General features: G+C 66.4%; 53 protein-coding genes (1 of these 53 only partly in view). 37 read left to right on the forward strand and 16 right to left on the reverse strand.

The window, feature by feature from the left end; all coding sequences use genetic code 11:
• Positions 1–12: 12 nt before the first annotated feature.
• Together ACZK2R_RS08145 and ACZK2R_RS08150 are read left to right on the forward strand one after the other, a co-directional pair.
• Complete coding sequence (locus ACZK2R_RS08145; protein ID WP_049400943.1) at positions 13–219, forward strand: DUF6229 family protein; 207 nt, start codon at positions 13–15, stop codon at positions 217–219.
• 80 nt (positions 220–299) lie between these two features.
• On the forward strand, positions 300–3,197 hold the full coding sequence (locus ACZK2R_RS08150) for a type 2 lanthipeptide synthetase LanM family protein (RefSeq protein WP_180838576.1): 2,898 nt from the start codon (positions 300–302) through the stop codon (positions 3,195–3,197).
• Positions 3,198–3,215: 18 nt separating this feature from the next.
• On the opposite strand, the gene ACZK2R_RS08155 is transcribed toward ACZK2R_RS08150, so the two are convergent.
• Positions 3,216–3,785 carry a response regulator transcription factor gene (locus ACZK2R_RS08155; protein ID WP_012510702.1) on the reverse strand — a complete coding sequence of 190 codons (570 nt, stop codon included), beginning with the start codon at positions 3,783–3,785 and terminating at the stop codon, positions 3,216–3,218.
• The gene (locus ACZK2R_RS08160; RefSeq protein WP_180838577.1) at positions 3,782–5,008 is read right to left on the reverse strand and encodes an ATP-binding protein; all 1,227 of its coding nucleotides are present in this window, start codon (positions 5,006–5,008) and stop codon (positions 3,782–3,784) included. The genes ACZK2R_RS08155 and ACZK2R_RS08160 overlap by 4 nt, the downstream gene beginning before the upstream one ends.
• A gap of 114 nt (positions 5,009–5,122) precedes the next feature.
• Here ACZK2R_RS08160 and ispG point away from each other — a divergent pair, with 114 nt between their 5' ends.
• From ispG to ACZK2R_RS08175, 3 genes are all read left to right on the forward strand, one after another.
• The gene (gene ispG, locus ACZK2R_RS08165; RefSeq protein WP_180838578.1) at positions 5,123–6,388 is read left to right on the forward strand and encodes a flavodoxin-dependent (E)-4-hydroxy-3-methylbut-2-enyl-diphosphate synthase; all 1,266 of its coding nucleotides are present in this window, start codon (positions 5,123–5,125) and stop codon (positions 6,386–6,388) included.
• On the forward strand, positions 6,369–7,118 hold the full coding sequence (locus tag ACZK2R_RS08170; protein WP_032128858.1) for a phosphatase PAP2 family protein: 750 nt from the start codon (positions 6,369–6,371) through the stop codon (positions 7,116–7,118). Before ispG ends, ACZK2R_RS08170 begins: the two co-directional genes overlap by 20 nt.
• A 201-nt stretch (positions 7,119–7,319) precedes the next feature.
• Entirely contained in the window at positions 7,320–7,967 is a 648-nt protein-coding gene (locus ACZK2R_RS08175; RefSeq protein WP_478487939.1) for a response regulator, read from the forward strand.
• Between the two features lie 330 nt (positions 7,968–8,297).
• Here ACZK2R_RS08175 and eda read toward each other — a convergent pair whose 3' ends face one another.
• From eda to zwf, 5 genes are all read right to left on the reverse strand, one after another.
• Entirely contained in the window at positions 8,298–8,957 is a 660-nt protein-coding gene (gene eda, locus ACZK2R_RS08180) for a bifunctional 4-hydroxy-2-oxoglutarate aldolase/2-dehydro-3-deoxy-phosphogluconate aldolase (RefSeq protein ID WP_032128859.1), read from the reverse strand.
• 205 nt (positions 8,958–9,162) lie between these two features.
• The gene (edd, locus tag ACZK2R_RS08185; protein ID WP_180838580.1) at positions 9,163–11,079 is read right to left on the reverse strand and encodes a phosphogluconate dehydratase; all 1,917 of its coding nucleotides are present in this window, start codon (positions 11,077–11,079) and stop codon (positions 9,163–9,165) included.
• Positions 11,080–11,137: 58 nt separating this feature from the next.
• Positions 11,138–11,860: a 6-phosphogluconolactonase gene (pgl, locus tag ACZK2R_RS08190; protein WP_180838581.1), complete on the reverse strand. Its 723-nt coding sequence runs from the start codon at positions 11,858–11,860 to the stop codon at positions 11,138–11,140.
• A complete protein-coding gene (gene glk / locus ACZK2R_RS08195; protein WP_005412971.1) occupies positions 11,857–12,864 on the reverse strand; it encodes a glucokinase in 1,008 nt (335 codons plus the stop codon). The genes pgl and glk overlap by 4 nt, the downstream gene beginning before the upstream one ends.
• Positions 12,861–14,297, reverse strand: a complete 1,437-nt coding sequence (zwf, locus tag ACZK2R_RS08200; protein WP_180838582.1) for a glucose-6-phosphate dehydrogenase — start codon at positions 14,295–14,297, stop codon at positions 12,861–12,863. The genes glk and zwf overlap by 4 nt, the downstream gene beginning before the upstream one ends.
• Before the next feature lie 352 nt (positions 14,298–14,649).
• On the opposite strand from zwf, the gene ACZK2R_RS08205 reads away from it, so the two are divergent.
• Complete coding sequence (locus tag ACZK2R_RS08205; protein ID WP_125895703.1) at positions 14,650–15,732, forward strand: ABC transporter ATP-binding protein; 1,083 nt, start codon at positions 14,650–14,652, stop codon at positions 15,730–15,732.
• A gap of 88 nt (positions 15,733–15,820) precedes the next feature.
• Here ACZK2R_RS08205 and ygfZ read toward each other — a convergent pair whose 3' ends face one another.
• On the reverse strand, positions 15,821–16,696 hold the full coding sequence (gene ygfZ, locus ACZK2R_RS08210; RefSeq protein WP_180836683.1) for a CAF17-like 4Fe-4S cluster assembly/insertion protein YgfZ: 876 nt from the start codon (positions 16,694–16,696) through the stop codon (positions 15,821–15,823).
• A 39-nt stretch (positions 16,697–16,735) separates the two neighbouring features.
• On the opposite strand from ygfZ, the gene ACZK2R_RS08215 reads away from it, so the two are divergent.
• The 10 genes from ACZK2R_RS08215 to ACZK2R_RS08260 all read left to right on the forward strand — a co-directional run bounded on the left by ACZK2R_RS08215 (position 16,736) and on the right by ACZK2R_RS08260 (position 23,768).
• On the forward strand, positions 16,736–16,906 hold the full coding sequence (locus tag ACZK2R_RS08215) for a DUF1674 domain-containing protein (protein WP_005409075.1): 171 nt from the start codon (positions 16,736–16,738) through the stop codon (positions 16,904–16,906).
• Positions 16,907–16,962: 56 nt separating this feature from the next.
• Entirely contained in the window at positions 16,963–17,355 is a 393-nt protein-coding gene (sdhC, locus tag ACZK2R_RS08220) for a succinate dehydrogenase, cytochrome b556 subunit (RefSeq protein WP_024958620.1), read from the forward strand.
• Entirely contained in the window at positions 17,352–17,738 is a 387-nt protein-coding gene (sdhD, locus tag ACZK2R_RS08225) for a succinate dehydrogenase, hydrophobic membrane anchor protein (RefSeq protein ID WP_032128865.1), read from the forward strand. The genes sdhC and sdhD overlap by 4 nt, the downstream gene beginning before the upstream one ends.
• 31 nt (positions 17,739–17,769) lie before the next feature.
• Entirely contained in the window at positions 17,770–19,560 is a 1,791-nt protein-coding gene (gene sdhA, locus ACZK2R_RS08230; RefSeq protein WP_049445482.1) for a succinate dehydrogenase flavoprotein subunit, read from the forward strand.
• A gap of 66 nt (positions 19,561–19,626) precedes the next feature.
• Positions 19,627–20,412 carry a succinate dehydrogenase iron-sulfur subunit gene (locus ACZK2R_RS08235; protein ID WP_005409079.1) on the forward strand — a complete coding sequence of 262 codons (786 nt, stop codon included), beginning with the start codon at positions 19,627–19,629 and terminating at the stop codon, positions 20,410–20,412.
• Between the two features lie 98 nt (positions 20,413–20,510).
• Positions 20,511–20,759, forward strand: coding sequence for an FAD assembly factor SdhE (locus ACZK2R_RS08240; protein WP_005409080.1), 249 nt, complete (start codon positions 20,511–20,513; stop codon positions 20,757–20,759).
• Positions 20,710–21,159, forward strand: a complete 450-nt coding sequence (locus ACZK2R_RS08245) for a hypothetical protein (protein WP_071229280.1) — start codon at positions 20,710–20,712, stop codon at positions 21,157–21,159. The genes ACZK2R_RS08240 and ACZK2R_RS08245 overlap by 50 nt, the downstream gene beginning before the upstream one ends.
• A gap of 23 nt (positions 21,160–21,182) precedes the next feature.
• Positions 21,183–22,424, forward strand: a complete 1,242-nt coding sequence (locus ACZK2R_RS08250) for a lipoprotein-releasing ABC transporter permease subunit (protein ID WP_180836684.1) — start codon at positions 21,183–21,185, stop codon at positions 22,422–22,424.
• Positions 22,417–23,130 carry a lipoprotein-releasing ABC transporter ATP-binding protein LolD gene (gene lolD / locus ACZK2R_RS08255; protein WP_005409083.1) on the forward strand — a complete coding sequence of 238 codons (714 nt, stop codon included), beginning with the start codon at positions 22,417–22,419 and terminating at the stop codon, positions 23,128–23,130. The genes ACZK2R_RS08250 and lolD overlap by 8 nt, the downstream gene beginning before the upstream one ends.
• A 188-nt stretch (positions 23,131–23,318) precedes the next feature.
• Positions 23,319–23,768 carry a DUF6491 family protein gene (locus ACZK2R_RS08260; protein WP_032128869.1) on the forward strand — a complete coding sequence of 150 codons (450 nt, stop codon included), beginning with the start codon at positions 23,319–23,321 and terminating at the stop codon, positions 23,766–23,768.
• A 74-nt stretch (positions 23,769–23,842) separates the two neighbouring features.
• On the opposite strand, the gene ACZK2R_RS08265 is transcribed toward ACZK2R_RS08260, so the two are convergent.
• The 3 genes from ACZK2R_RS08265 to ftsY form a co-directional block, all read right to left on the reverse strand.
• On the reverse strand, positions 23,843–24,112 hold the full coding sequence (locus tag ACZK2R_RS08265; RefSeq protein WP_125895118.1) for an oxidative damage protection protein: 270 nt from the start codon (positions 24,110–24,112) through the stop codon (positions 23,843–23,845).
• Positions 24,113–24,117: 5 nt separating this feature from the next.
• Positions 24,118–25,242, reverse strand: coding sequence for an A/G-specific adenine glycosylase (gene mutY / locus ACZK2R_RS08270; protein WP_125895120.1), 1,125 nt, complete (start codon positions 25,240–25,242; stop codon positions 24,118–24,120).
• Between the two features lie 82 nt (positions 25,243–25,324).
• A complete protein-coding gene (ftsY, locus tag ACZK2R_RS08275; RefSeq protein ID WP_125895122.1) occupies positions 25,325–26,653 on the reverse strand; it encodes a signal recognition particle-docking protein FtsY in 1,329 nt (442 codons plus the stop codon).
• A 129-nt stretch (positions 26,654–26,782) separates the two neighbouring features.
• Here ftsY and ACZK2R_RS08280 point away from each other — a divergent pair, with 129 nt between their 5' ends.
• Complete coding sequence (locus ACZK2R_RS08280) at positions 26,783–27,082, forward strand: hypothetical protein (protein ID WP_032128872.1); 300 nt, start codon at positions 26,783–26,785, stop codon at positions 27,080–27,082.
• Positions 27,083–27,362: 280 nt separating this feature from the next.
• On the opposite strand, the gene htpG is transcribed toward ACZK2R_RS08280, so the two are convergent.
• Entirely contained in the window at positions 27,363–29,255 is a 1,893-nt protein-coding gene (gene htpG / locus ACZK2R_RS08285) for a molecular chaperone HtpG (protein ID WP_180836685.1), read from the reverse strand.
• A gap of 328 nt (positions 29,256–29,583) precedes the next feature.
• Between htpG and ACZK2R_RS08290 the strand changes: the two genes are divergently transcribed.
• From ACZK2R_RS08290 to ACZK2R_RS08325, 8 genes are all read left to right on the forward strand, one after another.
• Positions 29,584–30,138, forward strand: coding sequence for a hypothetical protein (locus tag ACZK2R_RS08290; RefSeq protein WP_180836686.1), 555 nt, complete (start codon positions 29,584–29,586; stop codon positions 30,136–30,138).
• Positions 30,116–30,661: a hypothetical protein gene (locus ACZK2R_RS08295; protein ID WP_125895128.1), complete on the forward strand. Its 546-nt coding sequence runs from the start codon at positions 30,116–30,118 to the stop codon at positions 30,659–30,661. The genes ACZK2R_RS08290 and ACZK2R_RS08295 overlap by 23 nt, the downstream gene beginning before the upstream one ends.
• A 133-nt stretch (positions 30,662–30,794) precedes the next feature.
• Complete coding sequence (gene rsmD, locus ACZK2R_RS08300; protein ID WP_180836687.1) at positions 30,795–31,373, forward strand: 16S rRNA (guanine(966)-N(2))-methyltransferase RsmD; 579 nt, start codon at positions 30,795–30,797, stop codon at positions 31,371–31,373.
• Positions 31,374–31,399: 26 nt separating this feature from the next.
• Positions 31,400–31,909: a pantetheine-phosphate adenylyltransferase gene (coaD, locus tag ACZK2R_RS08305; RefSeq protein WP_032130277.1), complete on the forward strand. Its 510-nt coding sequence runs from the start codon at positions 31,400–31,402 to the stop codon at positions 31,907–31,909.
• Between the two features lie 60 nt (positions 31,910–31,969).
• On the forward strand, positions 31,970–32,461 hold the full coding sequence (locus ACZK2R_RS08310) for a hypothetical protein (RefSeq protein ID WP_478487942.1): 492 nt from the start codon (positions 31,970–31,972) through the stop codon (positions 32,459–32,461).
• 132 nt (positions 32,462–32,593) lie between these two features.
• On the forward strand, positions 32,594–32,875 hold the full coding sequence (locus ACZK2R_RS08315; protein WP_004153175.1) for a YfhL family 4Fe-4S dicluster ferredoxin: 282 nt from the start codon (positions 32,594–32,596) through the stop codon (positions 32,873–32,875).
• Complete coding sequence (gene ggt, locus ACZK2R_RS08320; protein WP_049400410.1) at positions 32,872–34,602, forward strand: gamma-glutamyltransferase; 1,731 nt, start codon at positions 32,872–32,874, stop codon at positions 34,600–34,602. The genes ACZK2R_RS08315 and ggt overlap by 4 nt, the downstream gene beginning before the upstream one ends.
• Before the next feature lie 120 nt (positions 34,603–34,722).
• Entirely contained in the window at positions 34,723–35,610 is an 888-nt protein-coding gene (locus tag ACZK2R_RS08325; RefSeq protein ID WP_180836688.1) for an MBL fold metallo-hydrolase, read from the forward strand.
• Between the two features lie 85 nt (positions 35,611–35,695).
• On the opposite strand, the gene ACZK2R_RS08330 is transcribed toward ACZK2R_RS08325, so the two are convergent.
• Together ACZK2R_RS08330 and upp are read right to left on the reverse strand one after the other, a co-directional pair.
• Positions 35,696–35,989, reverse strand: coding sequence for a PsiF family protein (locus ACZK2R_RS08330; RefSeq protein ID WP_032130275.1), 294 nt, complete (start codon positions 35,987–35,989; stop codon positions 35,696–35,698).
• Between the two features lie 146 nt (positions 35,990–36,135).
• Positions 36,136–36,768, reverse strand: coding sequence for a uracil phosphoribosyltransferase (gene upp, locus ACZK2R_RS08335; protein WP_005409099.1), 633 nt, complete (start codon positions 36,766–36,768; stop codon positions 36,136–36,138).
• Positions 36,769–36,984: 216 nt separating this feature from the next.
• Between upp and ACZK2R_RS08340 the strand changes: the two genes are divergently transcribed.
• Genes ACZK2R_RS08340 through ACZK2R_RS08355 form a run of 4 tightly spaced genes read left to right on the forward strand, consistent with a single transcriptional unit; the run spans position 36,985 to position 42,602 of the window.
• Entirely contained in the window at positions 36,985–39,498 is a 2,514-nt protein-coding gene (locus ACZK2R_RS08340; protein ID WP_219630790.1) for a TonB-dependent receptor, read from the forward strand.
• The gene (locus tag ACZK2R_RS08345; protein ID WP_180836690.1) at positions 39,498–40,613 is read left to right on the forward strand and encodes a phytase; all 1,116 of its coding nucleotides are present in this window, start codon (positions 39,498–39,500) and stop codon (positions 40,611–40,613) included. Before ACZK2R_RS08340 ends, ACZK2R_RS08345 begins: the two co-directional genes overlap by 1 nt.
• A complete protein-coding gene (locus ACZK2R_RS08350) occupies positions 40,610–41,977 on the forward strand; it encodes a purple acid phosphatase family protein (protein ID WP_180836691.1) in 1,368 nt (455 codons plus the stop codon). Before ACZK2R_RS08345 ends, ACZK2R_RS08350 begins: the two co-directional genes overlap by 4 nt.
• A gap of 10 nt (positions 41,978–41,987) precedes the next feature.
• On the forward strand, positions 41,988–42,602 hold the full coding sequence (locus tag ACZK2R_RS08355; protein ID WP_180836692.1) for an inorganic diphosphatase: 615 nt from the start codon (positions 41,988–41,990) through the stop codon (positions 42,600–42,602).
• A 19-nt stretch (positions 42,603–42,621) separates the two neighbouring features.
• Here the strand turns inward: ACZK2R_RS08355 and ACZK2R_RS08360 are convergent, their stop codons facing one another.
• The gene (locus tag ACZK2R_RS08360) at positions 42,622–43,206 is read right to left on the reverse strand and encodes an SMI1/KNR4 family protein (protein ID WP_180836693.1); all 585 of its coding nucleotides are present in this window, start codon (positions 43,204–43,206) and stop codon (positions 42,622–42,624) included.
• A gap of 108 nt (positions 43,207–43,314) precedes the next feature.
• Here ACZK2R_RS08360 and ACZK2R_RS08365 point away from each other — a divergent pair, with 108 nt between their 5' ends.
• Together ACZK2R_RS08365 and ACZK2R_RS08370 are read left to right on the forward strand one after the other, a co-directional pair.
• Positions 43,315–44,730 (forward strand): cryptochrome/photolyase family protein, encoded by a 1,416-nt coding sequence (locus tag ACZK2R_RS08365; protein WP_125895158.1) that lies wholly within the window; start codon positions 43,315–43,317, stop codon positions 44,728–44,730.
• A gap of 139 nt (positions 44,731–44,869) precedes the next feature.
• The gene (locus ACZK2R_RS08370) at positions 44,870–45,565 is read left to right on the forward strand and encodes a YiaD family glycine zipper/OmpA-like lipoprotein (RefSeq protein WP_010484399.1); all 696 of its coding nucleotides are present in this window, start codon (positions 44,870–44,872) and stop codon (positions 45,563–45,565) included.
• Positions 45,566–46,044: 479 nt separating this feature from the next.
• Here the strand turns inward: ACZK2R_RS08370 and ACZK2R_RS08375 are convergent, their stop codons facing one another.
• Positions 46,045–47,076 carry a LysR family transcriptional regulator gene (locus ACZK2R_RS08375; RefSeq protein ID WP_005409107.1) on the reverse strand — a complete coding sequence of 344 codons (1,032 nt, stop codon included), beginning with the start codon at positions 47,074–47,076 and terminating at the stop codon, positions 46,045–46,047.
• A 147-nt stretch (positions 47,077–47,223) separates the two neighbouring features.
• Here ACZK2R_RS08375 and ACZK2R_RS08380 point away from each other — a divergent pair, with 147 nt between their 5' ends.
• The 6 genes from ACZK2R_RS08380 to ACZK2R_RS08405 form a co-directional block, all read left to right on the forward strand.
• Positions 47,224–47,451, forward strand: a complete 228-nt coding sequence (locus ACZK2R_RS08380; RefSeq protein ID WP_032128321.1) for a hypothetical protein — start codon at positions 47,224–47,226, stop codon at positions 47,449–47,451.
• Positions 47,448–48,218 (forward strand): SDR family NAD(P)-dependent oxidoreductase, encoded by a 771-nt coding sequence (locus ACZK2R_RS08385; RefSeq protein WP_180836694.1) that lies wholly within the window; start codon positions 47,448–47,450, stop codon positions 48,216–48,218. The genes ACZK2R_RS08380 and ACZK2R_RS08385 overlap by 4 nt, the downstream gene beginning before the upstream one ends.
• A 91-nt stretch (positions 48,219–48,309) precedes the next feature.
• Positions 48,310–49,536 carry an efflux RND transporter periplasmic adaptor subunit gene (locus ACZK2R_RS08390; protein ID WP_032128263.1) on the forward strand — a complete coding sequence of 409 codons (1,227 nt, stop codon included), beginning with the start codon at positions 48,310–48,312 and terminating at the stop codon, positions 49,534–49,536.
• Between the two features lie 127 nt (positions 49,537–49,663).
• Positions 49,664–52,834 carry an efflux RND transporter permease subunit gene (locus ACZK2R_RS08395; protein WP_032128264.1) on the forward strand — a complete coding sequence of 1,057 codons (3,171 nt, stop codon included), beginning with the start codon at positions 49,664–49,666 and terminating at the stop codon, positions 52,832–52,834.
• 64 nt (positions 52,835–52,898) lie between these two features.
• Positions 52,899–53,636: an SDR family oxidoreductase gene (locus tag ACZK2R_RS08400; RefSeq protein WP_180836695.1), complete on the forward strand. Its 738-nt coding sequence runs from the start codon at positions 52,899–52,901 to the stop codon at positions 53,634–53,636.
• A protein-coding gene (locus ACZK2R_RS08405; protein WP_032128266.1) for an efflux transporter outer membrane subunit crosses the window boundary here: on the forward strand, positions 53,630–54,475 show its 5' portion. It continues 576 nt past the right edge of the window; the window shows 846 of its 1,422 coding nt (coding positions 1–846); its start codon is at positions 53,630–53,632; its stop codon lies beyond the right edge, outside the window. The genes ACZK2R_RS08400 and ACZK2R_RS08405 overlap by 7 nt, the downstream gene beginning before the upstream one ends.

Below are 54,475 nucleotides of genomic sequence, written 5' to 3' on the forward strand. Positions count from 1 at the left end.
AGGAGATTGCGAATGGATCTGAACGACGATGTTGTGTCCGGCTGGCTCAATGGCTCGGACGATGTGGATGGATGCGCCAACCCTGCGGGTTCGCTGTTCATCTATGGCGCTGGGGCCACCGAGTCCGCGCTCACGTCGGCCTCCGACACCCTGATCACCGGTGGCGGTACCGAGTGCACCACCACGATGTCGGTGGTCAATCACTGCCTGTGCTGTTGATGTAGCCCGAGCCGGCACGCAGCGGCTTGCGCTGCGTGCCGGCGACTGGAACAGACTCTGGACACTTTGCAGGGGGCGTAATGACCGCTTCTCCGGCTGCGGCCGCGTTTGCGCGCATCACCGAACATTTTCTTGTCGACGCGCGCACAGCGTTGGCGGCTGGCCTGCATGACCCCGCCATCGATCTGCGGCCAGACGAGCGCGCACTCCTGCATGAGCAGGGCGATGCGGCGCTTCGTGAACATGCCCAGCTCAAGCTCAACCGCGTACTGCTGCTGGAACTGCATGCGGCCGCGCGCGGTGGTGACATCGGCCCGCTTGAGGGCGCCGGTGCGCTGGACGAATTCGTAACCCTCGCCACCAGCGAGGGCTTCCATGAGCATCTGCAGCGACGCTACCCGGTGCTGCTGCCGCGGCTGTCGCGCATGCTCGAAGGACAATGTGCGGCTGTGGTGGAGCTGGCCGCGCGCATCGGCCGTGATCGTGCGCTGCTGACGGACCTGCTCGGCAGTCCGGCAGGATCGCTGCGTGCCGTGTCGCTGGGGCGCGGTGACCTGCACGGTGGCGGCCGGACCGTGGCGCGGTTGCAGTTCGACGGCGGTACGCTGATGTACAAGCCGCGCTCGCTGCGCATCGATGCCACGCTTGATGGCCTGCTTGAAGCCGTCTTCGGCGAGGGCCCTGGCCGGGTACGCGTGCCGCGCGTGGTGGATCGTGGCAGCCACGGCTGGGCTGCATTTGCTGAGCACCGTTATTGTTCCGGTGACGAAGAGCTGCGCGCCTACTACCGCGGTCTCGGTCACTGGCTGGCCATCCTGCGCCTGGTGGGCGGGACCGACATCCATCTGGAGAACCTGATCGCGGTCGGGCCGGTGCCGGTGGTGGTCGACGCCGAAAGCGTGTTCTCGCAGGTCATCGACGTCGAACCATCCGGTCTGGGCGATGCCTATGACACGGCAGTCAAGCTGATGCGCAATTCGGTGCTGCGCACCGGTATCGTGCCGTTCCGCACCACCGGCCTCGGCATGGAAGGCGTGGACCTGTCCGCCGCCGGCGCACTGCCGGGCGAGCAGCCGCGCGTGCAGGTGCCGGTGATCATCGAAGACGGGACGGCGCCGGCGCGGCTGGGCTTGGTCGAGGCAGAGGTCGCCATCGCACAGAACCATCCGAGCCCGCAGCCCGATGTGTCGTTGTACTGGGATCACATCAGCGAGGGTTTCGTCGATGCCAGCGGGCGCCTGCGTGCGCTGGATGCCAGGGGCGAACTGATGCCGTTGCTGGCCGGTTTCGAGGGCTGCCAGGTGCGCGATGTGCGGCGGCCGACCATGGCCTACGCCGAGCTCGGGCGGATGCTCTGGCATCCGGCATCGCTGCACAAGGAAGCCCAGGCGGTTGAACGCGCGATCGACCTGCTGGTGCGCAATGCGGCGGTGTCACCGGCCGCGCCATCGGACCTGGAGACCGTGCGCGGCGAAGTGGACGACCTGCGCCACGGTGACATTCCGATCTTCGCATCGCAGCTGGACGCGGCCCGCATCCGCTCCATCACCGACAACTGGCGTGCGATGCGCATCGACCTGGAAGACGTGACCATCCGCAGCACGCTGGTAGCCACCGACCTGAACCAGCATGCGCTGGCCCGCGCCGAGGCTAGATCCGGCCACAGCTATGCAGCACAGCATCCGCGTGCGGACGACCTGGATGCACGCCGTCGCACGCTGGCCGCGCGCGCGGTGGAGAGCCTGCTGCGGCTGGCGGTGCACGGCGAAGACGGTTCGATGACCTGGATCACACCCGAGGTGACCCGTACCGGGTGGACCGTCCAGCCGGTGCAGCCCGACCTGTATTTCGGGCTGGGAGGCATTGCGTTCGCGCTGGCGGCCTACCGCCGGGAAGTGGAGCAGGGACGTGCCGATCCGGTGGCTGGGTTGGATCCGGCCATCGAAGGCGCCATTGCGGTGTTCCAGACCATGTGCGAGCGCCATCCCGCCGGGATCGATGGTGGTTTCGTCGGCTCGGGCTCGCAGATCTGGACCCTGCTGGCATTGCATGATCTGCTGCAGCGCCCCGCACTGCTCGCGCTGGCCGAGCGCTGTGCGGAAGGAGTGGAACGTCGTGGTTTCCAGGGGCCGGTGAAATTCGAACTGATTGATGGCGTGTCCGGCATGATCCTGCCGTTGCTGGCGCTGGCCGAGGCCACCGGCAGATCGCGCTGGCTGGAGTTGGCGGCTGCAGCCGGGCGCCGCATGCAGGAAGCAGCGATCGTCGATGCCGACGGCGCACGCTGGCCGACGCCACAGTTCCGCGAGCCGATCGGTGGCTTTGGCCACGGCGCGATGGGCATGGGCTGGGCGCTGGCACGGCTGGCGCGTTCGGATGCCGGCAGCGTGCCTGAGCGGGCCGCCTGGCGGCAGCTGGCCGAAGGAGCCTTTGCGTTCCAGGCGGCGCTGTTCGAGCCGCATACCGGGCGCTGGCGCGATATCCACCTGGAGGACGGGCAGAAGAATTTCCCGACCTGGTGCCATGGCAGTGTTGGCATCGGTCTGGCGGCGGCGGATCTGTATGCCCGCACCGGCGATCCCGCGCAGTTGCGTGACATGCGGCGGGCTGTGGCCGACGCGCGCGGCAAATGGGGGTTCAGCCACACCCTGTGCCATGGCGATGTGTCCACCCGGGAGTTGCTGGTGCTGGCGGCTGCGTTGGATCCGGAGGGGTGTCCCTATCCGCAGGACGAGGCCGCCATCGAGATCGTTTCTTCGATCGAGGAGCACCAGGGCATGGTCGGCGGGCTGACCCGCGCGGCCTTTACTCCGGGCCTGATGATCGGTCTGGCAGGGACGATCTATGGCTTCCTGCGCATGCATCCGGCCTGCACGCTGCCGTCGCCGCTGCTGCAGGAGACGGTAGCGGCGCGGGTCGATGCGTCGGCGTCGCGCTCCAGCGCCGCGCAGGACCGAGCAGTGCTGGCCGAGGTCTGAGCCGGACGGGTCCGGTGATCAACGGCTGGGATCGCGTTCCGGGCTTGGCCGCTTGGCCAGCTTGCGCTGCAGCGAACGCCGGTGCATGCCGAGCAGGCGGGCGGCTGCGGACACGTTGCCGCCGGTCTCGTGCATCGCCTGCTGGATGTGTTCCCACTGCAGGCGGCTGATCGGCGTCATCGCGTCGGGCACTTCCATCTCGCCATCGTCGGCCGGACCATCGTCTTCCTCGCCGAGTGCGCGCAGGATCATGGGCACCGTGGCCGGCTTCGGCAGGTAGTCATCCGCGCCCAGCTTGATCGCCTCCACGGCGGTGGCAATGCTGGCGTAGCCGGTCACCAGCAGGATCCGCATGTCCGCGCGCAGGGCACGCAGCGGCTGGATCAGTGCCAGGCCGGAATCGCTGCCCAGCTTCAGGTCGATCAGCGCGAACGCCGGCGGGTGCTGGCGGGCCAGCGCCAGCGCACTGGCGGCATCCTGTGCGGTCTGCGTTTCAAGCCCCTTGCGGGCCAGGCTGCGCTGCAGGGTGCGCAGGTACAGCTCGTCGTCGTCGACCAGCAGGCCCAGGGTGGAGTGATGAAGGCTCATGGGGTGTCCTCACGTGGGGCCAGCGGCAGGCGGAAGCCGACGCGGCTGCCGGCCCCCTGGGCCGGGCGCATCCACATCTCGCCGTCGAGGCGTTCGATGGTGGCATGGGACAGGGCCAGGCCGACGCCCATGCCCTCGCTTTTGCTGCTGCCGAACAGCTTGCCCGGCAGCACCGCGGCACGGGCGTCGAAGCCGTGGCCGTAGTCGCGGACTTCGCCGATCAGGTCGTCGCCTTCGATGCGCAGGTCCAGGTCCACGCGCGGCCGGCCGGCCTGCTCGCCGGCATCGGCGGCATTGTTGAGCAGGACCATCAGCAGATGGCCCACGCCCGGGTCGAGTGGCAGCCGCAGCGGCGCATCGTCATTGCGATGCAGGTCGATGGTCGGCCGCACCAGGCGCCACTGTTCCAGTACCTGCTGGGCGCTGGAGTGACTGCGACCCGGTGCATCGGCCGAGGCCGGTGCGGCCAGCGCCAGCACGCGCTCGCGGCACTGCACCAGCAGCTCGCGCAGGGTTTCCATGTCTTCGCGTACTTCGGGCTCTTCGCTGCGCTCGGCGACGTCATCGGCGAGCAGGGTCATGGTCGCCAGCGGCGTGTTCAGCTCATGCGCCACCGAGGCGGCATGGGTGGCCAGGGCGACGATGCCCTCGTTGCGGGCGAAGCGTTCGCGCAGGGCCGACAGTTCCAGTTCGCGCTGGCGCAGCGCCAGTGCCAGGCGGGTGGAGAAGGTCAGCACGACCGCTGCGGAAATCAGGAAATTGGCGACCACGCCCCAGCGGTTGAGGTCCTGGGCGCGGAAATAGCCATCCGGCAGTGACTGGCCGAAGATGCCGCTGGCGGCGTAGCCGAGCAGGCAGGCCAGCGACACCGCCAGCGCCCAGCGCAGGGGCAGGGCGAACGCGGCGAGCGCGATCAGGATCAGGAACAGCGAACTGAACGGGTTGGCCATGCCGCCACTCCAGCCCACCATCCAGGTCAGGATGATCACGTCCACCAGAATGTGGCCGAACGCGGTCAGTGGCGCGGTGTCGGCCGCCTCCGGGCGCAGCTGGGTGTAGATGTTGAACAGGGTCAGCACGGCCACGCCCGCCCACAATGGCAGTTGCGGCAACGGCAGGCCCAGCACCCAGGTGGCAACCAGGATGGTGGCGGCCTGGCCACCTACGGCAAGCCAGCGCAGGCTGCACAGGGTTCGGAGAAACGGGGCGTCGGGACCGGTCATTCACGCTCATCGTATGCGTTCACGCGTGACCGTGCCTGCGACAATCGGCCGCAGCCGTGCCGCCGGCTGAATGCGAGTCACCCGGAATGCAGAGGCGGGCGGTAGAATGCGCCCATGCACGACGCCGTTACCCGCCCGACGCCCCCTTCCGATGCCACTGCCTGGCCCCGCCGCCAGACCCATGCCGTCCAGATCGGCGGGGTCACCGTAGGCGGAGGCAAGCCGGTCGTGGTGCAGTCGATGACCAACACCGATACCTCCGACGTGGCCTCCAGCGTGAAGCAGGTGGCCGAGTTGTGGCGTGCGGGTTCGGAAATGGTGCGGCTGACCGTCAATACCGTGGAAGCGGCTGCGGCGATCCCGCGCATTGTCGACAAGCTGGCGATGATGGGCATCGACGTGCCGCTGATCGGTGACTTCCATTACAACGGCCATCAGCTGCTGACCGCCGAACCGGCCTGTGCCGAAGCGCTGGCCAAGTACCGCATCAACCCGGGCAATGTCGGCTTCGGCAAGAAGAAGGACCTGCAGTTCGCCCAGCTGATCGAGTTCGCGATCCGCTACAACAAGCCGGTGCGCATCGGTGCCAACTGGGGCTCGCTGGACCAGGCCCTGGCGGCAAGGCTGATGGACGAGAACAACCTGCGTGAGCAGCCCTGGGACGCCGGCCGCGTGCTGCGCGAGGCGCTGATCCGCTCGGCGCTGGATTCGGCAGAGCAGGCGGTGGAGCTCGGCCTGCCGCGCGACCGCATCGTACTGTCGGCCAAGGTCAGTGGCGTGCAGGAGCTGATCGCGGTGTACCGCGACCTGGCCCAGCGCTCGGATTTCGCCCTGCACCTGGGCCTGACCGAGGCCGGAATTGGCAGCAAGGGCATCGTCGCCTCGTCCGCGGCGCTGAGCGTGCTGCTGCAGGAGGGCATCGGTGACACCATCCGCATCTCGCTGACCCCGGAACCGGGCCAGTCGCGTACGCAGGAAGTGATCGTCGCCCAGGAGCTGCTGCAGACCACCGGCCAGCGCGCCTTCACGCCGCTGGTCACGGCCTGCCCGGGCTGCGGCCGCACCACCTCCGAGTTCTTCCAGGAGCTGGCCAAGGTGGTACAGAACCACGTGCGCGAGAAGATGCCGCTGTGGAAGATCCACCACCCGGGTGCGGAGAACATGACCCTGGCGGTGATGGGCTGCATCGTCAACGGGCCGGGTGAGTCGCGCCATGCCAATATCGGCATCTCGCTGCCCGGCACGGGTGAAACGCCTGCAGCGCCGGTGTTCGTCGATGGCGAAAAGAAGGTGACCCTGCGTGGCGAGAACATCGCCCAGGAATTCGTCGCCCTGATCGACGATTACGTCGAACACAAGTATGTCCGAAGCGCCGGATAAGCCTGCGATCCTCGCTGCACCGGAGTCCGCCTCCGGCTTCCGCCACTGGATGGCGCGCAATGCCTGGCGCCTGGTCCTGCTGTTCGGTGGCGTGCTGCTGCCGCTGGCCGGCTTCGTCGCCCTGGCTGACGAGGTGCACGAGTTTGAATCGTTCCATTTCGATGCGCCGCTGCTGTGGCAGATGCATGGCCTGCATTCGCCGCTGCTGGACCGCTTCTTCGTGCTCATTTCCAGACTGGGCTACGAATGGTTCCTGATCCCGGCCGACGTGCTGATCATCGGCGTGCTGCTGGGCTACCGGCGTTGGCGCGAGGCGACCTTCGTGGCGGTCAGCTTCGTCGGCTCGGCGCTGCTGAACATGGGCAGCAAGCACTTCTTCCAGCGCCAGCGCCCCAGCCTGTGGGAATCGATCGCGCCGGAATCGACGTTCAGCTTCCCCAGCGGCCATGCGATGGGCTCGATGACCCTGGCAGTGACCCTGGTACTGCTGGCCTGGAACACCCGCTGGCGCTGGCCGGTGCTGCTGCTGGCACCGGCATTCAGCCTGCTGGTCAGCGTGTCCCGGGTCTACCTGGGGGTGCATTACCCCTCCGATATCCTGGCCGGATGGTGTGCCGCGCTGGTTTGGGTGGTAGGGTGCTATCTGGTCATGTTCAGTCGCCGGCACCCATGGCGACGTCACGGCTCGCCGCCAGCGAAGGCCAGCGAAGCATCATCACAGGGGGATTGACGTGGATGGCCCTTGAGGGACGTCTACGTGATAGATCAGTTGTTTCGTTGCAGCAGGTTCTGCAAGACAGGGGGCAAGCACAACGCGCGGTAGTGTGATGCGCAAGGCAGATTGCCGGGGTCGCATTCCGAACGCGCTTGCAGGGGTATCGGCACCCTGCCTAGCTTGACCTGCAATGGCCGCATTCGAAGAGGTACGTGAATGACGATTCGAGTCTACCTGGTGGATGACCACGCGCTGGTCCGCACCGGGATGAAGATGATTCTGTCGGGGGAAACCGACATCGAGGTGGTGGGCGAAGCCGAGACCGGCGAAGACGCGCTGCGTGAAGTCCGCCAGCTGCTGCCCGATGTGGTGCTGTGTGACCTGCACCTGCCGGGTGTGAGCGGCATGGAAGTGACCGAGCGCATCGTGCGCAGCCACCGCAATACCCGCGTGGTGATCGTGTCGGTGCTGGAAGATGGCCCGCTGCCGAAGCGGCTGCTCGAGGCTGGCGCCGCCGGTTACATCGGCAAGGGCTGCGATGCGCAGGAGCTGTTGCGCGCGGTGCGTGACGTGGCCGGTGGCCGCCGTTACCTGGGCACCAGCATCGCGCAGAATCTGGCGCTGTCGACGGTGGAAGGCAACGGTTCGCCGTTCGACAGCCTGTCCCCGCGCGAGCTGGAAGTGGCACTGCTGCTGACCCAGGGCCTGCGCCAGGAAGACATCGCGCGGCGGCTGAGCCTGAGTGCGAAGACGGTGAACACGCACAAGGCGCGGTTGTTCGAGAAGATGGGAATCCACGACAACATCGTGCTGGCGCGGATGGCCAGCCAGTATGGGCTGGTGGATCCGGCACGGCCGCTGTAAGGGTTTCGGCCAACGGCTGAGCCCCTCGCGGTGTGCGGCAGGATTCGTGGGGTTGGCCCTGCGGAGGGATTGCGCAGGGGACGCCGTGGATCCATCCCTGGAGGCTCGGGCGCGCCATCCATGGCGCTTACGCCCCTGCGCAATCCCTCCGCATGGCCACGGACAGGTTCCGTACGCGTCCACTGCGGAATGAAGAAGGAAGAGCAGGAGCGGGTCGCGCGCTGTGCGCGCTCGTCGCCTGGGGTCGGATCCCTTTCCCGGTGGGAAAGGGCTCTGACCCTTGATGATGCCGGAGCCGAGCGTGGGCGCGGCTCTACACCTTTGTCGGGCTCAGTGGCCGCGCACGCGCTTGATGATCTTTGCCGCGTCTGCGGCGCTGGCGCGCACCTTGTCCCATTCGCCGTCGGCGATCCAGTTGCCCGGCACCATCCACGAACCACCGATGCAGACCACGTTCTTCTGCTCGAGGTACTCGGCGGCGGTGTTTTCGGTGATGCCGCCGGTCGGGCACAGCTTGAGGTCGGCAACCGGGCCGGCCAGGCCCTTGATCATCGCCAGCCCGCCCACGGCCGTGGCCGGGAACAGCTTGCACACGCGGAAGCCGCGCGCATACAGCGACAGCAGCTCGGTCGGCGTTGCCGCACCCGGCACCACCGGCAGCGGCGCAGCGGCCAGCGCATCGGCCAGCGCCGGCGGCGTACCCGGGGTCACCAGGAAGTCCGCACCCGCATCGATCGACTGTTGCATCTGCTCCACGGTCAGCACCGTACCGGCACCCACCACCACATCCGGCAGCTCGCGCTTGAGCATCGCCAGCGCTTCCATCGCCACCGGCGTGCGCAGCGTCAGCTCGATCGCCGGCAAACCACCTTCCAGTAGCGCCGCACTGACCGCACGCGCCTGGTCCAGCGTATGAATCGTCACCACCGGCAGGATGCCCGCCGCACGCAACAGCTCCGCCGCCTTCACCTGATGTTGTTCGATACCCATGCTTTTGCCCTTGCCTTTGCTCTTCTTGATTCAGTGGCCGCAGCGCAAATGACGCGCCGGGAATTGTCCAAGGGCAGTAGAGCGCCCTGGCCGGGACCGTGAGCGGCATGGATGCCGCGATCGAGCCCCCATGGATGGGTTTACGGCGTGTCCCGGCCAGGGCGCTCTACTGCCCAAGCCGGGAAGCCTGCCGCGGCTTTTCGCTTCAGGCGTCTTTCGCCTCATGCGGCGCCGCCGCCGCCGCGGCATCGTGCCCCAGCTCGTACTCCGCGTCGTACTCCCACGGCCCACCATCAGCCGCCGCCGGCCCGCACGAAATCGAAATCGCACCCTGGTCGGCCGGACCCACCACACGACGGTTGATCGCGAACAGGTTGCGGCCCAGATCATGCGCGGCAGGCGCGGTGTTCGGCGCCAGCGGACGTGCAGCCCATTCGGCTGCGTCCACCAGCACTTCCAGCGTGCCGGCCTCGCCATCGAGGCGGATCATGTCGCCCTCGCGAACCTTGGCCAGCGGACCACCCCGCGCCGCTTCCGGCGTCACATGGATCGCCGCAGGGATCTTGCCCGAGGCGCCGGACAGGCGGCCGTCGGTGACCAGCGCCACGCGCCGGCCCTGGTTCTGCAGCAGGCCCAGCAGCGGCGCCAGCGAATGCAGTTCCGGCATGCCGTTCGCACGCGGGCCCTGGTAACGCACCACCGCCACGAAATGCTCGGGCAACAGGCCGCCGGCATGCAGCTTGTTCAACACCTGCGGCGCATCGACCACCACCGCCGGTGCTTCGATCGTGCGGTATTGCGGCTTCACCGCCGACAGCTTGATCAGCGACTTGCCGAGGTTGCCGCGCAGCAGGCGCAGGCCACCCTGGTGCTCGAACGGATTGTCGACGCCACGCACCACCTCTTCGTCGGCGCTGCGTTCCAGACCCGGCAGGTAGACCAGCTTGCCGTCGCGCAGCTGCGGTTCGCGCGCATAGTCGGCCATGCCGCCGCGCGCCACGCTGACCAGGTCGCCGTGCATCAGGCCGGCCTTGATCAGTTCGCCGAACACGAAGGCCGGGCCGCCTGCTGCGGCGAAGCGGTTTACATCGGCTTCGCCGTTCGGGTAGACGCGGGCCAGCAGCGGAATCAGCTGCGACAGCTCGTCGAAGTCGTCCCAGGTCAGCACGATGCCAGCCGCGCGTGCCACCGCGATCCAGTGGATGGTGTGGTTGGTCGAGCCGCCGGTCGCCATCAGCGCAATGACCGCATTGATGATCGCGCGCTCGTCGATGATCCGGCCGAGCGGACGGAAATCGTCGCCCAGTGCGGTGATGTCCAGCGCGCGTTCAGTGGCTTCGCGGGTCAGTGCGTCGCGCAGCGGCGTGTCCGGGTTGACGAACGAGGCGCCCGGCAGCTGCACGCCCATCGCTTCCAGCAGCACCTGGTTGGAGTTGGCGGTGCCGTAGAAGGTGCAGGTGCCCGCACCGTGGTAAGAGGCCGATTCCGCTTCCAGCAGTTCCTCGCGGGTGGCCTCGCCGGCGGCGTAGCGCTCGCGCACTTCGGCCTTCTGCTTGTTCGGGATGCCCGGGGTCATCGGGCCGGCCGGCACGAACACCGCCGGCAGATGGCCGAAGGCCAGCGCACCGATCAGCAGGCCCGGCACGATCTTGTCGCACACACCGAGGTAGACGGTGGTGTCGAACATATCGTGGCTGAGCCCGATCGCGGTGGCCTGCGCGATCACATCGCGCGAGAACAGTGACAGTTCCATGCCGCCGCGGCCCTGGGTGACGCCGTCGCACATCGCCGGCACGCCGCCGGCCACCTGTGCGGTGGCGCCCAGCTCGCGGGCGATCTCGCGGATCTGCTCGGGATAGGTCTCGAACGGCTGGTGCGCCGACAGCATGTCGTTGTAGGCGGTGATGATGCCGAGGTTCGGCGTCACGCCGCCGCGCAGGCGGCTCTTGTCGGTGCCGCCGCAGGCGGCGAACCCGTGGGCGAGGTTGCCGCAGCTCAGGCGGCTGCGGAACGGGCCTTCACGCAGGGAGGCGTCGATCGCGGCCAGGTAGGCGGCGCGTGAGGCGGCGCTGCGGCGGATGACACGCTCAGTGATGGCTTGCAGTTGCGGATGGAGGCTCATTGGCTACCGGCGTTCGTGGTGGCGAGAGGCAAGCGGCGGCACGGCGCCGCCGCCAACATCAATCAGCCCAGTGGACGCGCAGGCGCGCGCCTTCCAGGTTGATCGCATTGAGGATGGGGTAATGCTGGGCGTCATTGCTGTCCAGCGCCTGGCGCAGTACCTGCAGCTTCTGCTTGCCGCGCAGCAGCAGCAGGCGCTGGCGGCACTGGCGCAGGCCATGCGGGGTCAGCGTGATGCGCAGCGGCCACTGGTTCGCGCCCGGGCAGCCGGTGGCATCCAGCGCCGCGTAGGGCAGGGTGCTTTCCAGTGCGCGGGCCAGGTCCTTCGAGCCGGGGAACAGCGAGGCGGTGTGGCCGTCGTTGCCCATGCCCAGCGCCACCAGGCTCGGCGGTTGGCTGTGCTGCGCCTGCAGGTTGGCGGTGTACACGCATTCCGGAAGCGGCTTGCCGATGCGCACCAGCGGATCGAAATGCGCACCTTCGGCGCGCTTGAGCAGATTCTCGCGCACCAGCCAGGCATTGCTGTCGCGATCCTGCGGCGACAGCCAGCGCTCATCGGCCAGGCTCACTTCCACGCGGTCCCAGTGCACGTCCAGTTCGGCCAGCGCCTGGTACACCGGTGCCGGCGTGGTGCCGCCAGACAACAGGATGCGGGCGCGGCCCACTTCGTTGATGTCGTGGTTGAGGGTCTGCGCCATCTCAGCGGCCACCGCCTCGATCCAGCCATCGGCATCGCCGTGGTGGATGAACTCGACGCGGTCGTCGTGGAAGGTGGGGCTCATGCGGCAACTCCAGGTGCGTCACGTTCGGCATCGGCGGCATAGGCGGCGGCGCCCAGCAGTCCGGCATGGGGATGCATCACGGCCAGCGACGGCACCCGCGCCATGATCGAAGAGAACCGCCCCTTGTGTTCGAAGCGCTGGCGGAACCCGGAGTGCTGCAGCGAATCGAGCATCTTCGGGGTCAGTCCACCGGTGAGGAACACGCCGTCCCAGGCGCCCTGGGTCAGTACCAGGTCGCCGGCAATGGCGCCGAACACGGCGCAGAACACATCGACGGTGCGCATTGCCTGCGGATCGCCATGCAGGGCGCGGGCGGTCACGTCCACCGGCTGCAGCTGGCCCGGGTCGATACCGGCCATCTCGCACACCGCGCGATGGATGTTGACCAGGCCGGGGCCACAGATCAGGCGCTCATTGGAGACGCGGCCGAACTGCTCGGACAGGATCTCCAGGATGCGGATCTCCTCCGGCGTTCCCGGCGGGAAGCTGACATGGCCGCCTTCGGTTTCCAGCGGGTAGCAGCGGCCGTGGCGCAGGATCAGGCCCCCGACGCCGAGCCCGGTACCGGGCCCGATCACCGCATAGTTGCGTGGCTGGCCCGGCTTGCCCGGGACCCAGGCGGCGCCACCGACCTGGACCACGTCCTCGGGTTGCAGCAGCGAGATCGCCATTGCCTGTGCGGCGAAGTCGTTGATCAGGTGCAGCTCGTCGAAACCGAGCATCGCAGCGGTGCGGCTGCGCGAGATCACCCACGGATGATTGGTGATGCGTGCCTCGTCACCGTCTACGCGACCGGCCACCGCGAACACGCCGCGGCTGGCGGCAGCGCCGATCTGCTCAAGGTGATGGCGGGCGGCATCGCCAAGCGACGGGAACTCCGCCACTGCGTACTCGCGGATGCTCTCCTTCAGCAATGGCGCGTCCAGCGAGGTGTCGGCCAGGGCGAAGCGGGCGTTGGTGCCACCGATGTCGGCGACCAGCACCGGCTGCGAGTTGGCACTCATGCCGATGCCTCGCTGTCCGGTGCGTCCACGCCCTGCGGCAGGAACTCCGTTGCGTTGCTCGGGCCCCATTGGCCAGCGGGATAGGGTTCCAGCGGCAGCTTGGCCTCCTTCCAGGCGTCGGCCACGCTGTCGATCCACGCCCAGGCGGCGCGCACTTCGTCGTCACGCACGAACAAGGTGTGGTTGCCGTTGAACGCATCCAGGAACAGGCGTTCGTACGCGATGCGGCGATGCAGGCCGGTCGGCACCGACAGTTCCAGTTCCAGCGGATGCAGTTCCAGCGCGCCCCATTCCGGGCCGGCCAGGCTGCTCATCAGGCCCAGTTCGATGTTCTCCTGCGGCTGCAGCTGGAACACCAGGCGGTTCGGTGCGGCCTGGGCGCGCTGCGGGCGCTCGAACAGCCAGTGGGTGACCGGCTTCAGCGTGACCACCACGCGGGTGGTGCGTTCGGGCAGGCGCTTGCCGGTGACCAGGTGGAACGGCACGCCGCTCCAGCGCCAGTTGTCGATATGCGCGGTGACCCCGGCGAAGGTCTCCACGTCGCTGCCTTCCGGCGGCTGGTAGGCCTGGGCCGGCTGGCCGTTGATGGTACCGGCAGTGTAGCGGCCACGGATGCTGTCACGCGCGGCGTGCTTGGCATCGAGCGGGCGCAGGGCGCGCAGCACCTTGACCTTCTCGTCGCGGATGCGGTCGGCTTCCAGCGAGGCCGGCGGCTCCATCGCCACCATGCACAGCAGCTGCAGGATGTGGCTCTGCACCATGTCGCGCAGCGCGCCGGAGCGGGCGTAGTAGGCGTCGCGGCCATCCACGCCTTCGCTCTCGGCCACCAGGATGTGCACCGATTCGATGTAGTTGCGGTTCCACACCGCTTCCAGCAGCGTGTTGCCGAAGCGCAGCGCGATCAGGTTCTGCACTGCTGCCTTGCCCAGGTAGTGGTCGAGGCGGAACACGCGGTCCTCGTCGATCCACTGGCCGATGGTGCTGATGATTTCCTCGGCGCTCTCGCTGTCGCTGCCGATCGGCTTCTCCAGCATCAGGCGTGCCGGTGCGGCGAGGGCGCCACCCTTGGCCAGGCCTTCGCAGGTGGAGATGTACAGGCCCGGCGGAATGGCCAGGTAGCTGACGCACTTGCGGTGCACCAGGTCGGAGACTGCGGCGGCAACCGAGTCGACGTCGCGCAGGTCCACCGAACGATAGTCGATGCGGCGCAGCAGGGCGCTGATGTCGTCCTGCGTGGCCATCGGCATGGCCTGCTGCAGGCGCGGCCGCAGGATGTCATGGAAGGCTTCGGTGTCATGCCCGGACAGGGCCAGCGCACGGATGCGGAAGTCCTCCGGCAGCAGGCCGTCGCCAAGCAGGCGAAGCAGCGAAGGGAACAGGTAGCGCTGGGCCAGATCACCTGTGGCACCGAACAGGAAGAGGGTGTCGTGCATCGCTCGAGTTTCAGATCCGGGTGACATCGTTGTCAATCGCTTCATGGCTGGGTTCGGGGGACATCCGCGCAACTGCCTGTCCGAGGTTCGTCAGGTGCGATCTCCGGGGTAGCGGAAGACCGTTCCATTCGAAACCACTGCCTCGGCGGAACCTTCGTTCAACCGCCGACGCAGATCGGTGCGCACCGATCATCGGATAGTGCCACGTGAAAACGTTTACATGGCAGAATGGGCAACTGTATTCGATTGCAGTACTCGCCGTCATGCGGCAGGCGCGCAATCATCACTGCCATCGGGAGGGCCGAGGCAGTCCCAAAAGACAGCCCGGCTTCGGGCGGACCGGATAGGTGATATGGCAAAAGTGCAGTTGCAGGGTGTGCGCAAGGTCTATGACAACGGCCAGGTCGCGGTGAAGGACGCCAGCTTCGAGGTCGCCGATGGCGAGCTGATGGTGCTGGTCGGTCCGTCCGGCTGTGGCAAGTCGACCCTGCTGCGGATGGTGGCTGGCCTGGAGGAGATCAGCGGCGGCACGCTGACCATCGGTGATCGCGTGGTCAACGACGTGGCGCCGAAGGACCGCGACATCGCCATGGTGTTCCAGAGCTACGCGCTGTACCCGCACATGACCGTGGCCGAGAACCTGGCCTTCGGCCTGAAGCTGCGCGGGCATGACAAGGCGACCATCGACAAGCGCATCGCCGAAGCAGCGCAGACCCTGGGCCTGACCGAGATGATGGACAAGCTGCCCAAGGCGATGTCCGGTGGCCAGCGCCAGCGTGTTGCGCTGGGCCGTGCACTGGTGCGCGAGCCGGCGGTGTTCCTGCTGGACGAGCCGCTGTCCAACCTCGACGCCAAGCTGCGCCACAGCGTGCGTACCGAGATCGCGCAGCTGCATCGCAAGCTGGGCACCACCATGATCTACGTGACGCACGACCAGGTCGAAGCGATGACCCTGGGCCAGCGCATCGTGGTGCTGAAGGACGGCATCATCCAGCAGATCGATACGCCGATGGCGCTGTACGACCGCCCGGCCAATCTGTTCGTGGCCGGTTTCCTCGGCAGCCCGGCGATGAACGTGCTGCGTGGCACGCTGCAGGGCGATGCCGGCGGCGTGACCGTGGTCGACGGCGAATGGCGTGCACCGCTGGGCCAGGCCACGATCGATCCGGCGTGGCTGCAGAAGCCGATCGCGGTGGGCGTGCGCCCGGAACACCTGCAGCCGGCCCGTGCCGATGATGCGCATGCATTTGCCGCACGCATTGAAGGCATCGAACCGGTCGGTAACGAGATCTTCGTCAACCTGAGCAGTGGCCAGCATGCGCTGACCATGCGCGTAGCACCGCAGTCGCTGCCGGCGGTGGGCGAGCAGATCCGTGTGGCGATCCACCCGCAGGGCCTGCACTTCTTCAACCCGGAAACCGGCGAGCGCCTGTAACGGGTAGTGCCGGCCGCTGGCCGGCAACTTCAACCATGCGTGGTTGCCGGCCAGCGGCCGGCACTACCATTCCTTGCATCCACCGGATTCAGCGCGCCAGGCCATCCAGCAACGGCATGCGCTGCGCGATGGCATCACCCACCTGCAGATCAGCGTCGCTGGCCTCCAGCGGCAGCACCGCCAGTGCCAGGTCGCCGGCCACGCAGGCAATCGTGCCCAGCGCTGCGCCGTCCTGCTGCACGCCATCGCCTGCCTGCGCCGGTGCCGCGGTATGCAGCAGCTGCACCGCACGCTTGGCCTTGCCGAGGAAGTGGGTGCGGGCGACGATCTCCTGGCCCGGATAGCAGCCCTTCTTCACGCTGTAGCCGTTCAGGCGGTCCAACCCCAGCTGCTGCGGGGTCCACACTTCGCGCTGGCTTTCTTGCAGCCGGGGCAGGCCGTAGCGCAGGTCGGCCTGGCGCCAGGCCAGCGCGAAAGCGGTCTCATCGGCTTCACTGCTGGCTGCAAAGGCATCGGCGGCGCCAATGCGCAGGGTCCGCGGCAGGGCGTCGCTGCCCAGGTCCAGCTCCCAGCCGTCACCTGCGGTCTGCGCAATCGCGGCGCCGCTGGCGGCTTCGGGCGCAGTGAACGCGCCGGCCACGGCCAGATCGCTGCGCACCAGTACCTTCACCTTGCGGCGGAACACGAAGCGCTGCAGTTGCGACGCAATCGCATCGGCATCGCCGTCGGCCAGCACCAGCATCACGTGGTCGTCCGCTAGCCGAAGCAGCTGGAACACCGCCAGGGTGCGGCCCTTGGCGCTCAGCCAGGCGCTCCACTGCCAGTGCTGCAGGGGCAGGGCGGTGACATCGCTGCTGAACTGGGCGTGGGCAAAGACAGCTGCATCCGGGCCTTGCAGGCTCAGCAGCTGGTGGCCGGGCAGGCGCGGATATCCGACGAAAGCAGGGGGCAGGTTGTCAGGCACGTGAACGAGGTCTAAAATTTGTGCGTTGCGAGACCGAACATGATAGGCCAAACAACCCCCACTCCCGACGACGAATCTGAAGCCCCGCTGGTCCCCGCGGCACCCGTGCCCGTGGAACAGGAAAAAGCAGAGGAATTCGGCGGCCGCGGCGGACTTGATCCGGTGCGGTATGGCGATTGGGAGAAAAACGGACGCTGCATCGATTTCTGATCAGCATTGAGCCAACGCGGCCGTGTGCCGCCCAGCCGAGACAACGAGCCCAGCGAATGGCGACCAGACAACGCCCACTTTCCCCGCACCTTCAGGTGTATCGCTGGCAGATTCAGATGGCCACCTCGATCCTGCATCGAGCCACTGGCGTCTTTCTGTCTGTTGGTGCCCTCATCATCGCCGCCGGCCTGCTGGCCCTGATGATGGGGCCCGAGTCCTGGAACTGCTTCACCGGCCACGCCGGGGCCTGGTATGGCCGCGTGTTCCTGTTCGCGTGGACATGGTCGTTCGCCTATCACCTGTGCAATGGCATCCGCCATGTGGTGCAGGACTTCGCCATCGGCTTCAGCATCCCCGCCTTCATCCGCAGCAGCTGGCTGTCGGTCATCGGCAGCCTGGTGATCACCCTGCTGGTGTGGGCCTATGTGATGTTCGGAGGTGCCGCGTGAGCAAGTTCCGTACCCCGTTGAAGAGCGTGCGCGGCCTCGGTTCGGCCAAGACCGGCACCGAGCACTTCGTGCACCAGCGCCTGACCGCCGCCGCCCTGGTGGCCCTGGGCATCTGGTTCCTGGTCTTCGTGCTGGGCCTGTTGGGCTCGGACTACGCGACCGCCGCCGCCGCCGTGGCCAAGCCGTGGAACGCGGTGCCGCTGATCGGCCTGCTGATCGCCATGTTCTGGCACGCGCAGCTCGGCATGCAGGTCGTGCTGGAAGATTACATCCACGAATCGCTGCTGGCCCTGGTGCTGCAGACCGCGGTGAAGTTCGTCGCCGTGCTCGGCATGATCGTCAGTGTGTTTGCGGTGGGCCGCATCGCCCTCGGCGTTGCCTGAGCCCAGGCACCTACACAGGAATCCAGATTAGATGTCCGCTTACAAGATCACCGAACACAAGTACGACATGGTCGTGGTGGGCGCCGGCGGCGCCGGCCTGCGCGCCACGTTCGGCCTGGCCGCCAAGGGCCTGCAGACCGTGTGCCTGACCAAGGTCTTCCCGACCCGTTCGCACACCGTTGCCGCCCAGGGCGGTATCTCGGCCGCACTCGCCAACATGGGCGAGGACGACTGGCGCTACCACTTCTTCGACACCATCAAGGGTTCGGACTGGCTGGGCGACCAGGACGCCATCGAATACATGTGCCGTGAGGCCATCCCGGCCATCATCGAGCTCGAACACTACGGCGTGCCGTTCTCGCGCACCGCCGAAGGCAAGATCTACCAGCGTCCGTTCGGTGGCATGACCACCAAGTACGGCGAAGGCCCGGCGGCGCAGCGTACCTGCGCGGCGGCCGACCGTACCGGCCACGCGATGCTGCACACCCTGTACCAGCAGTCGCTGAAGCACGACGCGCGCTTCATGATCGAGTACTTCGCACTCGACCTGATCTTCGATGACGAAGGCGCCTGCCGCGGCGTGCTGGCTCTGGACATGTCCGACGGCACCCTGCACCTGTTCCGTGCCCAGGGCGTGGTGCTGGCCACCGGCGGTTACGGCCGTGCCTACTTCAGCGCCACCTCGGCGCACACCTGCACCGGCGACGGTGGCGGCCTGGCCATGCGTGCCGGCATCGCCATGCAGGACATGGAGTTCGTGCAGTTCCACCCGACCGGCATCTATGGCGCCGGCTGCCTGATCACCGAGGGTGTCCGCGGTGAAGGCGGCATCCTGCGCAACAGCAGCGGCGAGCGCTTCATGGAGCGCTATGCGCCGCACTACAAGGACCTGGCCTCGCGCGACGTGGTCAGCCGTTCGATGACCATCGAGATCCGCGAAGGCCGCGGCGTCGGCGAGCACAAGGACCACATCCTGCTCGACCTGACCCACCTCGGCCCGGGCGTGATCGACGAGAAGCTGCCGGGCATCGCAGAAAGCGCCCGCATCTTCGCCGGCGTCGACGTGCACAAGCAGCCGATCCCGGTGATCCCGACCGTGCACTACAACATGGGTGGCATCCCGACCAACTATCACGGCGAAGTCGTGCGCAAGGTCGGCGACAACCCGGATGCCGTGGTGCCGGGCCTGTACGCCATCGGTGAAGCCGCCTGCGTGTCCGTGCACGGCGCCAACCGACTGGGCTCGAACTCGCTGCTGGACCTGGTGGTGTTCGGTCGTGCGGTGGCCAACCGTTGCGCCGAGACCATCAAGCCGGGCGCGTCGCACAAGCCGCTGCCGGCCGATGCCTGCGACAAGGCGCTGGGCCTGCTGGACAAGCTGCGCCACGCCAACGGCGATACCCCGACCTCGGTCATCCGCGATCGCATGCAGCGCACCATGCAGGCCGACGCGGCGGTCTTCCGCACCAGCCAGACGCTGAAGGAAGGCTGCGAGAAGATGGACAAGATCTTCGACTCGTTCCAGGACGTGAAGGTCTCCGACCGTTCGCTGGTCTGGAACTCGGACCTGATCGAGACCTACGAGCTGAACAACCTGCTGCTCAACGCCGTGGCGACGATCAACTCGGCCGAACAGCGCAAGGAAAGCCGCGGCGCGCATGCGCACGAGGACTATCCGGACCGCGACGACGTCAACTGGCAGAAGCACACCCTGGTCAGCGTCGACGAGAAGGGCAAGTGCAGCTTCGACTACCGTCCGGTGCACATGTACACGTTGACCGACGACGTGTCCGTGGTGCCGCCGAAGCCGCGCGTGTACTGATCCGACCCCGCCTACCATGCAATCCGCGCCCACGGGCGCGGGCCGCCTGAGCCAACGAGAGCAGCCATGGCCGAGTTTTCACTCCCCAAGAATTCCAAGATCACGAAGGGCAAGCACTTCCCCGTCAAGAACGGCGGCAAGAACGTGCGCACCTTCAAGATCTACCGCTGGAGTCCGGACGACGACAGCAACCCGCGCACCGATACCTATGAAGTCGATCTGGACGCCTGTGGCCCGATGGTCCTGGACGCCCTGATCAAGATCAAGAACGAGATCGACCCGACCCTGACCTTCCGCCGCTCCTGCCGCGAAGGTATCTGTGGTTCGTGCGCGATGAACATCGACGGCACCAACACCCTGGCCTGCACCCGAGCCATCTCGGACTGCGGCAAGAAGGAAGTGCCGATCTACCCGCTGCCGCACATGAACGTGGTCAAGGATCTGGTTCCGGACCTGACCCACTTCTACGCGCAGTACGCCTCGATCAAGCCGTGGATCCGCACCCAGACTCCGGCACCGCCGGATCGTGAGCGCCTGCAGTCGCCGGAAGACCGCAAGAAGCTGGACGGCCTGTACGAGTGCATCCTGTGCGCCTGCTGCTCGACCAGCTGCCCGAGCTACTGGTGGAACGGCGAGCGTTACCTGGGCCCGGCGATCCTGCTGCAGGCCTACCGCTGGATCATCGACTCGCGCGATGAGGACACCGGTGCGCGCCTGGACGATCTGGAAGATCCGTTCAAGCTGTACCGCTGCCACACCATCATGAACTGCGCCCGGACCTGCCCGAAGGGCCTGAACCCGGCGCTGGCGATCGCCGAGATCAAGAAGCTGATGATGGAACGCCGCGCCTGATCAGGCCTGGCTGTACCCGGTAGAGCCACGCCACGCGTGGCTGTGCCACCCCAGTAGAGCCACGCCATGCGTGGCTTTGCTGTATCTGGAGAAACATGATGGAAGAAGACGTTCTGCTGAAGAAGCTGCGCTGGCGTTGCCGCCGCGGCATGCGTGAGCTGGACCAGCTGTTCGGTCGCTACCTGGACCACGAATGGAGCACTGCGCCGACCGAAGAGCGCGAGGTTTTCCTGTTCCTGCTCGACTGCGAGGACGATAAGTTGTGGCGCTGGTTCATGGGCTATGAGGCCTGTCCACATGCGCACGCGATCCCCCTCATGCAGAAGATCCTCGCCCTCAAGCCTTGAGTGGCGCCCCTCGCGGCTGCAGGCTGCCGCCCAGTTGGCGGTGCTGCTGGCTGCGCCCTGGCTGCTGCGCGCATCGGATCTGCCTTCACGGTTGCTGATGCCCGCGGTGGTGCTGGCCTGGGTCATCGGGTTGGCCGAACTGGCCTGGCGACAGCGCAGGCCGCGCGTGCAGGTGCTTCTGCCAGCACCGCCCGAGCCGCTGCAGGTGGCCGGGCAGGACGCCGATACACCCCAGCTGGTCGTGCGTGGTCCATGGCTGTTGTTGCTCTGGCGTGAGGATCGCCGCCGCCGGCGCCTGCTGTTCTGGCCGGATGTGCTCGATTCCGGGCAGCGACGTGAACTGCGACTGGCCGTGGCCGCACGTGGCGTTTCCCGTAGGCCCCGGTCGATGGCACCATAAGCTGAATTGACCGGCGTGCCTGCATGTTCAAACCCATTCCCGTGGCCATTGGCCTGCGCTACCTGCGCGCCAAGCGCCGCAACGGCTTTATCTCCTTCATCTCGATGGCATCGATCCTGGGCATCGCGCTCGGCGTCACGGTGCTGATCACCACCTTGGCGGTGATGAGCGGTTTCCAGAAGGAAATCCGCAGCCGCCTGCTGCAGATGACCGCGCACACCACCATCAGCCGCGACGGCGAGCCGATGCCGGACTGGATGCGCGTAGTCGACGTGGCCAGCAAGGACCCGCGCGTGGCCGGTGCTGCGCCGTACATCGAGATCCAGTCGATGATCAGCGGCCCGCGCGTGCAGGGCGCGATCATCCAGGGCATCGATCCGGCGCTGGAGCCGAAGGTATCGGTGATCGACAAGAAGGTCACCAAGGGCAGCTATGACAGCCTCACGCCGGGCAACTTCAACCTGCTGCTGGGCAAGGAGCTGGCGATCTGGCTGGGCGTGGACGTTGGCGATCAGGTGCTGGTGACGTTCGCCGAAGTGCAGGGCACGCCTGCCGGTGCGGTGCCACGGATGAAACGCTTTACCGTGAGCGGAATTTTCGAGGCCGGCTACAACGAGGTCGACCGCGGCGTCGGCTTCGCCAACATGAAGGACCTGGAGCGCGTGCTGCGTTCCGATGGTGCTACCGGCGTGCGGCTGAAACTGCACGACATGGACCGCTCGCTGGAAGTGGGCGTGGACCTCGCGCAGAACCTCGGTGGTGCGTACCGCGTGAGTGACTGGACCCAGCAGAACGCCAACCTCTACCACTCGCTGCGCATGGAGAAGGTGGTGATGGGCATCCTGCTGTCGCTGATCATCGCCATGGGCGCGTTCAACCTGGTGTCCTCGCAGGTGATGCTGGTCACTGACAAGCAGGCCGACATCGCCATCCTGCGCACGCTCGGCCTGACCCCGGGCGGGGTGATGCAGGTGTTCATGGTGCAGGGTTCGCTGATCGGCATCTTCGGCACGCTGGCCGGCCTGATCGGTGGCATCACCCTCACACTCAACCTGGAGCGCATCCTCGGTGCCATCGAGAGCGTGTTCAACGTCAAGCTGATGCCGGAGGATGTGTACTACATCACCGGCCTGCCGACCGACATGCAGACCGGCGACGTGGTGGCGATCACCGTGGTCGCGCTGCTGATGAGCTTCCTGGCCACCCTGTATCCCGCCTGGCGGGCAGCACGCACCCAGCCGGCGGAGGCCCTGCGTTATGAATAAGGTCTTCAACCGCGGCGATGAAGTGATCCGCGCCGAAGCACTGGGCAAGACCTACGCCGAAGGGCGCATGCAGACCCCGGTGTTCGATGGCCTGGACCTGACCGTGACCGCCGGCGAAACGGTCGCGATCATCGGTGCCTCCGGCGCCGGCAAGAGCACGCTGCTGCACCTGCTGGGTGGCCTGGACATTCCGACCGCCGGCGAGGTCTATGTGACCGGCCAGCGCATGTCAGCGCTGTCCGATACCGCGCGCGGCCTGCTGCGCAACCAGGCGCTGGGCTTCGTCTATCAGTTCCACCACCTGCTGCCTGAGTTCACCGCGCTGGAAAACGTGATGATGCCGGTGCTGCTGGCCGGTACTGCAGTGGCCGAGGCGAGCAGCCGGGCCACCACGCTGCTGGAAGCGGTCGGCCTTGGCCATCGCCTGGACCACAAGCCCGGCGAACTGTCCGGTGGCGAACGCCAGCGTGCCGCAGTGGCGCGTGCGCTGGTCAATCATCCGGCCTGCGTGCTCGGGGACGAGCCGACCGGCAACCTCGATGACCGCACCGCGGCGACGGTGTTCGAGCTGATGCTGGAACTGAATCGTGCGCGGCATACCAGTCTGGTGCTGGTGACCCACGACCGCAGCCTGGCACGGCGCCTGGACCGGGTGCTGGAGCTGCGCGAGGGGCGCCTGCACGCACTGGCCCACGCCGACGTCTGAGGCGCTGGGCACGCTTTGGTGGAAGCCGACCTTGGTCGGCTGCTCTTGCAGGGCAAGCGCCAACCAAGGTTGGCGACTGCCGTGGTCCGGCCAGGAGCCGCCGACCGGCTGCTGAATGGGGCACTGGCTTTCGCGCCGGCGTTGTCTGCGCAGGCGCATGATGGCGACAGTTCCCCGAGGAGATCGCCATGAAGACCCCGATCCTGATGGCCGGACTCTGCCTGGCGCTGGCCGCCTGCGCGACCACCGGCCGGCTCAGCTCTGCCGAGAAACTTGACCTGTACCGTGCCCATGCCGGCGCGCCGCAGAACGACATGCAGTTCTTCGGCAGCCTCAACGGCTGGACCGAACTGGGTGATAGCGCGCTGGCGGTGTGGACGCGTCCCAGCGAGGCCTATCTGCTGGAATTGAGGGGGCCCTGCCAGGACCTGCCGTATGCCACCGCCATCGGCCTGACCAGCCAGATGAACCGTGTTTCGGCGCGTTTCGACAAGGTGCTGGTGCGCGACCCCACCGGCGGCCCGCGCATGCCGTGCTTCATCGACAGCATCCGCAAGCTGGACGTGAAGGCGCTGCGTGCCTCCGAGCAGGAGCTGCGCCAGGCGCAGGTGCAGGAGCGCGAGGAAAGCACGAAATAGCGTGGTAGTGCCGGCCGCTGGCCGGCATCGCGCAGATGCCAGGTTGCCGGCCAGCGGCCGGCACTACCTGTGTGTCAGGCTTCCGGGGTGAAGCCGGCCGGCTTTTCCGCGTCCTTCTCGAACAGGAACTTGATCAGTTCGCCTTCAAGGAACGCGCGATGCTCCGCCGTGCGCGGCGACAGGCGGTTCTCGTTGATCAGCATGGTCTGGTGCGCCAGCCACGCAGCCCAGGCCTGCTTGCCGATGTTGTTGAAGATGCGCTGGCCCAGTTCGCCGGGGTAGGGCACGAAGTCCAGGCCCTCGGCATCGCGTTGTTCGTACTGGCAGAAGACGGTTCGGGACATGGCATTCACTCGTGGTTGCGGGGTTTCTTGGAATTTCGTTTCGGCGTCTTGATCGTTGCGCCGTCGAGCAGTTTGCGGATCGGTGCCGGCAGGCCCAGCGCGTGCAGTTCGTCGCTGGCGACCCAGCGCAGCGTGGGTTCTTCCACGTGCAGGCCGTGTACCTGCCGCGACAATACCTGCAGATGCAGCTTGTAGTGGCTGAAGGTGTGCTGCAGCACCGGCAGCTCTTCGGCCTCTTCCAGCGAGCCGTCGACGTGCACGTCGAACCAGTCCTGCAGCACGCTGCCGGCATCGGCCTGCGGCAGCGTCCACAGCTGCGCCCAGATGCCGGTGTCCGGCCGCTTCTGCAGCAGCACACGCTGCTGGGCGTCGCGCAGCAGCAGCGCAACGGCCTCGCGCTCGGGCAGGGTCTTGCTGGGCTTGGGCGTGGGTAGTTCAGCCGTGCGGCCTTCGCGCCGTGCCACGCAGTCATCCTGCAACGGGCAGATCACGCAGGCCGGTTTGGCACGGCTGCACACCGTCGCGCCCAGGTCCATCTGCGCCTGCGTGTAGTCGGCCATGCGCCCGGCCGGCACCTGCATCACATGCGCCTCGGCGATCGCCCACAGCTGCTTCTCGATGGCCGGCAGCCCGGGGAAACCATCGATGCCGTGGTAACGGCTGAGCACCCGCTTGACGTTGCCATCGAGGATCGCGAACGGGTCGTTCCAGGCCTGGCTGAGGATCGCACCGGCGGTGCTGCGGCCGATGCCGGGCAGGGCATGCAATGCATCGAAATCACGCGGCAGGTCGCCGTCGTGCAGTTCCACGCAGCGCTTCGCAGCGGCATGCAGGTTGCGTGCGCGGGCGTAGTAGCCGAGCCCGGCCCACTGCGCCATCACCGCGTCGTTGCTGGCGGCGGCAAGGTCGGGCAGGGTCGGGAAGTGCTGCAGGAACCGCTGGAAATACGGGATGACCGTGGCCACCTGGGTTTGCTGCAGCATGATTTCCGACAGCCAGACCCGGTAGGGACTGCGCGGGTGCTGCCAGGGCAGGTCGTGGCGGCCGTGGTCGTCGAACCAGTGCAGCAGGCGGGCGACGAAACCGTCTTCCCGGGCAGTCTTGGCGCTGGCGTGCGGCTGGCGGGGCATCGGTGTTCCAGAGAGGCAGCCACCCGTGGGGTGGCTCTACTGGATTGCAGTAGAGCCACGCCATGCGTGGCAGCACGGTGTATCAGGCGCCCAGCGCTTCGGGCAGCAGGGCGTCGACGAAAGCTTCCGGGTCGAACACGCGCAGGTCTTCCGGGCGCTCGCCGATGCCGGCGAATCGGATCGGAATGCCGAACTCGCGGGCCAGTGCGAACACCACGCCGCCCTTGGCGGTGCCGTCCAGCTTGGTCACTACCAGGCCGGTCACGTTCACTGCGGCATTGAACTGGCGCAGCTGCGACAGCGCGTTCTGGCCAGTGGTGCCGTCGATCACCATCAGCACTTCGTGCGGGGCGGTGGGGTCGATCTTGCCGAGCACGCGGCGGATCTTGCCCAGCTCGTTCATCAGGCCGGATTGGGTGTGCAGGCGGCCCGCGGTATCGGCGATCAGCACCGAGGTGCCACGGGCCTTGCCGGCCTGCAGCGCGTCGAATGCCACCGAAGCGGCATCGGCGTTCTGCCCCTGCGCGACCACGGCCACGCCGTTGCGCTCGCCCCAGGCCTGCAGCTGGGCCACGGCAGCGGCGCGGAAGGTGTCACCGGCGGCCAGCATCAGGCTGTGGCCATCGTCCTTGAAGCGCTTGGCCAGCTTGCCGATGGTGGTGGTCTTGCCGACGCCGTTGACGCCGACGGTGAGCACCACGAAGGGCTTGGCGTTGCGGTCGATCAACAGCGGCTTGGCCACCGGCTGCAGGATTGCGATCAGCTCGGCGCGCAGCGCGGCCAGCAGCGCATTGGCGTCGGCGAATTCGCGCGATTTCATGCGCTTGCGCAGGCCCTCGACCAGGTCGGTGGTGGCGCCCACGCCGACGTCGGCGGTGATCAGTGCGGTTTCCAGCTCGTCCAGCAGGTCGTCGTCAAGCTTGGGGTTGCGCGAGAACAGGCCACCAAAGCTGCGCGCGATGACGCTGTTGCGCAGGCGCTCGCGCCAGCCGGGCTTGCCAGCCGGCGCCGGAACGGCGTCGATCGAGGCGGCGGCAGGCAGGTCGTCGGTGACCGGTGCCGGTGTCGGTGCCGGGGTGGGCTCAGGCAGCGGTACGGGGGCCGGTTCGATGGCCGGGGTCGCGATGGGGGCGACGTCGATCTGAGCCGACGGTGCAGGAGCTGCCGGAACCGGTGCGGCTGGGGCCGGAATAACCGGGGTGGGCTCGACAGCGACCGGAACGGCGGTTGCTGGGGGCGGCTCGACCGGTACAGGCTCGGCCGGTACTGCTACCGGCGCCGGCTCCTTGTCCTCGACCGGCGCGGCCGACGGGAATGCCGCCGCCAGCTCTTCAGCCGAGTAGTGCTGGGTCTTGGGCGCCTCCGTTGCGGGGGCATCCTGGGGCTTCTTGCGGCGGAAAAAACTGAGCATTGGCAAAAGGCGCTGAAATCAGAGGGATATGCTACCACTCGGGCCTGTCGGGCCGATGTGGACTCAAGGTTGCGGCCCACCGGCCGTTAACCGGTCCGGAGGGCTGCGTCGTGCGGCCCGGAGACCGCCATGGACAACGTGATGGGAATCGCCCTCAGCGGGATGCGTGCGGCCCAGCAGGGCGTGCAGGTGGCCGCGCACAACGTGGCCAACCTGGCGACCCCGGATGCCCAGCACCTGCAGTTGCAGCGCATTACCACCGAGCAGGGTGGGGTGCAGGCTTCGGTGGCGTCCATCGGCGCCGATGCCGGCGCGCCGCTGGGTGATCTGCTGGCCGCGAAAGCCGAGGTCGTGGCCTTTGCCGCCAATGCCACGGTGATCCGTCGCCAGGACCAGATGCTGGGCTCACTGCTGGATCGGGACGCCTGAACCCCCTCGGCAGCTGCCAACCGCCACCCCTGGTGGGTGCCAACCTTGGTTGGCACGCTCGACCCGCCTTGGTAGGTGCCAACCTTGGTTGGCACGCTCGACCCGCCCTGGTAGGTGCCAACCTTGGTTGGCACGCTTTTGGGGCGCCAACCAAGGTTGGCCTCTACCAGGGCAGCAGTGCCAACCAAGGTTGGCACCTACCAAAGCAGGAATGCCAACCAAGGTTGGCATCCACCAGCACCCGGTAGCGCCGGGCCATGCCCGGCGACCACCGCCTCGATCAGACCGACAGCTCCAGCAGCAGCTTGTTCAGGCGCGCCACATAGGCACCCGGATCCTTCAGGCTGTCACCGGCGGCCAACGCAGCCTGGTCGAACAGCACCCGGCCGAGGTCGTCGAAGCGCGCGCCATCGGCTTCGGCATCAAGCTTGGCGATCAGTGGGTGGCCCGGGTTGATCTCCAGCACCGGCTTGCTGTCCGGCACCTTCTGCCCGCTGGCCTCCAGGATCTGGCGCATCTGCAGGCCCAGGTCCTGTTCGCCGATGGCCAGCACAGCCGGCGAATCGGTCAGGCGGTGCGAGACGCGCACTTCGGCCACGTCATCGCCCAGCACCGTCTTCAGGCGCTCGACCAGGCCCTGCTTGTCCTTCGCCGCCGCTTCCTGTTCCTGCTTGTCCGCTTCGGTTTCCAGGGCGCCCAGGTCGAGGTCGCCACGGGCGATGTCGACGAAGCCCTTGCCGTCGAAATCGGTCAGGTAGCCCATCAGCCACTCGTCGATGCGGTCGGTCAGCAGCAGCACTTCCACACCCTTCTTACGGAACACTTCCAGGTGCGGGCTGTTGCGGACCTGGCTGTAGCTCTCGCCGGTCAGGTAATAGATCTTGTCCTGGCCTTCGGTCATGCGGCCGAGGTAATCGGCCAGCGACACGCTCTGCGCATCGCCGTCGCCACGGGTGGAGGCGAAGCGCAGCAGGCCGGCCACCTTCTCGCGGTTGTTGTAGTCCTCGGCCGGGCCTTCCTTCAGCACTTGGCCGAATTCCTTCCAGAACGTGGTGTACTGCTCCGGCTTGTCAGCGGCCAGCTTTTCCAGCATGTCCAGCGAGCGCTTGGTCAGCGCCGCCTTCATCGAATCGATGACCGGGCCGGACTGCAGGATCTCGCGCGAGACGTTCAGCGACAAGTCGTTGGAGTCGACCACACCCTTGATGAAGCGCAGGTACAGCGGCAGGAACTGCTCGGCCTGGTCCATCACGAACACGCGCTGCACGTACAGCTTCAGGCCCTTGGGTGCATCGCGGTGATACAGGTCGAACGGTGCGCGGCCGGGCACATACAGCAGCGAGGTGTACTCCAGCTTGCCCTCGACCTTGTTGTGGCTCCACGCCAGCGGATCGCTGTGGTCGTGTGCCACATGCTTGTAGAACTCGGTGTATTCCGAATCGCTGATCTCGGTGCGCGGGCGGGTCCACAGCGCGCTGGCGCGGTTGACGGTCTCCCACTCGACGGCCGCGCCTTCTTCGGCGTCTTCCTTCGGCATCTGGATCGGCAGGCCGATATGGTCGGAGTACTTCTTGAGGATGCTGCGCAGGCGCCAACCGTCGGCGAAGTCGTGCTCGCCGTCCTTCAGGTGCAGCACGATGCGGGTGCCGCGCTCGGCCTTGTCGACCGTGGCGACTTCGAAATCGCCTTCGCCGCGCGAGGTCCAGCGCACGCCTTCGCCTGCAGCCAGGCCAGCGCGGCGCGAGGTCACTTCCACTTCGTCGGCGACGATGAAGGCACTGTAGAAGCCGACGCCGAACTGGCCGATCAGCTGCGAATCCTTCTTCTGGTCGCCGGACAGCTGGCGCAGGAAATCGCCGGTGCCGGACTTTGCAATCGTGCCGAGGTGGGCGATGGCTTCGGCGCGGCTCATGCCGATGCCGTTGTCTTCGATGGTGATGGTGTGGGCGGTGGGGTCGAAGCTGACGCGCACGCGCAGTTCGCTGTCGCCTTCCAGCAGTGCCGGCTGGGTCAGGGCCTCGAAACGCAGCTTGTCGGCGGCGTCGGCGGCGTTGGAGACCAGCTCGCGGAGGAAGATCTCCTTGTTGGAGTACAGCGAGTGGATCATCAGTTGCAGCAGCTGCTTGACTTCGGTCTGGAAGCCAAGGGTTTCGGTCTGGGTGGTCTCGGTCATCGATAAGGCTCCGTGTGCAATGCCGCGCCAGCGCGTGCGGCCTCGCCAAGGGGTATGGCTGATTGTCCCGAAATCAAGGGGGCGAGCGGGGGGGGGGGGCGTGAATCGCGTTGGATTGCCTTGACCGTTCGCTGCCATCACTCGCGTGGGTCGCATTTGGCCCTGCTCAAGCCGGTCGGTCAGCCCCAGGGTCGCGTCAGCCAGGCACACGATGGGCTGATCCAAGGGGGGGCGCCCAGATTGTCGTATTCAATCTCTTGTCTTGCCCAGGGAAGCCGGTCAGGGTCGTGAGACAATTCAGCGGGGCGGTTCGATGGCGATAATCACCATGACAAGGCATCTGGATTTCGATCAGTTCCTCAGGGAGCAGAATGCAGGGAAGGCCGAACGCGGCAACTTGGTTGAGCGTAAGGCTCAATGGCTGGAGAAAATCCAGATTCTCTATGCGACTGTCCAGGAAATTCTTTTTCCGTACATAGAGCGCGGCGCCATGGGGGTCCGTGTGTCCAGCATGGAGCTCCGTGAAGAGTTGCTGGGCAGTTACGAAGTGCCGAGTCTGAACATCGACCTGGGAAACAGCAGCGTACGCTTCGTTCCGGTAGGGACGATCCTGCTGGGGTCGCCTGGGCGTGTGGACCTCGTGGGGCCGCACGGCAAAGTCCGCTTCGTGCTGACCTTGCCGGATTCAGATCGACCGATACTTGTCGGGTCGACCGCTTCCGAAGGGGCTCGCCCCGACAAGCAGCCGAAACCGATGGATCTGGCTGCGTACGTCTGGAAAGTGTCCACGTCTCCGCCCCTGATCCGCTACAGCGCTCTGGATCCGGAAGCACTGCAGTCGGCCATCATGGATGTTGCCCGTGGCCAATCCGCTCGTCGTTAATCCCGATCTTCCCAATTACATGCACGTGATGGGACATCACGCCACCACACGCGCAGCGATCGACCTGCTCTTTTCCGAAGACAATCCTGACAACTCGGACCTATCCCGGCAGGAGCTCGAAAAGCGCCGCAAGGCATGCGTCCAAGTCCAGCAAAATCGGGACATGATGGCGTTGCTGGCCTTTCTGGAAGCATGTTTCCGATTGGACTACGCAAACAGAAAGCGTCTGAAGCTCAAGGATGGACTGTCCAGGGTCCTCATCAGGTTGTTCAATCGCAAGCGCAACAAGGCCGCGCTCATGGACGACATCGTCAAGGCCTGGCTGCAGCAGGGTGTGCTGACCCATCACCAGTACGACCGTATCAACAGTGCATTCCAGCTTCGACACTGGATTGCCCATGGACAGTACTGGTCCCCGGCGAAGATCAAGCCTCATGACCTTTGGGAAGTGGCCGAGTTCGTAGAGAGTCTAGTCAATGCGCGGATGTTTCAGAGCGATGGAGTCGACCTGGCTGGAGCGTGATCCCGACATTGGAGTCCCATGCCCCCCAGGTGACCTGCGGTGACCGTTGATTCGACGCATCCCCGGGCGCTGCCCGGACGACTACAATCCCGCTCATGCTGAAATTCTCGAATACCTCCCGCCGGGGGCGCCGATGAGCGGCCGTGGCGGCAATGACGGCCAGGTCCGCATCATCGGCGGGCGCTGGCGCAATACCCGCCTGCCGGTGCCGACCCTGCCGGGGCTGCGGCCCAGCAGCGACCGCGTGCGCGAGACCCTGTTCAACTGGCTGATGCCCAGGCTCGGTGGGGCCCGCGTGCTGGACCTGTTCGCCGGCAGTGGCGCACTGGGCCTGGAGGCGGTCTCGCGCGGTGCCGCACACGCCACCCTGGTCGAACGCGACGCGCAGCTGGGACGCAATCTGACCGCTGCCGTGACCAAGCTGCAGGCCAGCGACCAGATCAGCGTCGTGCAGGCCGATGCCCTGCGCTGGCTGCAGGGCGCGCCGGCGCAGCAGGCCGATCTGGTCTTCGTCGACCCGCCGTTCGCCGACGGCCTGTGGCAGGACGTGCTGGCCCAGCTCCCGCGGCATCTGGCCGCCGATGCCTGGCTGTACCTGGAATCGCCGGCCGGCCACGTGCCGGTGCTGCCGCCGGACTGGCTGCTGCACCGCGAGGGCGGCACCCGCGAGGTGCGCTTTGCCCTGTACCGCCGCGCCACTGCTACACTTTGACCTCATCTGAACATCTGCAACCGCCCATGACCGTGGCCAATCGCCGCATCGCCGTTTACCCCGGCACGTTCGACCCCATCACCAACGGTCATATCGACCTGGTGAGCCGGGCCGCGCCGCTGTTCGAAAAGGTCGTGGTCGGCGTGGCGCAGAGCCCGTCCAAGGGCCCGGCGCTGCCGCTGGAGCAGCGCGTGCAGCTGGCGCGTGGCGCGCTGGCCCACCACAGCAACGTCGAGGTCATCGGCTTCGATACCCTGCTGGCGCATTTCGTACGTTCGGTCCAGGGCGGGGTGCTGCTGCGCGGCCTGCGCGCGGTGTCCGACTTCGAGTACGAGTTCCAGATGGCCAGCATGAACCGGCACCTGATCCCCGAGGTCGAGACCCTGTTCCTGACCCCGGCCGAGCAGCACAGCTTCATTTCGTCCTCGCTGGTCCGCGAGATCGCGCGCCTGGGTGGCGACGTGTCCGGCTTCGTGCCGGCCGCGGTGCTCGAAGCCCTGCGCAAGGTCCGCGAAGCGAAGTCGGCACAGTCGTAAGCCCCGCTGTACCCGCACCCCATTACGTACAACACCACGCACCATTCCGGGAGGAAACCCATGAACACCACCATGCGCGCGATGCTGATCGCTTCGTTGGCCCTGGCCTTCACCGCCTGCAAGAAGGAAGAGGCCGCTCCGGTCGACGAGGCCAAGCAGGCCCTGGTCGCTCCGTCCAAGGACGACGATGCAGGCTGGAAGAAGTACCTGCAGGAAGTGGCGATCCAGAACATGGGCAACATCACCAACAGCCCGTTCCTGTACTACCTCTCGCCGGAATCGGACCCGGACTTCCAGGCCAAGTACGAGCGCCAGACCGAGAGCGCGACCCAGGCCGTGGCCCGTGGCGTGCAGCCGGGCAACATGCTGGCCTTCGGTTCGTCGGCCTCGGGCAAGATGGCTGACATGATCCAGGCCGTGTTCAAGGACGTGTCGCCGGATTCGATGAAGGGCGTGCGCGTCGTCTTCATCGGCCAGTCGGCCGACAACGCCCGCGTACAGGCTGCGATCCAGCTGACCGGTGCCGAGTACATTTTCGTCGAAGCCAAGTAATACCGAGCCATGGCGGCCATGCTCCGGCATGGCCCGGGCGGCGTCCTGCAAGGGCGCCGCTGATGACCTGACCGGCCCGCGCGCCCGCGCTGGCCGGTCCTTTGTCCCAGGGCGCGGGCGAGGAGTATCGCCGTGTCGCTGAAAATCAACGAGCTCTGCGTCAACTGCGACGTATGCGAGCCGGCCTGCCCGAACCAGGCCATTGCGATGGGTGAAACCATCTACGTGATCGACCCTGCGCGCTGCACCGAATGCGTGGGTCATTTCGACGAGCCACAGTGCGTGGTCGTCTGCCCGGTCGAGTGCATCGACCCGGACCCGGAGATCGTGGAAACGGAAGACCAGCTGCTGGCCAAGCTGCGCCAGCTGCAGCACGATCACCCCGAACTCTACGCGGAGCCCCCATCCGAATGAAGACGCTGATCGTCCGCCCCCTGTTGCTGCTCGGCCTGCTGCTGAGCCCGATTGCCTGGGCCGACAGCCCGGCCCGTGCCGAGCGCCCCGATGGCGCGGCCATTGCCAGCGGCCACGCGCTGGCCACCCAGGCCGGCATCGACATCCTGGCGCAGGGCGGCAACGCCTTCGACGCCGCGGTGGCGGTATCGTCCACGCTGGCGGTGGTCGAGCCGATCAGTTCCGGCCTGGGCGGTGGTGGCTTCTTCCTGCTGCACGATGCGGCCACCGGCAAGGATGTGATGCTGGATGCGCGCGAGACCGCACCGGCCGCTGCGACCCCGCAGGCCTTCCTCGACAAGCAGGGCAACCTCGACCGTGACCGCTCGGTCAACGGCGCGTGGTCGGCTGGCATCCCGGGCCTGCCCGCAGCACTGGTCGAACTGTCGGCCAAGCACGGCAAGCTGCCATTGGCGACCTCGCTGCAGCCGGCCATCCGCATCGCGCGCGAAGGCTTCCCGGTGTACGACCGCATGGCCAAGGGCTATGCCTCGCGCCGTGAAGTGATGGAGCGCTATCCCGGAACGCGCGAGGTCTACCTGCGCAACGGCAAGCCGATCGCCAGCGGTGACCTGTTCAAGCAGCCGGAGCTGGCACAGACGCTGGAGCGCCTGGCCGCAGGTGGCTTCGATGGCTTCTACAAGGGCCAGACCGGAACGCTGTTGCTGGCCGGCGTGAAGCAGGCCGGCGGCAAGTGGACCGCTGAAGAGCTGGCCGGTTACCGCGTGAAGCAGCGCGAGCCGATCGTGTTCAACTACAACGGCTGGAAGATCACCACTGCGCCGCCGCCGTCGTCCGGTGGCATCGCGCTGGCCAGCATGCTGCAGATCCTGGAAGGCTGGGATATCAGGAAAATGGACCCGGCGCACCGCACCCATCTGGTGGTGGAGTCGATGCGTCGCGCCTACCGCGACCGCACCTTCTTCCTCGGCGATCCGGACTTCGTGCAGATCCCGCAGAAGGTGCTGACCAGCAAGGACTATGCACAGGGCCTGCGGGCGACCATCCATCCGGAGAAGGCCACGCCCAGCGACCTGCTGTCGGGCAACCCGACGCCGCTGGAAGACGACGAAACCACGCACTTCTCGATCATCGACCGCGACGGCAACCGCGTCGGCGCCACCCAGACCGTCAACCTGCTGTACGGCTCGGGGCTGATTCCCAAGGGCACCGGCGTGCTGCTGAACAACGAGATGGACGACTTCGCGCTGAAGCCGGGCACGCCCAATGCGTTCGGCGTGATGGGCTATGAAGCCAATGCGCCGAAGCCGGGCAAGCGCATGCTCAGCTCGATGACGCCGACCTTCATGGAGAACGCCGACAAGGTGGTGGTGCTGGGCACCCCGGGTGGCAGCCGCATCATCACCATGGTGCTGCTGGGCATCCTCGGCTACGACGACGGCCTGGATGCGCAGCAGGTTGCCGCACTGCCGCGCTACCACCACCAGTGGCTGCCGGACCTGATCGAAGCCGAGGACGATGCGTTCGACGCGGCGACGGTGAAGCAGCTGCAGGCGATGGGCCACAAGATCGACCTGCCGGGCAATGTCGCCGCGGGTGGCCGCGGTTCCAGCCACGTGTGGGGCAACCTGCAGACCGTGGAATGGGACCGCAGGGCCAACAAGCTGTTCGGTGGCAGTGACCCGCGCAACCCGGTGGGCAGTGCCCAGGTGGTGCCGGCACACTGATCCGGTGGTGCCGGCTGCGGGCCGGCAATCCGGCTGATTATCGAAACCCCGCCTTTGCCGGCGGGGTTTTCTGTTTCCCTTCTAGCGATTATTTAACGAGCCGGCGCCGATAATCGACACATGAAACTCTGGTCTATTCGTGGAAACTCGCAGCGCCTTGATGGCGGCGCGATGTTCGGCAACGCGCCGCGCGCGTTGTGGGAAAAATGGGCGGCACCGGACGAGCTCAATCGCATCGAGCTGGCCTGCCGTGCGCTGCTTGCCAGCCCGCTGGAAGGCAAGACGGTGCTGTTTGAAACCGGTATCGGCGCGTTCTTCGATCCGCGCATGCGCGAGCGCTACGGCGTGCAGGAAAGCCAGCACGTGCTGATCGATTCGCTGCGCGAAGCCGGCTTCGAGCACGAGGATATCGACGTGGTGGTGCTTAGCCACCTGCATTTCGATCATGCCGGTGGCCTGCTGGCGGCATGGAGCGAAGGGCGTGAGCCCGAGCTGCTGTTCCCCAACGCAACCTATGTAGTCGGCGCGCAGCATTGGCAGCGCGCCGTGCAGCCACACCCTCGCGATCGCGCCAGCTTCATTCCGGAACTGCCGGGCCTGCTGCAGGCCAGTGGCCGGCTGGAAGTGGTGGACGGGGAGTACTCGAAGGCGCTCGGCCGCAGCGTGCGCTTCAGTTACAGCGACGGGCATACACCGGGGCTGATGCTGGCCGAGATCGTCGGTCACGCGCATGCAGGCGAAAGTGCGCATGGTGGCGTGGTGTTCTGTGCCGACCTGATCCCGGGCCGTTCATGGGTACACGTGCCGATCACCATGGGCTATGACCGCAATGCCGAGCTGCTGATCGACGAGAAGCGGCAGTTCCTGGAAGACAAGCTGGCGCGCAACGTGCGGCTGTTCTTCACCCACGACCCGCAGGTGGCATTGGCGCAGCTTGGCAGGGATGAAAAGGGGCGTTTCGTGACCCTGCACGAGCAGGGTGAGCTGAAGGCACGCGCCCTGGGGTAATGGCATGGCCGGGCAATGCCCGGCCTTTTACTGATGACGGTATATCCACGCCATGCGTGGATGGCGTTTCATCCGGACACGACCATTACGACGCCTTCAGGCAGCTGCTCATGAAGGTCTTGCGCGCATCACCGGCCAGCTTTTTGGCGCCCGCGTCAGCGTTGCACTTGCGCATGCGTTCCTGCTGCGTATTGACCGGCTTGGCGTCGGCCGCGTGGCCGCTGAGGCAGGAGCTCTGTGCAGTCTTGTAGGCATCGCCCTTCAGCCCCTTGTTCTTGGCCGAACATTCGGCCATGCGCTGCTGCTGCGGAGTGGTGGCATTGGCAGCCAGGGGCAGGCCGACCAGCAGGACGGCGGCCAGCAGGAAAGAGGCTTTCATCGGGAGCTCCAAGGGTGGCGGGTGCGCGGAGCATTCGCTTCCCGGCGCCAAGAGCACGTGAAGAATCGCAACGCGGCCGCGATGGCCTGCGCTGTTGGGGTCAGACCCCTTTCGCGGCGAAAGGGCTCTGACCCCGGATCGTCGGATCAGCCGACGCGGGTACCGAAGATGCGGTCACCGGCATCGCCCAGGCCCGGCAGGATGTAGCCCTTGTCGTTGAGCTGGGCATCAATGGCTGCGGTGTAGATCTCCACGTCCGGGTGCACGGCCTTGACCGCTTCGATGCCTTCCGGCGCGGCCACCAGGAAGATGCCCTTGATGCGGCGGGCGCCGGCACGCTTGAGCATGTCGATGGTGGCGATCAGGGTGCCGCCGGTGGCCAGCATAGGGTCCAGGATCAGCGCGTCGCGCTCTTCCAGGCGCCCGGTCAGGCGCTCGAAGTAGGGCACCGGCTGCAGGGTTTCCTCATCGCGCTGCAGGCCGACCACGCTGACACGGGCCGCCGGGATCAGCGACAGCACGCCGCTGAGCATGCCCAGGCCGGCGCGCAGGATCGGCACCACGGTGATCTTGGCGCCCGCAATGCGCTGCACGGTGACCGGGCCGGCCCAGCCGGGCAGGGTGTGCGGCTCGGTGTCCAGGTCGGCGGTGGCCTCGTAGGCCAGCAGCGTACCCAGCTCGTTGGCCAGTTCGCGGAAATCCTTGGTGCTGAGCGCAGCGTTGCGCATCAGGCCGATCTTGTGCTGCACCAGCGGGTGGCGCACTTCGACGATCTTCATGGTCGGAAGGGGGGAGAAGGAGAGAGGGCGCCATTTTGCCGGATTGGCGGGCCGAACCCAAACCTGGCCCGGAGCGGCGTTACTCGAAATGTGCAGGCGCATGTCACGGCCATGCAACCTTGCGGACATATCGTGCAGACCCATTCTTAACAGGAATGGGGATTCCCAGTGCATATCAAGACTCCGTTGGCCGTTGCCACCACGCTGACCCTGGCAATGGGGGCCGCAGCACCGCTGCAGGCGGCCGGGCAGCAGGCGGTTGCCGCCACCGGCGCCGTGGCCGCTGATGCGGTCGACCTGGACCGCATCGAAGTGCGCGCCCAGCTCGAATCACAGATCCGCGCGGTCGACCTCAAGCGCAGCAGTGATGCGATCGAAGACGCCGTGTCCTCCGATGCACTGGGCCAGTACCCGGACAAGAACGTGGCCGAGTCGCTGCAGCGCCTGCCGGGCATCAGCGTGACCCGCGACCAGGGCGAGGGGCGCTTCGTGGTCATCCGCGGTCTGGACGCCAACCTCAACAGCGTCAGCGTGGATGGCATCGCCATCGGTACGCCGGAGGATTCCAGCCGCGCCGCACCGCTGGACGTGATCCCGTCCGACTCCACCGAGCGCCTGCGCGTGGTCAAGTCGCCGACCCCGGACATGCCCGGTGATGCCATCGGCGGCGCCGTGCTGGTGGAATCGGCCTCGGCCTTCGACCGCGACGGTCGCAGCCTGCGTGGCAAGATCGAAGGCAGCCACCAGCAGCTGTCCGGCGAGACCAGCCCCAAGGCCGCCTTCAACTACAGCGAAGTGTTCAACGACACCTTCGGCGTGGCGCTGGGCGTGAACTACCAGAAGCGCAGGTTCGAGTCGGACAACACCGAAGTGGAGTATGACGGCGAGGACGATGCCGTCCCCGGCGATGTCACCGCGATCAACCTGCAGCATCGCAAGTACGAGATCGAGCGCAAGCGCATCGGTGCCAACCTCAACCTCGACTGGCGCCCGAATGAAGACAGCAAGTACTACCTGCGCACGCTGTACAGCCAGTTCGACGATGCGGAGACCCGCCAGCGCGTGATCTTCAACTTCGACGACGCGAAGATGGTCAAGACCGGCACCGACCAGTACCGCCTGGATGGAATGCCGAAAGATTCCATCGACAAGCGCATGCGCTACCGCACCAAGAAGGAGAACACCTTCGCGGCCAGTCTCGGTGGCGAGAACAAGCTGACCAACGCCGTGGTCGATTACCGGATCGGCTACACCCGTACCGAAGAGCGCGTGAACGACGAGATGGAGGCGCGCTTCAAGCTCAACGGCAAGGCCTTCAACGGCACCCTGGACCAAAGCAGCCGCCTGCCCAGCTACAGTTTCGACAACCCGCAGTGGCTGGACAACAGCAACTACGCGTTCGACCGCTTCGTGCTCTCACCCAAGCAGGTGAACGACAAGGAGCACAGCGCGCAGGTCAACGTGCGCTTCGACGGCGACAGCAGCAGCATCAAGTTCGGCCTGCTGGGTCGCTGGCGCGACCGCGACGTGAATGTGGACGAGCGCGAACTGCGTGTCGGCCCGAAGGTGGCGCTATCGAGCTGGAGCACCTCCTCGCCGGAGCACCGCCACGGCAACCTCGGTGACGGCATGGATTCGGCCGCGATGCGTGCCTTCTGGGCGGCCAATGGCGGCCAGTACAGCGCCCGTCCCCAGGATGCCGGTGGCAACGCGATGACATCGCTGGAAGAGGACTACGTGGCCAGCGAAGACATCTTCGCCAGCTACGCCATGGGTACCTGGGATGTGGGCGCGCTGCGCATCATCGGCGGTGTGCGCGTGGAAAACACCCAGTTCAAGGCGATCGGCAACCAGGTGGACGTGGCCGCCAACGGGCGCAGCTTCACCGTCACCCCGCGGGTGGCCAACAGCAGCTACACCAACGTGCTGCCGGGTCTGCACCTGCGCTACGACGCGGCCGATGACTGGGTACTGCGCGCCTCGGCCAACAAGACCGTATCGCGTCCTTCCTTCGGCGATGTCTCGCCACGCGTGGGCTACAGCCGCGGCGACGAGGAAGTGCGCCTGGGTAATCCGGAACTGGATCCGTACGAGTCGAAGAACATCGACCTGTCGGTGGAGAAGTACATCGGCAGCACCGGTATCGTTTCACTTGGCCTGTTCCACAAGTCGATCGATGGCTACATCGTGCAAACGGTGCGGACCAATGATCCCGCTTATGGCGGCTTTGACGTGACCCAGCCGATCAATGGCCGCAAGGCCACCGTGCGCGGTGCGGAATTCAACTGGCAGCAGCAGCTGGCCTTCCTGCCGGACGGCCTGGATGGCCTGCTGGTCGGTGCCAGTGGCACCTGGCTGGATACCAAATTCGATGCCGGCATCAAGGACCGTGCAGGCGAGGACTTCACACTGCCGCGCGCCTCCAAGCATGTCTACAGCGCCCACATCGGCTATGAAAAATATGGTGTCAGTACGCGGCTGGCGGCGGTGTACCGCAGCGAGTACCTGGACAGCATCGGCAAGGGCCGCGCGTTCGATATCTTCGTGGCGCCCAACACCCAGCTCGATTTCTCGCTGGACTACAAGTTCACCCCGCGGGTGAGCATGTACTTCGAAGCACAGAACCTGCTGGACAAGCCGCTGGAGCTGTACCAGGGCACGCGCTCGCGCACCCTGCAGATGGAAGAGTACGGCCGTACCTACGCGCTGGGCCTGAAGGTGGCGCTGTGATGGGGCGCCGCATCCCAGTCCTTGCCGCGGCATTGGCGGCTGCTCTGCTGGCAGGCTGCACGCCGGCCACCGGCAATGATCCGGCCGTGGCCGCCACGGCAGCGAAGCCCGCGGCGCAGCGGGCGGTGGCGACCATCGCCGAGGCATTTGTCACTCCACTGACCCCGGCCGACAACATCGATTCGCCGGCGGCGTGGCGTGCGCCGGATGGCAAGCTGTGGCTGATTGCCACCGCCAAGGCCACCGACAAGCTGGTGGTCTACGATGGCAGCACCGGCCAGCACCTGCGTGACGTTGGCAGCAGCGGCACCGGGCCAGGGCAGTTCGATCGCCCAAACGGCATCGCGGTGACCGACGACCTGCTGTGGATCGTGGAGCGCGACAATCATCGCGTGCAGGTGCTGAGCCTGCCGGACTTCATCCCGCTGGCAACGTTCGCTGCCGAGGATCTGCGCAAGCCGTACGGGCTGTGGGTCGACCGCCGTGCCGATGGCTACAGCGTCTACGTTACCGACTCCTGGGACAACGGCGAGGATGCGCAGGGGCGTGACATCCTGCCGCCGCTGGCCGAGCTGGACAAGCGCGTGCGCCAGTACCACGTGACCCGCGACGGTGCGAAGGTCGAGGCGAAGCTGGTGGCCAGCATCGGTGACACCAGCGAAACCGGTGCGCTGCGCGTGGTCGAGTCGATCTGGGGCGATCCGGAGAATGATCGCCTGCTGATCGCCGAAGAGGATGAAAGCTACGCCAGCGAGTTCAAGGTCTACACCCTGGCCGGACGCTTCACCGGCACCACGTTCGGCCGCGACGTGTTCAAGGCGCAGGCCGAAGGCGTGACCCTGCGCACCTGCGGCAAGGACGGCTGGTGGATCACCACCGAGCAGGGCAAGCAACGCAGCGTGTTCCATCTGTTCGACCGGCACACACTGAAGCCGGTCGGCGCGTTCCAGGGCAACACCGTGGCCAACACCGATGGCATCTGGATGATGCAGCAGCCCAGCGCGCGCTTCCCGCACGGTGCGCTGTATGCGGTGCATGACGACCAGGGCGTGGTGGCGTTCGACTGGGAGAGCATCGCCAAGCAGCTCGCGCTGCCGCTGGAGTGTGGCGCATGAGCGGCCAGTGCGTGATGCGTTCGCTGGTGCTTGGCCTGCTGCTGGCAATGCCGTCGCTGTCGTTCGCAGCGGCCGAACCGAATACCCAGGTGTCAGCGGGCAGCCGGCATTACGCAGCGACGGCGGTGCCGGACCGCATCGTCGCCTCGCCCTCGGCTGATCCCAGCCACGGTTTCGCCGTGGCCTGGCGTACCGATGGCAGCGTGCAGGCGCCGCTGCTGGAGATCGCGCTGGCCGCAGATTCGCCGGCCATCGAGGGCATCCGCCAGGTGCGTGCGACGACGCGAGCACTGCAGACCGAGAACGGGCTGTCTCATCATCATCGCGCGGACATCAGCGGCCTGCAGCCGGATACCCAGTACGTCTACCGCGTGCAGGGCAACGGCAGTTGGAGCGCCTGGAACCAGTTGCGCACGCTGGCCGCGGCCGATCAGCCGCTGACCCTGCTGTACTTCGGTGATACCCAGAACAAGAACGTCAGCCATGTCAGCCGTGTAGTGCGCGCCGCGCAGAAGGCCGCACCGCAGGCACGCATGAGCCTGTTCGCCGGTGACCTGGTCAGCGGCGGCGACAACATGGATGACAGCGAATGGGGCGAGTGGTTTGCTGCCACCGGCTGGCTGGCGCAGGAAACGCTGTTGGCCCCGGCGATCGGCAACCACGAGTACTTCGAGGAATTCGAGGATACCCCGCAGGAGCGGCGCGTGCTGGGCAAGCATTGGCCGGTCACCTTCGCGCTGCCGGGCAACGGCGCCACCGCCGCGCAGCAGACCAGCTACTGGTTCGATGCGCAGGGTGTACGCGTGGCGGTGGTCGATGGCACCTCGGCACTCGACCTCGGCACCGCCAAGGCACAGGCGCAATGGCTGGACAAGGTCCTGGCCGGCAACCGGCAGCCGTGGACCATTGTGCTGCTGCACCAGCCGTTCTACTCACCCCGCGAAGGCCGCGAGAACGCTGCGCTGCGTGACGTGCTGCTGCCGGTGGTACGCCGCCACAGCGTCGATCTGGTGCTGCAGGGCCACGATCACACCTATGGTCGCCGTGGCGAAGGGCAGGCCGCGACGCCGCAGTATGTGGTGACCGTGGCCGGACCGAAGCAGTACCGCCTTTCCGACGAAGCACGCAGGACGATGGATCCGGTGGCCGAGGATACCCAGTTGTTCCAGGTGTTGAACATTGATCCGCAGCACCTGCGCTATGAAGCACGCACGGTGACCGGCCGTCTCTACGATGCCTTCGAACTGCGCCGTGATGCCAAGGGTGGCAAGCAGCGCACGGAGCTGACCGAAGGTCGCATCAGGTCACGCGACTGCCCGCGTGCACAGACCGCCAAGGGTCGTGCCGACCGCTGCTGGGAGTGAGAAGACGCATATGACCACGCTCCGACGCATCCTTCCTCTCGCTGCCATCGGCGCCGCCCTGCTGTTGCTGGCCAGTGCGGTGACGGCCGCCGATACCGTGCTGCATCCGTTCCTGGTCGCCCAGCCGAAGCAGGCCCCGCAGGAGGTGAATCTGGCGGTGGAGATTCCGGCCGGCAGCTTCACCAAGTACGAGATCAAGGAAGACGGCCTGGTCCACGTGGACCGCTTCCAGTCGATGCCGGTGGCCTATCCGGCCAACTACGGTTCGATGCCGCGCACCCTGGCCGGTGACAACGATCCGCTGGACGCGCTGGTGCTGACCCGTGATCCGCTGCATCCGGGCGTGATCGTGCGCTTCCGGCCGATCGGCTATCTGAAGATGATCGATGGCGGTGAGCACGACGAGAAGATCATCGGCGTGCCGACCGATAAGGTCGACCCGACCTACGCCAGCATCCGCGACCTGAAGGATCTGCCGGAGGTCGAGCGTCAGCGCATCGAGGCGTTCTTCCGGGTCTACAAGGACCTGCCGGCCGGTCGCAACCCGGTGCAGCTCAATGGCTGGGGCAACGCCGCCGAGGCGCGGGTACTGATCAGCGAGGCGATGCAGCGTTTCGAGAAGTAGATCCACGACATGCGTGGATTCAGTCCAGCAACGTCCCGATGAACGACTCGGCCTGCAGGCGGTCGCCCAGTACCCGGGCCACCGCCTGTACGGCTGCCTCCTGGTGTTCAGGACGGATGCCGCCATCGTCATCGTCGTTGTAGAGGTCATCGCCGGCATCGAGGTACACCGTGCCTGCAGCAGCCAGAGCCGCCATCAAGGTCGGCACATCGGCAGTGATCTCGCCGGCATCCAGCAGGCCCGCACCGTGGTGACTGAACAGCACACGGCCGTCATCCAGGTCGAGGATGAACGGATCAGCGCCGCGATCGGCAATCACCAGCCAGTTCGATGGCCAGTTGTCGATCGGATCGCCGCTGATGCCATGCCAGCGATAGCCGGCCTGGTGACTCCACACGCGTCGCAGCGGCGGTATCCAGACTTCGAGGCCCGGAATGGTGATTCCGGAGTTGCCCACCTTCGCATTGATCTCATGACCCAGCGGTCCCACCTGCGCGTAGAAGCACGCCAGCACCGGTGGTAACGGGAACGGTCCCTGCCAGTCACCTTCGTGCTGGGCCCGCAGCAGCCCGAAGCGGGCGAATGAGGAGTACAGATCATCCATGGCGGGTCCAACGAGGAGCGGCCCAGCAGCCTAGCAGACGGCGTCTGCGTGCAGCGCCTTCACCGCCGCTGGCTATCATGTCCGCCTTCAACAACGAAGGCGGTGTCTGTGTCGGTAGCGTTGGTATGGTTCCGCCGTGATCTGCGGCTGCAGGAAAATCCGGCCCTGCAGGCCGCGCTGGATGCCGGTCACGACGTGGTGCCGATCTACATCCATGCGCCCCACGAAGAGGGTGAGTGGGTGCCGGGTGCCGCCTCCGATGCGTGGCGCCACCGTTCACTGGCCGCGTTGGACGCCGACCTGCGCGTGCGCGGTTCGTCGCTGGTGCTGCGCAGTGGTGACAGCCTGCCGGCCCTGCAGTTGCTGATCGAGCAGACCGGCGCCGGGGCGGTGTACTGGAACCGCAAGTACGAACCGGCCACCCAGCCACGCGACGCCACCATCAAGCGCACGTTGCGCGAGCAGGGCATCGACGCACAGAGCTGCAATGGCAGCCTGCTGTTCGAGCCGTGGGACATCGCCACCCAGCAGGGCCAGCCCTACAAGGTATTCACGCCGTACTGGCGCAATGTACTCAGTCATTGGCGCCTGCCCGCGCTGCAGGCCGCACCGGAAGCATTGGCGACGCACGCGGTCGACAGCCTGGCATTGGATGATCTCCAGTTGGCACCGACGCTGGACTGGGATACCGGCTTCTGGGAGCACTGGCAGCCGGGTGAAGCCGGTGCGCTGGAAGCGCTGTCCGTGTTCGAGGACGGTGCGCTGCGCGGCTACCGCGAGCAGCGTGACCTGCCAGATCGCGTGGGCACCTCGCGACTGTCGCCGCACCTGCATTTCGGCGAAATCGCACCCTGGCGGATTGCCCATGCGCTGGAAGGGCTGCGCAGTGCCGACACCGACGCCGACATCGACGGCTACCTTCGCCAACTGGGCTGGCGTGACTTCGCCTACCACCTGCTGCATCACTTCCCGAAGACGCCGACCGACAACCTCAACCCGCGCTTTGACCGTTTCCCGTGGGCCACACCGAGTGCCGCGCAGCTGCACGACTGGCAGCGCGGCAACACCGGCGTGCCGATCGTCGATGCAGGCCTGCGCGAGCTGTGGCACACCGGTTACATGCACAACCGGGTGCGGATGATCGTGGCCAGCTATCTGTGCAAGCACCTGCGCGCGCACTGGCTGCATGGCGCGCGCTGGTTCTGGGACACCCTGGTCGATGCCGACCTGGCCAACAACACGATGGGCTGGCAGTGGGTGGCCGGGACCGGTGCCGATGCCGCACCTTACTTCCGCGTGTTCAACCCCGTGACCCAGGCCGAGAAGTTCGACCCCCAGGCCCGCTACATCAGCCGCTGGGTGCCCGAACTGGGGGCGCTGCCGGTGAAAGCGCGCTTCGCGCCGTGGCAGCATCCGTTGCTGCTGGCGGCACATGCCCCGGGCTATCCGCGCACGCCGCTGGTGGATCTGGCGGTTGGCCGCGATGCCGCGCTGGCTGCCTATCGGCAGTCGGGAGCGGGGTAAAGTGCGGGCCGAGCGATCCGGTCAGTTAGCTGAACGCGGCCCTGTCGACGTGCCCGATCATCATTCCGGCATCGCATCGGGCTGTTTATTCTCTTTGCGCCCGCAGGCCGCCGGCCGACCGGAAACCAAGGAGAACCTCATGATCCGCAATACCACCCGCAACGTCGCACTGGCCCTGATGAGTGCGGCCGTCCTGTCGGCCTGCGCCACCGGCGGCTCCTACGTACAGAGTGACCAGTACGGCAACCCGACCGAGCAGCAGAACCGCACCGGCCGCAACGCGCTGATCGGCACCGCCATCGGCGTAGCCGCCGGCCTGCTGACCGGTGACAGCGCCACGGAGCGTCGTCAGCATGCGCTGATCGGCGCCGGTATCGGCGCGCTCAGCGGCGCCGCGGTAGGCCAGTACCAGGATCGCCAGGAACGCGCACTGCGCGAGCGCACTGCCAACACCGGCATTGATGTGCAGCGCCAGGGCGACAACATCATGCTGAACCTGCCGGACGGCATCACCTTCGACTTCGGCAAGTCGACCCTGAAGCCGCAGTTCTACGGCTCGCTCAATGGCGTGGCAGGCACCCTGCGTGACTACAACCAGACCATGATCGAAGTGGTCGGCCATACCGACAGCATCGGCAGTGACGCGGTCAACAACCGCCTGTCGAAGGAACGTGCCGACTCGGTCGCGCAGTACCTGATCGGCCAGGGCGTGCAGAGCGTGCGCATCGAAACCCTGGGCGCCGGCAAGTCGTACCCGATTGCCGACAACAGCACCGATGCCGGCCGCGCCAAGAACCGCCGCGTCGAAATCCGCGTGATTCCGCTCAAGCAATAACGCTACGCGTTATTGCTTGAGCCGGTCCGGCTATTGGCCGGAACGAAAATGCCGCCCTTGCAGGCGGCATTTTTGTGGGTGCCGAGCGTTGCTCGGCACGCCGATAGCGCTCCCGGTTGCGGTTTCTCCAAACGGCGCCGACCAAGGTCGGCATCTACCGAAAGCCACGTAGCCGGAACGAGAATGCCGCCCTTGCAGGCGGCATTTTCTGTAGGTGCCGAGCTTGCTCGGCACACCGATAGCGCTTCCGGTCGCGGCTTTTCCAAACGGCGCCGACCAAGGTCGGCATCTACCGAAAGCCACGTAGCCGGAACGAAAATGCCGCCCTTGCAGGCGGCATTTTCTGTAGGTGCCGAGCTTGCTCGGCACACTGATAGCGCCCGTAGAGTCGAGCTTGCTCGACTGAAGCGCAAGAGCAGTCGAGCAAGCTCGACTCTACGGAATGCCGGTAGATCCACGCCATGCGTGGATGCTTCCGGTCATGCGGCCGAAGCGGCCACCTTCTCCAGAATCCGCTTGCCGCTGCTTTCCAGCGCCGCGTCTTCCTTTTCCTTCTGCTGCTGCGCCAGCTTCGCGCCCGGGCACTGCGCCAGCATGTAATTGGCGTCGAAGTTGAGCTTCTCGACCAGGAAGTCGACGAATGCACGCACCTTCGGCGAGACCAGGCGGCCACCGGCGAACACGGCGTTGAAGTCCACTTCCGGCCCGGTCCAGCCAGCCAGCACGCGGCGCACCATGCCCGACTCAACGAACGGCTTGGCCATCACGTCCCCGGTCAGCAGCAGGCCTTCGCCGCACACCAATGCACCATTCAACGCAGACATGTCGTTGGCGGTCATCAGCGGGGTAACAGGGAAGTCGCGCAGCTCGCCGCCGTTCTCGCCCAGCTGCCAGGTGAAGCGCGGCGAGTTGCCGGTGTGGTACGGCTTGCGCATCGCCAGGATGCGATGGAACTGCAGCTCTTCCGGATGCAGCGGCTCACCATAGCGTTCGATGTAGGCCGGGCTGGCGAACACCTGCGTGCGCAGGCTGCCCAGCTTGCGAGCCACCAGGTTGGAATCGGGCAGGGCACCCACGCGCAGGGCCAGGTCCGCCTCACCTGCAATCAGGTCCAGCTTCTCGTTGCCCATGTGCATGTCCAAGCGGATCTCTGGATACTGCGCATGGAACTGGCCCAGCAGCGGTGCAATCCAGGTGATGCCGATCGAGTAAGGCACAGTGAAGCGCAGCCAGCCGCGCGGACCGGACTGGAGCTGGCTCACCGCGCTCTCAGCTTCTTCCAGTTCGCGCGCGATGCGCTGGCAATGTTCGTGGTAGATCGAACCCGCTTCGGTCAGGCCGAGGCGGCGGGTGGTCCGGTGCAGAAGGCGCGCACCCAGGCGCGTTTCCAGCTCCTGCACTTTGCGACTGACCGTGGTCTTGGGCAGGCCGAGCGATTTGGCAGCGGCAATGAAACTGCCTTGCTCGACCACTTTGACGAAGATCAGCGTCTCGTTGAGATCGTGGGACATGGTCTGGGATCCTGGACGTCGGGGATGGGACAATCGTGACAGAACGATTGGACCGGGAGCGGGATGATTATTCCCCTTAATCAGGACTAATCAAGTAAAGGTTTGAGGTCTATCGTGGCGCCATTCGTTATTTGGAGCCCGTCCGCCATGAGCCTGCGCAACATTCTTGCCCGTCTCCGGAACGCCGGCCAGAGCACCCTGGACCTGGCAATGACCGTTGAAGTCCGCCCGAGTTCCTTGGTACACAAGGACTTCCGTGAGTTTACCGCGCCGATGCGTCAGCAGCGTGGCGGTGCCATCCGCCTGGCCCCGCACAAGGGCGACCGGCTGCGTCGAATCGGGACTATCCCGGATTTGGGAGGAAATGTCCCGTGAATGGGATGCTGACGCCCGAAGTCCTGGTCCTCGGCGGCACCGGTGCCGTCGGCCAGGGCGTGGTTGGCGCACTGCTGGAAGCCGGCAGCCCGGTGCTGGTGGTCGGTCGCGACCCGGGCCGGCTGGCGGGGCTGCATTCGCAGTTCGCTGATGAGCCTGGCCTGGAGACGCTGCTGGGTTCGCTCAGCGATGACGGCTCGGCGAGCGCACTGGCCGAACGCATCGCGCAGCGCCCGCGTCCGCTGGCGGCAGTGATCGCCGCAATGGGCGGCCCTTACCGTCGCGGCCGGGTGACTGACCGCAACGGCGATGAACTGCTGGGCGCGATGCAGGCCGATCTGATGCCGCACGTGCACGCAGTGCGTCATCTGCTGCCGCTGCTGCAGGACAACGTGCATGCGCGTCGCTACGTGATGATCGGCAGCCCGGCCAATGCCAAGCCATGGGCGGGCTATGGCGAAACCTCGATCACCACTGCGGCGCTGCGTATGTACGCGCAGGTGGTGCACCAGGAAGCCCAGGCATTGGGCGTGCGCGCGCAGATGCTGGAAGTCTGCAGCCCGGTGTGTACGCCGGCCAACGCGGCCAATGCCTGCATCGAGTGGCCCAGCTCACTGCTGGTCGGCCGTCGCGTGGTCTCCCTGCTCGACGGCTGCCGCGACAACCGCGCCATCGTCCGCTGCGACAGCAGTGATGCCGAACTGCCGCGCGGCCTGCTGCACCTGGACGTTCTTCCCCTGTGGCGCGATACCGCAGGCGTCGCTTGACCTCGACCATGGTTGAGGTCGCAGGATACGCCGCCTGTTTTTGCAACACGTTCTCATCTAGCTGTACCACCCCTCCGTACGGATGCATGCCATGACTTCCCCCAATTCCACCCCACATCGTTTCGGCCATCGCATCGCGATGGTTGGCGTGTCGATCCTCGCCGCAGCCGTGCTGGCGGCCTGCAGCGGCGGCCACGCCGAAGAAGCCGGTGCACCGCCGCCGCCGCAGGTCAGTGCTGCACCGGTGCTGGTCAAGCAGGTCAGCCAGTGGGACGAGTTCAGCGGCCGCGTCGAAGCGGTACAGAGCGTTGAACTGCGCCCGCGCGTGTCCGGCTACATCGACAAGGTCAACTACGTCGAAGGCCAGGAAGTGAAGAAGGGCGAAGTGCTCTTCACCATCGACGCGCGCAGTTACCAGGCCGAGTACGATCGCGCCGCTGCCGAACTGGCCCGCGCCCGCACCCAGGCCACGCTGGCCCGCAGTGAATCCGAGCGTGCCAAGCGCTTGTCCGAGCAGCAGGCCATTTCCACCGAGACGGCCGAGCAGCGTCGCGCTGCGGCTGACCAGTCCGGTGCCGCCGTACAGGCGGCCCAGGCTGCGCTGGATGCGGCCCGCCTCAACCTGGAGTTCACCAAGGTGCGTGCGCCGATCGACGGCCGTGCCGGCCGCGCGATGGTCACCGCCGGCAACCTGGTCACCGCCGGCGACAGCGCCAGCGTGCTGACCACGCTGGTCTCGCTGGACACCGTGTTCGTCTACTTCGATGCCGATGAAAGCACTTTCCTTCGCTATGCACAGATGGCACGCAAGGGTGAACGCCCGAGCGAGCGTGACAGCGATCTGCCGGTGAAGGTCGGCCTGTCCGGCGAAGAGGGTTACCCGCATTCGGGCAAGGTCGACTTCCTCGACAACCAGGTGGCACGCAGCACCGGCACCATCCGCGTCCGCGCGCTGCTGGACAACGCCGATCGCCAGTTCACGCCGGGCCTGTTCGCCCGCGTGCAGTTGCTCGGCAGCGGCCAGTTCCAGGCCCTGCTGATCGACGAGAAGGCTGTTCTGACCGACCAGGATCGCAAGTACGTGTACGTGGTCGACAAGGATGGCAAGGCCCAGCGCCGTGACATCCAGCTCGGCCGCACCGCCGACGGCCTGCGTATTGTCGAGCATGGCCTGGCGGCCGGCGACAAGGTGATCATCGACGGCGTGCAGAAGGTCTTCATGCCGGGCATGCCGGTGCAGGCCAAGGCCGTGGCGATGCAGCCGCAGGCTGCGCCGCCGGCACCGGGCCGCGATGCCACCGCCGCGCTGAACCACTGATCCGCCGTCTCCTGATCCGCGTCCCCGCTTAGCTGCCGGCGCCAGCAGCAGCCTTCCCTGCCTTCGTCATCTCGGCGAGGGGCGGGGAGGCTGTTGCCCGCCGAACGCCTTTCCCAGGAATTCCTCCATGGACTTTTCCCGTTTCTTCATCGACAGGCCGATCTTCGCGGCGGTGCTGTCGATCGTGATCTTCGCCGCAGGCCTGATCACGATTCCAATCCTGCCGATCAGCGAGTACCCGGAAGTGGTGCCGCCGTCGGTGGTCGTGCGCACGGTGTATCCGGGCGCCAACCCCAAGGTCATTGCCGAGACCGTCGCCACCCCGCTTGAAGAGGCCATCAACGGCGTCGAAGGCATGATGTACCTGAAGTCGGTCGCCGGCTCGGACGGTGTGCTGCAGATGACCGTCACCTTCCGCCCGGGCACCGACCCGGACGCGGCGGCGGTGAAGGTGCAGAACCGCGTGGCGCAGGCGCAGGCGCGCCTGCCCGAGGACGTGCGCCGGCAGGGCGTGACCACGCAGAAGCAGTCACCGACCTTCCTGATGGTGGTGCACCTGACCTCGCCGAACGGCAAGTACGACACCCTGTACCTGCGCAACTACGCCCGTCTGCACGTCAAGGATGCGCTGGCGCGTATTCCGGGCGTGGGTGACGCGCAGATCTTCGGTGGTGGTGACTACGCCATGCGCGCCTGGCTGGACCCGGACAAGGTCGCCTCGCGCGGCCTGACCGCCAGTGACGTAGTGCGCGCCATGCGTGAGCAGAACGTGCAGGTCTCGGCCGGCCAGCTCGGCGCCGAACCGCTGCCGAACAGCCAGTTCCTGACCCTGATCAATGCCCAGGGCCGCTTGAAGACTGAAAAGGAATTCGGCGACATCGTGCTCAAGAGCGGTGTTGATGGCGAGATCGTGCGCCTGGCCGATGTGGCCCGCCTGGAACTGGGTGCCGGTGACTACACCCTGCGTTCGCAGCTGGACGGCAAGAACGCGGTGGGTATCGGTATCTTCCAGTCGCCGGGTGCCAATGCACTGGAGATCCGCGACCAGGTCATCTCGACGATGGACGAGATGCAGAAGACCATGCCGGCCGACGTGAAGTACGAAGCCGTGTATGACACCACCATCTTCGTGCGCGACTCGATCAAGGCCGTGGTCTCCACGCTGCTGGAAGCGATCGCGCTGGTGGTGCTGGTGGTGATCCTGTTCCTGCAGACCTGGCGTGCGTCGATCATTCCGCTGATCGCGGTGCCGGTGTCGGTGGTCGGTACTTTCGCCGCGCTGTACCTGCTGGGCTTCTCGATCAACACGCTGAGCCTGTTCGGCCTGGTGTTGGCGATCGGCATCGTGGTGGATGACGCGATCGTGGTGGTGGAGAACGTCGAGCGCAACATCGAGGAAGGCCTGTCGCCCACCGCCGCGGCCCACCAGGCCATGCGTGAGGTATCCGGCCCGATCATCGCGATCGCGCTGGTGCTGTGTGCCGTGTTCGTGCCGATGGCCTTCCTGTCGGGTGTCACTGGCCAGTTCTACAAGCAGTTCGCGGTCACCATCGCCATCTCCACGGTGATCTCGGCAATCAACTCGCTGACCCTGTCGCCGGCCCTGGCTGCGCGCCTGCTGAAGGCCCATGGTGCGCCGAAGGACGGGCCGAGCCGCTTGATCGACCGCCTGTTCGGCTGGGTGTTCCGTCCGTTCAACCGCTTCTTCAAGTCCAGTTCGGAGAAATACGAGCGTGGCGTGGCCCGCATCCTCGGCCGTCGTGGTGCGGTGTTCGTGGTCTACGCGATCCTGCTGGTCGGTACCGGTGTGATCTTCAAGCTGGTGCCGCCGGGCTTCATCCCGACCCAGGACAAGCTGTACCTGATTGCCGGTGTGAAGCTGCCGGAAGGTTCGTCGATCGCGCGTACCGATGAAATGCTGCGCAAGGTCGCCAAGATCGCTCAGGAAACCGATGGCGTGGCCCACACCATCTCGTTCCCGGGTTTGAACGCGCTGCAGTTCACCAACACGCCGAACACCGGTGTAGCGTTCATTCCGCTCAAGCCGTTCGCCGAGCGCCATGGCCGTACCGCCGCGCAGATCAACGCCGAGATCAACCAGAAGATCGCCGGCCTGCAGGAAGGCTTCGCCTTCTCGATGATGCCGCCGCCGATCCTCGGCCTGGGCAACGGCAACGGCTACCAGATGTTCATCGAGGACCGTGGCAACCTGGGTTACGGCGCGCTGCAGAATGCTGTACAGGCAATGCAGGGCACCGTTGCGCAGACGCCGGGCATGGCCTTCCCGATTTCCAGCTACCAGGCCAATGTGCCGCAGCTGGATGCCGAGGTCGACCGCGTCAAGGCCAAGGCACAGGGCGTGCAGCTCACCGAACTGTTCGACACGCTGCAGACCTACCTCGGCTCGGCCTACGTCAACGACTTCAACCAGTTCGGCCGTACCTGGCAGGTCATCGCGCAGGCGGACGGTCCGTACCGCGAAACGGTCGAGGACATCGGCAAGCTGCGTACCCGCAATGACCGCGGCGAGATGGTGCCGATCGGTTCGATGGTCACCATCAAGCAGACCTTCGGCCCGGACCCGGTGCTGCGCTTCAATGGCTATCCGGCGGCGGATCTGGCCGGTGAAGCCGACCCGCGCCTGCTGTCTTCGGCCGAGGCGATGAACAAGCTGACCGAGATCGCCGGCAAGGTGCTGCCGGTGGGCATGACCACCGAATGGACCGACCTGAGCTACCAGCAGGCAACCCAGGGCAAGGCCGCCTTCATCGTGTTCCCGGTGGCGATCATGCTGGCCTTCCTGGTGCTGGCCGCGCTGTACGAGAGCTGGTCGCTGCCGCTGGCGGTGATCCTGATCGTGCCGATGACCCTGCTGTCCGCGCTGTTCGGCGTGTGGCTGACCGGTGGTGACAACAACGTGTTCGTGCAGGTCGGCCTGGTGGTGCTGATGGGCCTGGCGTGCAAGAACGCGATCCTGATCGTCGAATTTGCCAGAGAGCTGGAGATGGGCGGCAAGGGTATCGTTGAAGCTGCGCTGGAAGCCTGCCGCCTGCGCCTGCGCCCGATCGTGATGACCTCCATCGCGTTCATCGCCGGCACCGTACCGCTGGTGCTGTCGCACGGTGCAGGTGCCGAGGTGCGCTCGGTGACCGGTATCACCGTGTTCGCCGGCATGCTGGGCGTGACCCTGTTCGGCCTGTTCCTCACCCCGGTGTTCTACGTGGCCCTGCGCAAGTTCGTCACCCGCAACGGTGGTGGCCAGCTGGTGCAGCACGGCGAGCCGACCATCCACCACTGACATGGAACCCCGTCGCCGCCGGTCGCTGGCCGGCGGCGGCTTCCCCCTCACGAGGCAAGAATCCATGAACTCTCATCAGAACAAGATCGCGCTGGTCACCGGCGCCACCCGCGGCATCGGCGCCGAGACCGTGCGCCAGCTGGCCCAGACCGGCGTGCATACGCTGCTGGCCGGCCGCAAGCGCGAGACCGCCGTAGAGCAGGCGCTGAAGCTGCAGGCCGAGGGCCTGCCGGTGGAAGCCATCCAGCTGGACGTGACCGATGCCGCCAGCATCGCCGAAGCGGTCGAGCAGGTACGCCAGCGCCATGGGCGCCTGGACATCCTGGTCAACAACGCCGGCATCATGATCGAGAACCCGGCACAGGCGCCGTCCGAACAGTCGCTGGATACCTGGAAGCGCACTTTCGACACCAACGTGTACGCACTGGTTGCGGTGACCCAGGCCTTCCTGCCACTGGTCAGGCAGGCCAAGTCCGGGCGGATCGTCAACGTTTCGAGCATGCTCGGCTCGCAGACCCTGCACGCTGATCCGACCTCGGGCATCTACGATTTCAAGATCCCCGCGTACAACGCCTCCAAGGCAGCGGTGAACAGCTGGACGCTGGCGCTGGCGCACGAACTGCGCAGCACCCAGATCAAGGTCAATACCGTGCATCCGGGTTACGTGAAAACCGATATGAACGGCGGCCACGGCGAGATTGAGATCAGCGAAGGCGCGCGCTCCAGCGTGCAGATGGCACTGATCGGCCATGAAGGTCCGAACGGCAGCTTCACCTACCTGGGTGAGGTGCTGCCATGGTGATCCGCACGTTGGCGATGGCTGTCTCCAGCCTGGTGCTGGCAGGCTGTGTCAGCGTCGGCCCGAACTACAAGGCCCCGGTGCAGGAACCGGTGGTGCTGCAGGGGGCGCAGCAGCCGGTGTTCAGCACCACCTCGCCGGTGGCGAGCTGGTGGGCGCAGTTCGATGATCCGGTGCTGGAAGAACTGGTTCACGGCGCACTTTCGGACAACCTGGACCTGCGCGTGGCCGTGGCCCGCGTCAGCCAGGCCCGCGCGGTGTTCGTCGAAAGCCGCTTCGACCAGGCGCCGCATGTCACCGCAGGCGGCAGTTACGATCGCCGCAAGCAACCCGATCCGCAGCTGGGTGGGCAGCGGGTGTTCAGTGAAAGCTACCAGCTCGGCTTCGATGCGGGCTGGGAGCTGGATCTGTTCGGCCGCAAGCGCCGTGCTGCAGAAGCCGCCCGTGCCGACCTCGATGCCGAGCAGGCCAACCTGGCCGACGCACAGGTACTGATCGCCGCCGAAGTGGCACGCAACTACTTCGAGCTGCGCGGCACACAGAAGCGCATCGCTGTGGCCCAGCACACCCTGGTCAATCTGCGCGAGACGCAGAAGCTGACCGAGGCACGCTGGGAGCTGGGCGCCGGCAGCGAGCTGGACGTGCAGAGCAGTCGTGCCCGGCTGAAGGCGATCGAGGCCGACATTCCGCTGCTGGAAGTGGCCGAAACGCAGTCGCGCAACCGCCTGGCGGTTCTGCTGGGCCAGCGTCCGGAAACGCTGACCGCCATGCTTGCGCCGCACGAAGTGCCGGCATTCGCCAAGGCGCTGCCGCTGGGCGATACCCGCGAGCTGCTGCGCCAA

The organism is Stenotrophomonas sp. 96582_Sma, assembly GCF_056480905.1.

What these genes read in the sequence shown, in the direction of transcription:
- ACZK2R_RS08395 (WP_032128264.1), top strand. Translation starts at nt 49,664, where the DNA reads ATGGACTTTTCCCGTTTCTTCATCGACAGGCCGATCTTCGCGGCGGTG.
- ACZK2R_RS08355 (WP_180836692.1), top strand. Translation starts at nt 41,988, where the DNA reads ATGACCACGCTCCGACGCATCCTTCCTCTCGCTGCCATCGGCGCCGCC.
- pgl (WP_180838581.1), bottom strand. Translation starts at nt 11,860, where the DNA reads ATGAGCCCCACCTTCCACGACGACCGCGTCGAGTTCATCCACCACGGC.
- ACZK2R_RS08170 (WP_032128858.1), top strand. Translation starts at nt 6,369, where the DNA reads ATGTCCGAAGCGCCGGATAAGCCTGCGATCCTCGCTGCACCGGAGTCC.
- htpG (WP_180836685.1), bottom strand. Translation starts at nt 29,255, where the DNA reads ATGACCGAGACCACCCAGACCGAAACCCTTGGCTTCCAGACCGAAGTC.
- ACZK2R_RS08310 (WP_478487942.1), top strand. Translation starts at nt 31,970, where the DNA reads ATGAACACCACCATGCGCGCGATGCTGATCGCTTCGTTGGCCCTGGCC.
- ACZK2R_RS08150 (WP_180838576.1), top strand. Translation starts at nt 300, where the DNA reads ATGACCGCTTCTCCGGCTGCGGCCGCGTTTGCGCGCATCACCGAACAT.
- ACZK2R_RS08400 (WP_180836695.1), top strand. Translation starts at nt 52,899, where the DNA reads ATGAACTCTCATCAGAACAAGATCGCGCTGGTCACCGGCGCCACCCGC.
- ACZK2R_RS08380 (WP_032128321.1), top strand. Translation starts at nt 47,224, where the DNA reads ATGAGCCTGCGCAACATTCTTGCCCGTCTCCGGAACGCCGGCCAGAGC.
- ACZK2R_RS08240 (WP_005409080.1), top strand. Translation starts at nt 20,511, where the DNA reads ATGGAAGAAGACGTTCTGCTGAAGAAGCTGCGCTGGCGTTGCCGCCGC.
- edd (WP_180838580.1), bottom strand. Translation starts at nt 11,079, where the DNA reads ATGAGCCTCCATCCGCAACTGCAAGCCATCACTGAGCGTGTCATCCGC.
- ACZK2R_RS08205 (WP_125895703.1), top strand. Translation starts at nt 14,650, where the DNA reads ATGGCAAAAGTGCAGTTGCAGGGTGTGCGCAAGGTCTATGACAACGGC.
- ACZK2R_RS08325 (WP_180836688.1), top strand. Translation starts at nt 34,723, where the DNA reads ATGAAACTCTGGTCTATTCGTGGAAACTCGCAGCGCCTTGATGGCGGC.
- eda (WP_032128859.1), bottom strand. Translation starts at nt 8,957, where the DNA reads ATGGGTATCGAACAACATCAGGTGAAGGCGGCGGAGCTGTTGCGTGCG.
- ACZK2R_RS08260 (WP_032128869.1), top strand. Translation starts at nt 23,319, where the DNA reads ATGAAGACCCCGATCCTGATGGCCGGACTCTGCCTGGCGCTGGCCGCC.
- ACZK2R_RS08155 (WP_012510702.1), bottom strand. Translation starts at nt 3,785, where the DNA reads ATGAGCCTTCATCACTCCACCCTGGGCCTGCTGGTCGACGACGACGAG.
- upp (WP_005409099.1), bottom strand. Translation starts at nt 36,768, where the DNA reads ATGAAGATCGTCGAAGTGCGCCACCCGCTGGTGCAGCACAAGATCGGC.
- rsmD (WP_180836687.1), top strand. Translation starts at nt 30,795, where the DNA reads ATGAGCGGCCGTGGCGGCAATGACGGCCAGGTCCGCATCATCGGCGGG.
- ACZK2R_RS08145 (WP_049400943.1), top strand. Translation starts at nt 13, where the DNA reads ATGGATCTGAACGACGATGTTGTGTCCGGCTGGCTCAATGGCTCGGAC.
- ACZK2R_RS08390 (WP_032128263.1), top strand. Translation starts at nt 48,310, where the DNA reads ATGACTTCCCCCAATTCCACCCCACATCGTTTCGGCCATCGCATCGCG.
- ACZK2R_RS08245 (WP_071229280.1), top strand. Translation starts at nt 20,710, where the DNA reads ATGCGCACGCGATCCCCCTCATGCAGAAGATCCTCGCCCTCAAGCCTT.
- ACZK2R_RS08375 (WP_005409107.1), bottom strand. Translation starts at nt 47,076, where the DNA reads ATGTCCCACGATCTCAACGAGACGCTGATCTTCGTCAAAGTGGTCGAG.
- ACZK2R_RS08360 (WP_180836693.1), bottom strand. Translation starts at nt 43,206, where the DNA reads ATGGATGATCTGTACTCCTCATTCGCCCGCTTCGGGCTGCTGCGGGCC.
- ACZK2R_RS08345 (WP_180836690.1), top strand. Translation starts at nt 39,498, where the DNA reads ATGGGGCGCCGCATCCCAGTCCTTGCCGCGGCATTGGCGGCTGCTCTG.
- ACZK2R_RS08160 (WP_180838577.1), bottom strand. Translation starts at nt 5,008, where the DNA reads ATGACCGGTCCCGACGCCCCGTTTCTCCGAACCCTGTGCAGCCTGCGC.
- ACZK2R_RS08290 (WP_180836686.1), top strand. Translation starts at nt 29,584, where the DNA reads ATGACAAGGCATCTGGATTTCGATCAGTTCCTCAGGGAGCAGAATGCA.
- glk (WP_005412971.1), bottom strand. Translation starts at nt 12,864, where the DNA reads ATGAGTGCCAACTCGCAGCCGGTGCTGGTCGCCGACATCGGTGGCACC.
- ACZK2R_RS08350 (WP_180836691.1), top strand. Translation starts at nt 40,610, where the DNA reads ATGAGCGGCCAGTGCGTGATGCGTTCGCTGGTGCTTGGCCTGCTGCTG.
- mutY (WP_125895120.1), bottom strand. Translation starts at nt 25,242, where the DNA reads ATGCCCCGCCAGCCGCACGCCAGCGCCAAGACTGCCCGGGAAGACGGT.
- ACZK2R_RS08265 (WP_125895118.1), bottom strand. Translation starts at nt 24,112, where the DNA reads ATGTCCCGAACCGTCTTCTGCCAGTACGAACAACGCGATGCCGAGGGC.
- ACZK2R_RS08280 (WP_032128872.1), top strand. Translation starts at nt 26,783, where the DNA reads ATGGACAACGTGATGGGAATCGCCCTCAGCGGGATGCGTGCGGCCCAG.
- ACZK2R_RS08235 (WP_005409079.1), top strand. Translation starts at nt 19,627, where the DNA reads ATGGCCGAGTTTTCACTCCCCAAGAATTCCAAGATCACGAAGGGCAAG.
- ftsY (WP_125895122.1), bottom strand. Translation starts at nt 26,653, where the DNA reads ATGCTCAGTTTTTTCCGCCGCAAGAAGCCCCAGGATGCCCCCGCAACG.
- ACZK2R_RS08215 (WP_005409075.1), top strand. Translation starts at nt 16,736, where the DNA reads ATGATAGGCCAAACAACCCCCACTCCCGACGACGAATCTGAAGCCCCG.
- ACZK2R_RS08340 (WP_219630790.1), top strand. Translation starts at nt 36,985, where the DNA reads ATGGGGGCCGCAGCACCGCTGCAGGCGGCCGGGCAGCAGGCGGTTGCC.
- ispG (WP_180838578.1), top strand. Translation starts at nt 5,123, where the DNA reads ATGCACGACGCCGTTACCCGCCCGACGCCCCCTTCCGATGCCACTGCC.
- sdhC (WP_024958620.1), top strand. Translation starts at nt 16,963, where the DNA reads ATGGCGACCAGACAACGCCCACTTTCCCCGCACCTTCAGGTGTATCGC.
- ggt (WP_049400410.1), top strand. Translation starts at nt 32,872, where the DNA reads ATGAAGACGCTGATCGTCCGCCCCCTGTTGCTGCTCGGCCTGCTGCTG.
- ACZK2R_RS08175 (WP_478487939.1), top strand. Translation starts at nt 7,320, where the DNA reads ATGACGATTCGAGTCTACCTGGTGGATGACCACGCGCTGGTCCGCACC.
- ACZK2R_RS08330 (WP_032130275.1), bottom strand. Translation starts at nt 35,989, where the DNA reads ATGAAAGCCTCTTTCCTGCTGGCCGCCGTCCTGCTGGTCGGCCTGCCC.
- coaD (WP_032130277.1), top strand. Translation starts at nt 31,400, where the DNA reads ATGACCGTGGCCAATCGCCGCATCGCCGTTTACCCCGGCACGTTCGAC.
- zwf (WP_180838582.1), bottom strand. Translation starts at nt 14,297, where the DNA reads ATGCACGACACCCTCTTCCTGTTCGGTGCCACAGGTGATCTGGCCCAG.
- lolD (WP_005409083.1), top strand. Translation starts at nt 22,417, where the DNA reads ATGAATAAGGTCTTCAACCGCGGCGATGAAGTGATCCGCGCCGAAGCA.
- ACZK2R_RS08370 (WP_010484399.1), top strand. Translation starts at nt 44,870, where the DNA reads ATGATCCGCAATACCACCCGCAACGTCGCACTGGCCCTGATGAGTGCG.
- sdhA (WP_049445482.1), top strand. Translation starts at nt 17,770, where the DNA reads ATGTCCGCTTACAAGATCACCGAACACAAGTACGACATGGTCGTGGTG.
- ACZK2R_RS08250 (WP_180836684.1), top strand. Translation starts at nt 21,183, where the DNA reads ATGTTCAAACCCATTCCCGTGGCCATTGGCCTGCGCTACCTGCGCGCC.